At 62.0% G+C, this 53,291-nt stretch carries 40 protein-coding genes and 2 pseudogenes; 25 read left to right on the forward strand and 17 right to left on the reverse strand.

Features of this window, described 5'->3' with window-relative positions; translation table 11 throughout:
- A partial coding sequence (locus tag M1B34_RS20105; RefSeq protein ID WP_268266049.1) for a cbb3-type cytochrome c oxidase subunit I occupies positions 1 to 766 on the reverse strand: 766 nt, incomplete at its 3' end.
- Between the two features lie 99 nt (positions 767 to 865).
- Between M1B34_RS20105 and M1B34_RS20110 the strand changes: the two genes are divergently transcribed.
- Entirely contained in the window at positions 866 to 1,561 is a 696-nt protein-coding gene (locus M1B34_RS20110) for an alpha/beta family hydrolase (protein WP_268266050.1), read from the forward strand.
- Positions 1,562 to 1,740: 179 nt separating this feature from the next.
- Here M1B34_RS20110 and M1B34_RS20115 read toward each other — a convergent pair whose 3' ends face one another.
- From M1B34_RS20115 to acnA, 3 genes are all read right to left on the reverse strand, one after another.
- The gene (locus tag M1B34_RS20115) at positions 1,741 to 3,306 is read right to left on the reverse strand and encodes a methyl-accepting chemotaxis protein (RefSeq protein ID WP_123330643.1); all 1,566 of its coding nucleotides are present in this window, start codon (positions 3,304 to 3,306) and stop codon (positions 1,741 to 1,743) included.
- A 235-nt stretch (positions 3,307 to 3,541) separates the two neighbouring features.
- Positions 3,542 to 4,333: a CPBP family intramembrane glutamic endopeptidase gene (locus M1B34_RS20120; protein ID WP_268266051.1), complete on the reverse strand. Its 792-nt coding sequence runs from the start codon at positions 4,331 to 4,333 to the stop codon at positions 3,542 to 3,544.
- Between the two features lie 128 nt (positions 4,334 to 4,461).
- On the reverse strand, positions 4,462 to 7,203 hold the full coding sequence (acnA, locus tag M1B34_RS20125) for an aconitate hydratase AcnA (RefSeq protein ID WP_268266052.1): 2,742 nt from the start codon (positions 7,201 to 7,203) through the stop codon (positions 4,462 to 4,464).
- A 202-nt stretch (positions 7,204 to 7,405) separates the two neighbouring features.
- Between acnA and rlmM the strand changes: the two genes are divergently transcribed.
- Together rlmM and tusA are read left to right on the forward strand one after the other, a co-directional pair.
- A complete protein-coding gene (rlmM, locus tag M1B34_RS20130; RefSeq protein ID WP_268266053.1) occupies positions 7,406 to 8,479 on the forward strand; it encodes a 23S rRNA (cytidine(2498)-2'-O)-methyltransferase RlmM in 1,074 nt (357 codons plus the stop codon).
- A 144-nt stretch (positions 8,480 to 8,623) separates the two neighbouring features.
- Positions 8,624 to 8,875 carry a sulfurtransferase TusA gene (tusA, locus tag M1B34_RS20135; protein WP_268266054.1) on the forward strand — a complete coding sequence of 84 codons (252 nt, stop codon included), beginning with the start codon at positions 8,624 to 8,626 and terminating at the stop codon, positions 8,873 to 8,875.
- Here the strand turns inward: tusA and M1B34_RS34125 are convergent.
- Entirely contained in the window at positions 8,872 to 9,084 is a 213-nt protein-coding gene (locus M1B34_RS34125; RefSeq protein WP_425273530.1) for a hypothetical protein, read from the reverse strand. The genes tusA and M1B34_RS34125 overlap by 4 nt on opposite strands.
- Positions 9,085 to 9,176: 92 nt before the next feature.
- A pseudogene (locus tag M1B34_RS20140) lies at positions 9,177 to 10,180 on the reverse strand (MATE family efflux transporter); the annotation flags it as partial.
- A gap of 280 nt (positions 10,181 to 10,460) precedes the next feature.
- Between M1B34_RS20140 and pdxB the strand changes: the two are divergent.
- Positions 10,461 to 11,606, forward strand: coding sequence for a 4-phosphoerythronate dehydrogenase PdxB (pdxB, locus tag M1B34_RS20145; RefSeq protein ID WP_268263034.1), 1,146 nt, complete (start codon positions 10,461 to 10,463; stop codon positions 11,604 to 11,606).
- Positions 11,607 to 11,696: 90 nt separating this feature from the next.
- Here the strand turns inward: pdxB and M1B34_RS20150 are convergent, their stop codons facing one another.
- Positions 11,697 to 11,876 (reverse strand): PA1571 family protein, encoded by a 180-nt coding sequence (locus M1B34_RS20150; RefSeq protein WP_123330657.1) that lies wholly within the window; start codon positions 11,874 to 11,876, stop codon positions 11,697 to 11,699.
- A 255-nt stretch (positions 11,877 to 12,131) separates the two neighbouring features.
- Between M1B34_RS20150 and M1B34_RS20155 the strand changes: the two genes are divergently transcribed.
- Entirely contained in the window at positions 12,132 to 13,910 is a 1,779-nt protein-coding gene (locus M1B34_RS20155; protein WP_268266055.1) for an ABC transporter transmembrane domain-containing protein, read from the forward strand.
- Positions 13,911 to 14,045: 135 nt separating this feature from the next.
- On the opposite strand, the gene M1B34_RS20160 is transcribed toward M1B34_RS20155, so the two are convergent.
- Together M1B34_RS20160 and M1B34_RS20165 are read right to left on the reverse strand one after the other, a co-directional pair.
- Entirely contained in the window at positions 14,046 to 15,974 is a 1,929-nt protein-coding gene (locus M1B34_RS20160) for a transglycosylase SLT domain-containing protein (RefSeq protein WP_123330661.1), read from the reverse strand.
- Positions 15,975 to 16,015: 41 nt separating this feature from the next.
- Positions 16,016 to 16,189 (reverse strand): hypothetical protein, encoded by a 174-nt coding sequence (locus tag M1B34_RS20165; protein WP_185039172.1) that lies wholly within the window; start codon positions 16,187 to 16,189, stop codon positions 16,016 to 16,018.
- On the opposite strand from M1B34_RS20165, the gene M1B34_RS20170 reads away from it, so the two are divergent.
- Positions 16,188 to 18,107 (forward strand): ATP-binding cassette domain-containing protein, encoded by a 1,920-nt coding sequence (locus tag M1B34_RS20170; protein WP_123330663.1) that lies wholly within the window; start codon positions 16,188 to 16,190, stop codon positions 18,105 to 18,107. The genes M1B34_RS20165 and M1B34_RS20170 overlap by 2 nt on opposite strands.
- Positions 18,108 to 18,171: 64 nt before the next feature.
- Here the strand turns inward: M1B34_RS20170 and M1B34_RS20175 are convergent, their stop codons facing one another.
- Positions 18,172 to 18,609 carry a universal stress protein gene (locus M1B34_RS20175; protein WP_123330665.1) on the reverse strand — a complete coding sequence of 146 codons (438 nt, stop codon included), beginning with the start codon at positions 18,607 to 18,609 and terminating at the stop codon, positions 18,172 to 18,174.
- A 104-nt stretch (positions 18,610 to 18,713) separates the two neighbouring features.
- Here M1B34_RS20175 and M1B34_RS20180 point away from each other — a divergent pair, with 104 nt between their 5' ends.
- The 9 genes from M1B34_RS20180 (at position 18,714) to M1B34_RS20220 (ending at position 28,830) form a co-directional block, all read left to right on the forward strand.
- Complete coding sequence (locus M1B34_RS20180) at positions 18,714 to 19,151, forward strand: hypothetical protein (RefSeq protein ID WP_268266056.1); 438 nt, start codon at positions 18,714 to 18,716, stop codon at positions 19,149 to 19,151.
- A 573-nt stretch (positions 19,152 to 19,724) separates the two neighbouring features.
- Positions 19,725 to 21,872, forward strand: coding sequence for a fatty acid oxidation complex subunit alpha FadB (gene fadB / locus M1B34_RS20185; protein ID WP_123330671.1), 2,148 nt, complete (start codon positions 19,725 to 19,727; stop codon positions 21,870 to 21,872).
- Positions 21,873 to 21,902: 30 nt separating this feature from the next.
- Complete coding sequence (fadA, locus tag M1B34_RS20190) at positions 21,903 to 23,078, forward strand: acetyl-CoA C-acyltransferase FadA (protein ID WP_268263037.1); 1,176 nt, start codon at positions 21,903 to 21,905, stop codon at positions 23,076 to 23,078.
- A gap of 99 nt (positions 23,079 to 23,177) precedes the next feature.
- Positions 23,178 to 23,414, forward strand: a complete 237-nt coding sequence (locus M1B34_RS20195; protein ID WP_123330676.1) for a DUF1653 domain-containing protein — start codon at positions 23,178 to 23,180, stop codon at positions 23,412 to 23,414.
- A gap of 114 nt (positions 23,415 to 23,528) precedes the next feature.
- Positions 23,529 to 26,141, forward strand: a complete 2,613-nt coding sequence (gene topA / locus M1B34_RS20200; RefSeq protein ID WP_268266057.1) for a type I DNA topoisomerase — start codon at positions 23,529 to 23,531, stop codon at positions 26,139 to 26,141.
- A 157-nt stretch (positions 26,142 to 26,298) separates the two neighbouring features.
- Complete coding sequence (locus M1B34_RS20205) at positions 26,299 to 26,823, forward strand: DUF6586 family protein (protein WP_268266058.1); 525 nt, start codon at positions 26,299 to 26,301, stop codon at positions 26,821 to 26,823.
- Between the two features lie 50 nt (positions 26,824 to 26,873).
- Positions 26,874 to 27,875 (forward strand): hypothetical protein, encoded by a 1,002-nt coding sequence (locus M1B34_RS20210; protein ID WP_268266059.1) that lies wholly within the window; start codon positions 26,874 to 26,876, stop codon positions 27,873 to 27,875.
- A 3-nt stretch (positions 27,876 to 27,878) separates the two neighbouring features.
- The gene (locus tag M1B34_RS20215; RefSeq protein WP_268266060.1) at positions 27,879 to 28,436 is read left to right on the forward strand and encodes a LemA family protein; all 558 of its coding nucleotides are present in this window, start codon (positions 27,879 to 27,881) and stop codon (positions 28,434 to 28,436) included.
- 160 nt (positions 28,437 to 28,596) lie between these two features.
- A complete protein-coding gene (locus tag M1B34_RS20220; RefSeq protein WP_123334319.1) occupies positions 28,597 to 28,830 on the forward strand; it encodes a hypothetical protein in 234 nt (77 codons plus the stop codon).
- A 92-nt stretch (positions 28,831 to 28,922) separates the two neighbouring features.
- Here the strand turns inward: M1B34_RS20220 and sulA are convergent, their stop codons facing one another.
- Complete coding sequence (gene sulA / locus M1B34_RS20225) at positions 28,923 to 29,396, reverse strand: SOS-induced cell division inhibitor SulA (RefSeq protein ID WP_268266061.1); 474 nt, start codon at positions 29,394 to 29,396, stop codon at positions 28,923 to 28,925.
- A gap of 10 nt (positions 29,397 to 29,406) precedes the next feature.
- Positions 29,407 to 30,015 (reverse strand): transcriptional repressor LexA, encoded by a 609-nt coding sequence (gene lexA, locus M1B34_RS20230; RefSeq protein ID WP_123330689.1) that lies wholly within the window; start codon positions 30,013 to 30,015, stop codon positions 29,407 to 29,409.
- Between the two features lie 252 nt (positions 30,016 to 30,267).
- On the opposite strand from lexA, the gene M1B34_RS20235 reads away from it, so the two are divergent.
- The 3 genes from M1B34_RS20235 to M1B34_RS20245 all read left to right on the forward strand — a co-directional run bounded on the left by M1B34_RS20235 (position 30,268) and on the right by M1B34_RS20245 (position 32,934).
- Positions 30,268 to 30,975 (forward strand): TetR/AcrR family transcriptional regulator, encoded by a 708-nt coding sequence (locus M1B34_RS20235; RefSeq protein ID WP_268263041.1) that lies wholly within the window; start codon positions 30,268 to 30,270, stop codon positions 30,973 to 30,975.
- A gap of 204 nt (positions 30,976 to 31,179) precedes the next feature.
- On the forward strand, positions 31,180 to 32,178 hold the full coding sequence (gene nagZ / locus M1B34_RS20240; protein ID WP_268266066.1) for a beta-N-acetylhexosaminidase: 999 nt from the start codon (positions 31,180 to 31,182) through the stop codon (positions 32,176 to 32,178).
- Positions 32,179 to 32,190: 12 nt separating this feature from the next.
- Positions 32,191 to 32,934 (forward strand): S-methyl-5'-thioinosine phosphorylase, encoded by a 744-nt coding sequence (locus M1B34_RS20245; RefSeq protein WP_123330695.1) that lies wholly within the window; start codon positions 32,191 to 32,193, stop codon positions 32,932 to 32,934.
- A gap of 46 nt (positions 32,935 to 32,980) precedes the next feature.
- Here the strand turns inward: M1B34_RS20245 and M1B34_RS20250 are convergent.
- The 3 genes and pseudogenes from M1B34_RS20250 to mfd all read right to left on the reverse strand — a co-directional run bounded on the left by M1B34_RS20250 (position 32,981) and on the right by mfd (position 39,710).
- Positions 32,981 to 35,672 (reverse strand): annotated as a pseudogene (locus M1B34_RS20250) (SNF2-related protein).
- A gap of 11 nt (positions 35,673 to 35,683) precedes the next feature.
- Positions 35,684 to 36,250 carry a CsiV family protein gene (locus M1B34_RS20255; protein ID WP_123330699.1) on the reverse strand — a complete coding sequence of 189 codons (567 nt, stop codon included), beginning with the start codon at positions 36,248 to 36,250 and terminating at the stop codon, positions 35,684 to 35,686.
- 10 nt (positions 36,251 to 36,260) lie between these two features.
- Positions 36,261 to 39,710 (reverse strand): transcription-repair coupling factor, encoded by a 3,450-nt coding sequence (mfd, locus tag M1B34_RS20260; protein WP_268266062.1) that lies wholly within the window; start codon positions 39,708 to 39,710, stop codon positions 36,261 to 36,263.
- Positions 39,711 to 40,062: 352 nt separating this feature from the next.
- On the opposite strand from mfd, the gene M1B34_RS20265 reads away from it, so the two are divergent.
- The 5 genes from M1B34_RS20265 (at position 40,063) to M1B34_RS20285 (ending at position 48,268) form a co-directional block, all read left to right on the forward strand.
- Positions 40,063 to 41,526 carry a glyceraldehyde-3-phosphate dehydrogenase gene (locus M1B34_RS20265; RefSeq protein WP_123330703.1) on the forward strand — a complete coding sequence of 488 codons (1,464 nt, stop codon included), beginning with the start codon at positions 40,063 to 40,065 and terminating at the stop codon, positions 41,524 to 41,526.
- 658 nt (positions 41,527 to 42,184) lie between these two features.
- A complete protein-coding gene (locus M1B34_RS20270) occupies positions 42,185 to 43,396 on the forward strand; it encodes an HlyD family secretion protein (RefSeq protein ID WP_268263045.1) in 1,212 nt (403 codons plus the stop codon).
- The gene (locus M1B34_RS20275) at positions 43,393 to 44,643 is read left to right on the forward strand and encodes a hypothetical protein (RefSeq protein ID WP_268266063.1); all 1,251 of its coding nucleotides are present in this window, start codon (positions 43,393 to 43,395) and stop codon (positions 44,641 to 44,643) included. The genes M1B34_RS20270 and M1B34_RS20275 overlap by 4 nt, the downstream gene beginning before the upstream one ends.
- 1 nt (position 44,644) lies before the next feature.
- A complete protein-coding gene (locus tag M1B34_RS20280) occupies positions 44,645 to 46,789 on the forward strand; it encodes a glycosyltransferase family 2 protein (RefSeq protein WP_268263047.1) in 2,145 nt (714 codons plus the stop codon).
- Between the two features lie 9 nt (positions 46,790 to 46,798).
- Positions 46,799 to 48,268 (forward strand): efflux transporter outer membrane subunit, encoded by a 1,470-nt coding sequence (locus M1B34_RS20285; protein ID WP_268263048.1) that lies wholly within the window; start codon positions 46,799 to 46,801, stop codon positions 48,266 to 48,268.
- Between the two features lie 9 nt (positions 48,269 to 48,277).
- On the opposite strand, the gene tcuC is transcribed toward M1B34_RS20285, so the two are convergent.
- Positions 48,278 to 49,576, reverse strand: coding sequence for an MFS transporter (gene tcuC / locus M1B34_RS20290; protein WP_268266064.1), 1,299 nt, complete (start codon positions 49,574 to 49,576; stop codon positions 48,278 to 48,280).
- A 332-nt stretch (positions 49,577 to 49,908) separates the two neighbouring features.
- Between tcuC and M1B34_RS20295 the strand changes: the two genes are divergently transcribed.
- Together M1B34_RS20295 and sthA are read left to right on the forward strand one after the other, a co-directional pair.
- A complete protein-coding gene (locus tag M1B34_RS20295) occupies positions 49,909 to 50,886 on the forward strand; it encodes an FAD:protein FMN transferase (RefSeq protein ID WP_341870554.1) in 978 nt (325 codons plus the stop codon).
- Positions 50,887 to 51,087: 201 nt separating this feature from the next.
- Positions 51,088 to 52,482: a Si-specific NAD(P)(+) transhydrogenase gene (gene sthA, locus M1B34_RS20300; RefSeq protein WP_078471222.1), complete on the forward strand. Its 1,395-nt coding sequence runs from the start codon at positions 51,088 to 51,090 to the stop codon at positions 52,480 to 52,482.
- A 42-nt stretch (positions 52,483 to 52,524) separates the two neighbouring features.
- On the opposite strand, the gene M1B34_RS20305 is transcribed toward sthA, so the two are convergent.
- Positions 52,525 to 53,247, reverse strand: a complete 723-nt coding sequence (locus M1B34_RS20305; RefSeq protein ID WP_123330715.1) for a glycerophosphodiester phosphodiesterase — start codon at positions 53,245 to 53,247, stop codon at positions 52,525 to 52,527.
- Positions 53,248 to 53,291 lie beyond the last annotated feature (44 nt).

The following is a 53,291-nucleotide window of genomic DNA, read 5'->3' on the forward strand; positions in this document are numbered from 1 at the left end:
GGCCGGCCCAGATGTACAGGGTGATCAGCGCCCAGAAGTGCACGATGGACAGGCGATAGGAGTACACCGGGCGCTCGGCCTGCTTGGGCACGAAGTAGTACATCATCCCCAGGAAGCCCGCAGTGAGGAAGAAGCCCACGGCGTTGTGGCCATACCACCACTGGACCATGGCGTCAGTCGCCCCGGCATACACCGAGTAGGACTTGGTCAGGCTCACTGGCAGTTCCAGGTTGTTGACGATGTGCAGGATGGCCACGGTGATGATGAAGCCGCCGAAGAACCAGTTGCCCACGTAGATATGCTTGGTGTTGCGCTTCATGATCGTGCCGAAGAACACCACGGCATAGGCGACCCAGACGATGGTGATCAGGATGTCGATCGGCCATTCCAGCTCGGCGTATTCCTTGGAGCTGGTGTAGCCCAGCGGCAGGCTGATGGCCGCTAGCAGGATCACCAGTTGCCAGCCCCAGAAGCAGAACGCGGCGATTTTCGGCGCGAACAGCTGGGTCTGGCAGGTGCGTTGCACCGAGTAGAAGGAGCTGGCAAACAGTGCGCAGCCGCCGAAGGCGAAGATCACCGCGTTGGTGTGCAGCGGGCGCAGACGGCCGAAGCTGGTCCACGGCAAGTCGAAGTTGAGTTCAGGCCAGACCAACTGGGCAGCGAGAAAAACCCCGAGCCCCATGCCGACGATGCCCCACACCACCGTCATAATGGCGAATTGGCGGACCACCTTGTAGTTGTAGGCGGTACTGATAGAAGTGTTCATGGTTCCCCATCCACGGTTCAGCTGAAGTGAAAGCGACTGCGCACGGCAAGGCGCGCTCACTTCTTCTGGAGTTATAGGCAGACTAAAAGCGAGGCAAGCATGGACAAAGAGCACAAGGCCAGTATTGACGGGGATCAATGGGGGCAGTGCGTGGCGGAACGGGGGTGGTTGTGGGATGTCGCGCCGCCGGCAGCGGGGGCTGTGCCGCTGACCCTGATCCTGGCCCACGGTGCCGGCGCGCCGATGGACAGCGGGTTTATGAATGACATGGCTGTGCGCCTTGCGGAGCAGGGCGTGAGCGTTTTGCGCTTCGAGTTTCCCTACATGGCGCAGCGGCGGATCGACGGTGGCAAGCGCCCGCCCAACCCGGCCCCCAAGCTGCTGGAATGCTGGCGCGAGGTGTATGCCCAGGTGCGACCTCATGTCGCTGGGCGCCTGGCCATCGGCGGCAAGTCCATGGGCGGGCGCATGGCCAGTTTGCTGGCCGATGAGCTGGGGGCCGATGCTTTGGTTTGCCTGGGCTATCCCTTCTATGCCGTGGGCAAGCCGGAGAAGCCGCGAGTGGCGCACCTGGCCGAGCTGGCTACGCCGACCCTGATCGTGCAGGGCGAGCGTGATGCCTTGGGCAACCGAGAGGCCGTGCAGGCCTACTCACTGGCGCCGAGTATCGAGCTGCACTGGCTGACGGCGGCCGATCATGACCTCAAGCCCCTGAAGGCCTCCGGGTACAGCCATGAGCAGCACCTGATGTCCACGGCGGCCAAGGTTGCCGCATTCCTGGGGGCTGCGCGCTGAGCGGCGTGGGTTCTTTTTCGTAGGCGTGGGCCTGGATGACGAATCCGCTGTTCGAGCCCTGAGGCGGGTGAGGTCGAGAGCGTTCGCGACCTCACTCGCTTCTAAAGGGGGGAGGCGGCTCGCGAGAATAAAAAAACCGGAAGCGCAGGCTTCCGGTTTTTTTGTCGCCGGCCCAGGGGTCAGCGGTTGAAGCGTTCCACCAGCGAGTACTGGGTGTTGGCGGTGCGGGTCAGTTCCTCACTGAGCAGCGCCGAGTGCTGCGCCTGTTCCGAGGTCTGGTCCGCCAGTTGGGCGATGGTGCTGATGTTGCGACTGATCTCCTCGGCCACCGAGCTTTGCTCCTCGGTCGCGGCAGCGATCTGGGTGGTCATGTCGGTGATGTTGGCCACGGCCTCGCTAATACCCACCAGAGCCTGGTCGGCTTCCAGCACCCGAGCCACGCCTTCTTCGGCCTGGCGATGGCCGGCGTCCATGGTCTGCACGGCGGTGCTGGCGGTCTGCTGCAGCTTGGCAATCAAGGCGTGGATCTGCCCTGTGGACTCACTGGTGCGTTGCGCCAGTTGCCGCACTTCGTCGGCCACCACGGCAAAACCACGGCCCATTTCCCCGGCCCGAGCGGCTTCGATGGCGGCGTTCAGTGCCAGCAGGTTGGTCTGGTCGGCAATGCCCTTGATCACGTCAACCACGCCGCCGATCTCATCGCTGTCCTTGGCCAGTTGTGTCACGGTCAGGCCGGTTTCGCCCACCACCACCGACAAGCGCTGGATGGCTTCACGGGTTTCCCCGGCAATGTCACGGCCGCGCCCGGTCAGGCGGTTGGCTTCCTGGGTGGCATCGGCGGTGCGTTGTACGTGGCTGGCCACTTCCTGGGTAGTGGCGGCCATTTGATTGACGGCCGTGGCCACTTGCTCGGTCTCGACCCGTTGACGCTCCAGGCCCGTGGAGCTGTTGTGGGCCAGGGTGTCGGATTGCCGTGCTTGTTCGGTGAGGTGCTCGGCAGTGTCCTGCAGGCGTGTCAGGCAGGTTTTCAGACGGGCTTCCTGGCTCAGGATCGACATTTCCAGGCGCGCTTGAGCGCCGCGGCTGTCGGTGTACATCTGGGCGATCAGCGGATCGGACGTGGTCTGTTCGGCCAGGCGCAGCAGGCGCTTGATGCCGCGCTGCTGCCAACTCAGGCCCAGCAGGCCCAGGGGCACGGACAGGCCGGCGGCGAGGGCGAAACCCCAGTGCGAGTTGAGCCAGACGCCAATCAGGAAGCTCAGTTGGCTGACCAGGATAAACGGCAGCCAGTCCTGCAAAACCGGCAGCCATTTGTCGCGTTTCGGAATCGCCGACTTGCCCTGGTTGATGCGCTGGTAAAGCGCTTCGGCGCGTCGGATCTGCTCGGCCGTGGGTTTGACCCGCACCGATTCGTAACCGACCACCTGATTGCCGTCGAACACCGGAGTCACATAAGCGTTGACCCAGTAATGGTCACCACTCTTGCAGCGGTTCTTGACAATGCCCATCCATGGCAAGCCTTGTTTCAATGTGCCCCACATGTGCGCGAACACCGCAGGTGGCACGTCGGGGTGACGGACCAGGTTGTGCGGTGCGCGAACCAGTTCCTCGCGGGAAAACCCACTGATCTCGACAAATGCATCGTTGCAGTAGGTGATCACGCCTTTGGCATCGGTAGTGGAAATCAACCGTTGTTGAGCCGGGAAGGTCCGTTCGCGCTGAGTGACAGGCTGGTTATTACGCATGGTTTTTCAATCCGCAAGGCTTTGAATGGTTGTCGGCCGCGCTGGCTGTTTATTGAAATTATTTTTCCATAATCAGCCGCAGGTCTCATTGGCGGGAAGTGCAGCTTGCAAAGATAACGAACAGCGTTTCTCACGCGTTAACGAGGGGCGTAATCATTGAGGTTCTGGCTCAACAGTCAATACTACTGAAGTACTGCTTTGGCCCTGCCGACGATGGGCAGTGCGGTCGCTGGGGTCAGGTCGCCAGCATGGGGTAGGTGAACAGGGCGAAGTGCAGGAGGTTCAAGCCGACATGGGTGGCGACGGCCGCGCCCAGGCCGCCGAAACGATAAGCCAGGCCATAACCGACGCCAGCGATGCCGGCCAGCAGCGCCCATGGCCAACCCGCTCCCAGGTGCACCAGGCCGAACAGCAGGGCCGAGGTTGCCAGTGCCAGGTTCTGGCCGTAGGGCAGGTGGCCCCAGCGCCGGCTCAAGCCGCCTTGGATGTAACCGCGAAACAGCGTCTCCTCTACCAGGGTCACCAGGAGCAGATTGTTCAGCAGCCACAGCCAGGCCTGGTCCGGCCATTTCGGCGCCCAGTGGATGATCCCCAGCAGCAGCGCGCCGCCCAGGGCGCCGACGGCGCACAGAAGCAGGGCCAGCGCCGTGGCGTACAGCGACAGGCGCAGGGAGTTGCGACCGACAATCCACGGGCAGGCCAGCAGCAGCCAAAAGCCGATCAGTGGCTTGTCCAGGTTCAGGTACATGGAAAAAGGCACCGCGTCATCCGTCAGGCGCTCGGGTCCGATGCCCCGACCGTTCTCGAATCCAGGCAGCCAATGCAAAGCCAGGCCCAACGCCAGCAACACGAACAGGCCGTGGCCGAGGTAGCGCAGGTAACGGCGGCGCTGCTGGCGTACGGCGGCCCCGGCGCTCAGCAGTAACAGCAGAGGAAGTACGGCCTGCCAGCCCAGTTGGCCGTACGTCAGGGCCAGGATGTAGCCACCACTGAGCAGGGCCAGGTACAGCCAGGGCAATCGGGGCATGTTCAATCCTTGGGCAGGGCGCGGTAATGAGCGGGGCGGGCAGGCGGTCTGGGGTGCGCCAGTATATCGACGGGGCAGCCTAACGAAAAACACCGCCCGAAGGCGGTGTTTGGGGTTGCGAGGGGGGGTTAGGAGGCTATCAGTTGGCGCAGCACGTAATGCAGGATGCCCCCGGCCTTGAAGTACTCCACTTCATTGAGGGTGTCGATGCGGCACAGCACCTCGATCTTTTCCTGGCGGCCATCCTCACGGGTGATCACCAGGGGCAGGTTCATTCGCGGAGTCAGTTCGACCCCGGTCAGGCCCTGGATCTCCAGGGTTTCCTTGCCACTGAGCTTCAGGCTTTTGCGATTTTGGTCGAGCTTGAACTGCAACGGCAGCACGCCCATGCCCACCAGGTTGGAACGGTGAATGCGCTCGAAACTCTCGGCGATCACCGCCTTGACCCCCAGCAGGTTGGTGCCCTTGGCTGCCCAGTCGCGGCTGGAACCGGTGCCGTATTCCTGCCCGGCAATCACCACCAGCGGCGTGCCTTCGGCCTGATAGCGCATGGCCGCGTCATAGATCGCCAGCTTCTCGCCGCTCGGTACATGCAGGGTGTTGCCACCTTCTTCGCCGCCGAGCATTTCGTTGCGAATTCGGATGTTGGCGAAGGTGCCGCGCATCATCACTTCATGGTTGCCGCGCCGTGAACCGTAGGAGTTGAAGTCCCGGGGTTCCACGCCTTTTTCCCGCAGGTAGCGGCCGGCTGGGCTGTCGGCCTTGATGTTACCGGCCGGCGAGATGTGGTCGGTGGTCACCGAGTCGCCCAGCAGGGCAAGGATGCGTGCGCCCACCACGTTCTCCACCACCGGCGGCGGACCGTCGATGTCATCGAAGAAAGGCGGGTGCTGGATGTAGGTGGAATCGTCCTGCCAGACGTACGTCGCGGCCTGGGGCACTTCAATGGCTTGCCATTGCTCGTCGCCGGCGAACACCTCGGCGTATTCCTTGTGGAACATGCGGGTGTTGACCTGGGCCACCGCAGCGGCGATTTCCTGGCTGCTTGGCCAGATGTCCCGCAGGTACACCGGTTGCCCACCCTGGCCTTCACCCAGGGGCTCGCTGCTGATGTCGATGCGCACCGTGCCGGCCAGGGCGTAGGCGACCACCAGCGGTGGCGAAGCCAGCCAGTTGGTTTTCACCAGGGGGTGGACCCGACCCTCGAAGTTGCGGTTGCCCGAAAGCACCGAGGCCACGCTCAGGTCGGCTTTCTGGATGGCTTTTTCGATGGGCTCCAGCAACGGGCCGGAGTTGCCGATGCAGGTGGTGCAGCCGTAACCCACCAGGTCGAAGCCCAGCTCATCCAGGTAGCGGGTCAGGCCGGCAGCGTCGTAATAGTCGGTCACCACCTTGGAGCCGGGTGCCAGGGAACTCTTGACCCAGGGCTTGCGTTTCAGGCCCTTTTCCACGGCCTTTTTCGCCAGCAGCCCGGCGGCCATCATCACGCTGGGGTTGGAAGTGTTGGTGCAGGAGGTGATGGCGGCGATCACCACCGCACCGTGTTTCAGGCGATAGGTCTGGCCGTCGACGTCGTAGTCGGCTTCGCCCACCAAGTCTGCGTTGCCCACGGCCACTCCACCGCCGCCCTCACTTTCCAGGCGGCCTTCTTCCTTGCTGGTGGGTTTGAATTGCAGGGCCAGGAAGTCACTGAAGGCTTGGCCGACATTCGGCAGCGCGACCCGGTCCTGGGGGCGCTTGGGCCCGGCCAGGCTGGCTTCGACGCTGCCCAGGTCAAGGCCCAGGCTGTCGCTGAACACCGGCTCCTTGCCCGGCAGGCGCCACAGGCCCTGGGCTTTGCTGTAGGCCTCCACCAGTTTGACCACCTCTGTGGGGCGTCCGGACAGGCGCAGGTACTCCAGGGTGACGTCGTCCACCGGGAAGAAACCGCAGGTGGCACCGTATTCCGGGGCCATGTTGGCGATGGTGGCGCGGTCCGCCAGGGGCAGGTCGGCCAGGCCGTCGCCATAGAATTCGACGAACTTGCCGACCACGCCCTTCTTGCGCAGCATTTGCGTGACCGTCAGTACCAGGTCGGTGGCGGTGATGCCTTCCTTGAGCTTGCCAGTAAGCTTGAAGCCGATGACCTCCGGGATCAGCATCGACACCGGTTGGCCGAGCATGGCGGCTTCCGCCTCAATCCCGCCCACGCCCCAGCCCAGCACACCGAGGCCGTTGATCATGGTGGTGTGGGAATCGGTGCCTACCAAGGTGTCCGGGAAGGCATAAGTGCGGCCGTCTTCGTCCTTGGTCCAGACGGTGCGGCCGAGGTATTCCAGGTTGACCTGGTGACAGATGCCGGTGCCGGGTGGCACCACGCTGAAGTTGTCGAAGGCGCTCTGGCCCCAGCGCAGAAAGGCGTAGCGCTCGCCGTTGCGTTGCATTTCGATGTCGACGTTCTGCTCGAACGCCTGGCTGCTGGCGTACTTGTCCACCATCACCGAGTGGTCGATCACCAAGTCCACCGGCGACAACGGGTTGATGCGCTGCGGGTCGCCCCCGGCCTTGGCCACGGCGGCGCGCATGGCGGCCAAGTCGACCACGGCCGGCACGCCGGTGAAGTCCTGCATCAACACCCGCGCCGGGCGGTACTGGATTTCGCGATCGGAGCGGCGCTCCTTGAGCCAGGCGGCCAGGGCCTTGAGGTCGGCGCCGGTGACGGTCTTGCCGTCCTCCCAGCGCAGCAGGTTTTCCAGCAGGACCTTCAGTGACATGGGCAGGCTGTCGAGGTCGCCCAATTGCCTGGCGGCTTCCGGCAGGCTGAAATAGTGATAGGTCTTGTCGTCGATCTGTAATGTTTTAAGGGTTTTCAGGCTATCGAGGGACGGCATTGAATGACTCCTTTGGGCCCGCACGGCTACGGACCTGACGAGACGGACAGAGCTTTTAACCTAGCCCTGTTTGGTACACATGACTAATCACTGGACTCTATGGGCAAGTCCAAGGTTCCGAACTCGGCTATCATGCGCCGGTTTTCGTGACAGGCTTTGCTACAGGGCAAGTTTGCGCATCGATCGTTGCCCAGGAGATTCCATGAACACCCTCTTTATGCATTGCCGCCCCGGTTTTGAAGGCGAAGTCTGTTCAGAGATGGCTGACCACGCCGCGCACCTGAACGTGGCCGGGTACGCCAAGGCCAAGCCGAGCAGCGCTTGTGCCGAGTTCGTCTGCACCGAGGACGATGGCGCCGAGCGCTTGATGCGCGGCCTGCGCTTCGCTGACCTGATCTTTCCCCGGCAATGGGCCCGTGGGGGCTTTATCGAGTTGCCGGAAAGCGACCGCATCAGCGTGATCCTTGAACACCTGGCCGGCGTGCCCACCTGCGGCAGCCTGTGGCTGGAGGTGGTGGACACCAACGACGGCAAAGAGCTGTCGAACTTCTGCAAAAAATTCGAAGGACCGCTGCGCAAGGCCCTGACGGCTGCCGGCAAGCTGGTGGAGGGCTCGGCCGGGCCGCGCTTGCTGCTGACCTTTAAAAGCGGTCGCGAAGTCTTTGTCGGGATGGCCGAGGCTGACAATTCGGCGATGTGGCCGATGGGCATTCCCCGTTTGAAGTTCCCCCGCGAGGCGCCCAGCCGTTCGACCCTGAAGCTGGAAGAGGCCTGGCACCACTTCATTCCCCGCGACCAGTGGGACGAGCGCCTGCACGGCGACATGACGGGCGTCGACCTGGGCGCTGCTCCGGGCGGCTGGACCTGGCAGCTGGTGAATCGCGGCATGCTGGTGACCGCCATCGACAACGGCCCGATGGCCGAGAGCCTGATGGACACCGGGCTGGTCCAGCACCTGATGGCCGATGGCTTCACCTTCAAGCCCAAACAGCCGGTGGACTGGATGGTCTGCGACATCGTCGAGAAGCCGGCGCGCAATGCGGCCCTGCTGGAAACCTGGATCGGCGAGGGCCATTGCCGCGAGGCGGTGGTCAACCTGAAGCTGCCGATGAAGCAGCGTTACGCTGAGGTCAAGCGCCTGCTTGAACGCATCGAGGACGGTTTCAAGGCGCGAGGCATTCGTGTGGCCATTGGTTGCAAGCAGCTGTATCACGACCGCGAGGAAGTCACCTGCCACCTGCGCCGCCTGGACCTGAAAAAACCAAAATCCCTGTAGGCGTCGGCTTGCCGGCGACAAGCCTTGTGTGGCGTCGAGGGCGCCATTGCTGGCGAGCTAGCGTCTACATAGGCTGGCGGTGTTGCAACAGATGACCGGATGGCGCCATTGCGCGACAATGCCCGCCAGTTTCAGGAGTGAGTTATGAGCCAAATCATTGATACGCCGGTTGACGGCACCCTTGACGCCACGGGCCTCAATTGCCCGGAGCCGGTGATGATGCTGCACCAGCACATCCGTGACCTGCCGTCGGGCGGGCTGTTGAAGGTGATCGCCACCGACCCGTCCACCCGCCGCGACATTCCCAAGTTCTGTGTGTTTCTCGATCACGAACTGGTGGCGCATCAGGAAGAGGCCGGTACCTACCTGTACTGGATTCGCAAGAAGCTCGCTTAACCCGCTGTACGGCTGATGCGGATCCGCTTGCGCGCGCTGCGTGTCAGGCGGATCGACAGCATCAGCGCCGCGCAACTCAAGCCGACAATCAAGCCTTCCCAGAGCCCGCTCGGGCCACTGGCCGGACCGAAATAATCGGTCAACCCCAGCATGTAACCCACCGGCAAGCCGATGCCCCAGTAGGCAAACAGGGTCAGGATCATGGTCACTCGTGTGTCCTGATAGCCGCGCAAGGCACCGCCGCGGTGACCTGGATCGCGTCCGAGAACTGGAACAGCGCCGAGTACACGATCAGCATCGACGCCACCTGGATCACCCGCGGATCGGTGGTGTAGATGGTGGCGATGGGCTCGCGCAGCAACAACATGACGGAGGCGGAGATGCAGGCATAGGCCAGGGCCGAGCCCATGCCCACGCCGGCGGCGAAACGTGCCTCGCGAGGTTCGTTGCGCCCCAGGGCCTGGCGACCCGCACGGTCACGGCCATGCCCAGTGAGTAGGGGATCATGAACACCAGGGAGCTGACGTTGAGGGCGATCTGATGGCCGGCCACCACGGTGGCGCCGAGGCTGCCGATCAACAGGGCGATCACCGCGAAAATACTCGATTCGGCGAACACCGCGATGCCGATCGGCAAGCCGATGCTCAGCAGGCGCTTGATCACCGCCCATTGCGGCCAGTCGAAGTGGCTGAACAGGGCAATGTTGCGATAGGCCGGGGCCCAGCGGGTCCAGCAGGTCATGCCCAGGAGCATCGCCCACATCACGATGGCGGTGGCCCAGCCACAGCCCACGCCGCCCATGGCCGGTACACCGAAGTGGCCGTAGATGAACACGTAGTTGATGGGGATGTTCAGCGCCAGGCCGCAAAGGCCCATGACCATGCTGGGCCGGGTACGCCCCAGGCCGTCGCTGAAGCAGCGCAGCACGTGATACAGGGCCACCGCCGGCAGGCCGCTGGCGATGCCGCGCAGGTAGCCCATGCAGGGTTCGATCAACTGTGGGTCGACCTTCATCAGGTGCAGGATCGGCTCGGCGCTGAACAGCATCAGCGTCGCCATCAAGCCCACCACCAGGGCCAGCCACAGGGCCTGGCGCACGATGGGCGCAATCTCACAGTGGCTGCCGGCGCCAAAGCGCTGGGCCACTTTCGGCGTGGTGGCCAGCAAGGTGCCGGTCATCAGCAGGAACACCGGAATCCAGATCGAGTTGCCCAGGGCCACGGCCGCCAGGTCACGCGGGCCGACGCGGCCGGCCATCACCGCATCGACGAAGCCCATGGCGGTGGTCGCCAGTTGGGCAATCATGATCGGCAGTGCCAGGTTCAGCAGATTGCCGAGCTCGCGGCGCACCCGGGCCGGGCGATTGAGCGAGGGGGCAGCGAGGTGTTCAGTCACGGAGTTCACGGAGGCAGGCGTCCCTAGGTGTGTTGCGCAGGACGCGACATTGTACGCGTTGACACCTCGGTCAGGAAAATATCCCGTGTTGTGAATGTGTAAGCGATAAAAAGCACCCTGCGGACAGATCGCGCGCTGGCCCCGAACCGCTGACAACGCCTACACTGCGGCTCCGCTGAAGGAGCCTGCCATGCTGATTGTTGCCGACGAAAACATCCCCTTGATCGAAGCTTTTTTTGCCGGTTTCGGCGAGATCCGCCGTTTCCCCGGCCGTAGCATCGATCGCGCCATGGTCCAGGACGCCGATGTGCTACTGGTGCGCTCTGTGACTCAGGTGGATCGAGCCCTGCTCGAAGGCAGCAATGTGCGCTTCGTCGGCACCTGCACCATTGGCACCGATCACCTGGACCTCGACTATTTCCAAGAGGCCGGCATCACTTGGTCCAGCGCGCCGGGCTGCAATGCTCGGGGCGTGGTGGATTACGTGTTGGGCAGCCTGTTGACCCTGGCGGAGATCGAGGGCGCCGACCTCACCCAGCGCACCTATGGCGTGGTCGGTGCCGGCGAAGTGGGCGGGCGCTTGATCACGGTCCTGCGTGGCCTGGGTTGGAAGGTGCGGATCTGCGACCCGGCGCGACAGGCGGCGGAAGGCGGTGATTATGTCAGCCTGGAGCAGTTGATCGAGCAGTGCGATGTGATCAGCCTGCACACGCCGCTGAATAAAGGCGGCGACTCGCCCACCTGGCATTTGTTCGACCGGGCTCGCCTGCAGCAACTGCAGCCCGGCACTTGGCTGATCAACGCAGCCCGTGGCCCGGTGGTGGACAACCAGGCCTTGCGCGAGGTGTTGCTGCAACGCGAAGACCTGCAAGCGGTGTTGGATGTGTTTGAACACGAGCCCAGCGTGGACCGGGCGTTGGTGGACCTGTGCGTCTTGGCCACGCCCCATATCGCCGGTTATAGCCTGGATGGCAAGCTGCGTGGCACGGCGCAGATTTACCAGGCCTATTGCGCGTTCGCCGGCCAGGCCGAGCAGGTCAACCTGGATCAACTGTTGCCCGCGCCCTGGGTGCCGGAAATCAGCCTTAACGCCAATGCCGATCCGGCTTGGGCGCTGGCCACGGTTTGTCGTGCGGTGTATGACCCGCGTCGTGACGATGCCGACTTCCGACGTAGCTTAGTGGACGACGTTGCTGAGCAGCGCAGCCGTTTTGACGGGTTGCGCAAGCATTACCCCGAACGGCGGGAAATTGATGGGCTGAAGGTACGGGTGCACGGCGAGTCGTCGGCATTGCGCCAGATCGTCACCGCCTTGGGTGCCACACTGGAGGGCTGAGCGCCCGGGCTTGGTAGGCGTTTGGCTGGCGCGCAGCGGGCATAAAAAACCCGGCAGCCGGTGCCGGGTCAAGGGGACTGAGGCGCGGTGTCAATCTTGCTTGGCAGGCTTGACCAGTCGCTTCTCCAGTTCGCGGCAGGCGTCCTGGATCATGTTTTCAGTGATGGGCACTTCGCGACCCTGGGCGTCGATGATGGCGCAACCCAGAGACTGCTCGGGTTGGGTGCGGATCACTTGAATCTTGTCGTCGCTGCTGTGTTGCAAGGACATGGCCTGTCTCCTCATCAGGTTGTGTGCTTACTCTAGGACCGTCACGTGAACAGGCTGTGACAACCTTCTACAACGCGGGTACGGCAGCTTCACTCCACCAGAAATACGCGGGGGCCGCCAGCCGGACTTTAGACCAATAACCTCTAGGCTCTAGCGTCAGCGGTCATATCCAAGCTGACTCACAGGTATTTACCAAAGTTCCTGCGCATTGCCCGGTGTAGGCTGGGCGGGGTTTTCCCCCAGGCGCTTCAATGGATGAATTTCATGCTCTCTTCCCGTCAACGCCGGGCCATTGGCCTGGCCAGTCGTTTTCTTGCTCCTTATCGTTGGCAGGCACTGGGCGCGTTGTTGGCGCTGGTGGTGACCGCCGGCATCACCTTGTCCATGGGGCAGGGCATTCGCCTGCTGGTGGACCAGGGCTTCATGACCCAGTCGCCGCATTTGCTCAATCAATCCATCGGCCTGTTTTTGCTGCTGGTCCTGGCACTGGCAGTGGGCACCTTTGTGCGGTTTTATCTGGTGTCCTGGATTGGCGAGCGCTGCGTGGCGGACATTCGCCGGCAAGTCTTCAACCACCTGATCTACTTGCACCCGGGGTTCTACGAAAACAACCGCAGTTCGGAAATCCAGTCGCGGCTGACGGCCGATACCACCTTGCTGCAATCGGTGATCGGCTCGTCGCTGTCATTGTTTCTGCGCAACGCGCTGATGGTGTTGGGCGGCATCGTGCTGCTGTTTATCACCAACCCCAAACTCACCAGCATCGTGGTGGTGGCCTTGCCCCTGGTGCTGGCGCCCATTCTGATTTTCGGCCGGCGGGTACGCAGCCTGTCGCGCTTGAGTCAGGACCGCATCGCCGATGTCGGCAGTTATGTGTCCGAGACCCTGGGGCAGATCAAGACCGTGCAAGCCTATAACCACCAGGCCCAGGACGAGCGCCGGTTTGCCCTGACCGTGGAGCAGGCGTTCGAGACGGCGCGCAAGCGCATCGTCCAGCGTGCCTGGCTGATCACCCTGGTGATCGTGCTGGTGCTGGGGGCGGTGGGCGTGATGCTCTGGGTTGGCGGCATGGACGTGATTGCCGGGCGCATTTCCGGCGGCGAACTGGCGGCCTTTGTGTTTTACAGCCTGATCGTCGGCAGCGCCTTCGGCACCTTGAGCGAGGTGATTGGTGAATTGCAGCGGGCGGCGGGTGCCGCCGAGCGGATTGCCGAGTTGTTGCGCTCGGAGAACATCATTCAAGCGCCGCCCACGGGCCTGGTGGCCTTGCCTGAGCGGGTGAGTGGCGACCTGGTGTTGGAGGATCTGCGCTTTTCCTACCCCTCACGCCCGGAAAGCTTCGCTGTCGATGGCTTGAGCCTGACCATCAAGGCCGGTGAGACCGTGGCGTTGGTGGGCCCTTCAGGCGCGGGCAAGTCGACCCTTTATGATCTGCTGCTGCGTTTCTACGACCCGCAGCAGGGGCGAGTCCTCTTGGATGGCGTGCCCCTGACTCAACTGGACCCTCTGGATCTACGCCGCTGTTTCGCCCTGGTGTCGCAAAGCCCGGCGCTGTTCTTCGGCAGCATCGAAGAGAACATTCGCTACGGCAACCCAGGCGCGACCCTGGAGCAGGTCGAAGAGGCGGCAAAGATTGCCTACGCCCACGAATTCATCCAACAGATGCCCCAGGGCTATCAGACGCATCTGGGGGATGGCGGCCTGGGCCTGTCCGGCGGCCAGCGGCAACGCCTGGCGATTGCCCGGGCGCTGTTGGTGGATGCACCGATCCTGTTGTTGGACGAGGCCACCAGCGCCCTGGATGCCCAGAGTGAGCATCTGATCCAGCAAGCCTTGCCCAGCTTGATGAGGAACCGTACCACCCTGGTGATCGCCCATCGCCTGGCCACGGTGAAGAATGCCGACCGGATTGCGGTCATGGATCAGGGCAAGCTGGTGGCCGTGGGTACTCACCAGCAACTGATTGCCAGCAACCCGCTGTATGCGCGCCTGGCGGCCCTGCAGTTCAGCGACGGCTCTCAGCTGCCTGTGTAGGCGTCGGCTTGCCGGCGAAAGCGGCCATCGTGCTGGCGCAGAGTTCGAAGGCGTCTTCGCTGGCCAGCCAGCCCCTGCGTTGGGTCGTTGCCCAATAAAAAAGCCCGCATCGCTGCGGGCTTGTCGAGGCTGGTTTCACTGATCGTCGAAGTAGCGCTCGTGCCAGTCCACCAGCGGCTGGGGCGAGTTGAGCTTCTGTCCGTAAATCACCGAGTAGGACAGTACGTTCTGCACGTACTGGCGGGTCTCGTCGAAGGGAATGCTTTCCACCCAGACATCGAAACTCAGGTGGTCGGCGCCCTTGAGCCACTGGCGTACCCGGCCAGGGCCGGCGTTGTAGGCCGCCGAGGCCAGTACACGGTTGCCGTTGAACTGGCTGTGGACTTGGCTCAGGTAGGCGGCGCCCAGCTGGATGTTCTTGTCCGGGTCCAGCACTTGCTGGGGCGATGCCAGGGGAATGCTGAACTTGCGTGCGGTTTCCTTGGCGGTGCCGGGCATCAACTGCATCAGGCCGCTGGCGCCAACACCGGAGCGGGCGTCGTCCATAAAGGCGCTTTCCTGGCGGGTAATGGCGAACACCCAGCTGGAATGCAGGCCACGGACCTTGGCTTCACGAACCAGCGTGTCGCGGTGAGCCATGGGGAAGCGGATGTCCAGGTCGTCCCAGTACTGGGCCTGGCTGATGGTGCGAATGGCCGGGAAGTACCACTTCAGGTCATAAGCCAGCTTGGCCTGGGCGACCATCTCGTCGCGGTTGAAATGCCGGCTGACGTGGTACCACTCGCGGCGCCCGTCGACGATCTGCCCGCGTGCATGGAACTCCAGGGCTCGGCGCACGCCTGGGGTATTGCGCACCTTATTGACCAGCGCCTGGCTCAGCACCAGCGGCTTGTTGGTCAGTTGGTAAGGCGCCTTGGCGTGATCGGCTGCAAGGAAACCATAGAAGTCGCGCTCACGGGCCAGGTTCTTGAACAGTGCCAGGGCTTGCGGGTTCTGCGGTTCGGCCAGCTCCAGGCTGCGGGCTTGCCAGTAGCGCCAGCGGTTGGTGGTGGCCAGGTCCTGGGGCAGTTTGCGGGTCAACTGATAAGCGTCTTCCCAGCGTGCCAGGCGCAGCAGCAGGCGCAGGCGCCATTCGGAAACCGTGTTGTCCCGCAGTTCGGGGTCGTATTGGGTCATCACGCCCAGGGCGCGGCTGTCGAAGCGCTTGGCCAGGGTCAGGCCGATCTCGCGGGCGATCGCCACTTTTTCGTCACGGGAGAAGTGCATGCTGCTGGCGTAGCCGTCGAGCAGGCCCATGGCCTTGTCCGGGTCCTGGCGTGCCAGGCGGCGCAGGCCGAGCCCGACCACGTCGGACATGGCATCGTCCGCCGGGGTGAAGCGCGACGGCTGGCTCAACAGCTCGGGCTTCTGGGCGACGTCGATTAGCAGGCGGCCCTGGGGCGCCAGGCTGGTCATGCTTTTGACCAGGCTGTTGGCCAGCGCGTAGTTACGGGTTTCGGCGGCCAGTTTGGCGCGCTGCCAGCGTTTCTGTTCGGTGAGTTGGCCTTCAGCGGCCCATTGGGCGAACAGTGCATCGCAGGCGGCGGGTTGGGATTTGCCGGTCAGCCAGAGTTTTTCCGTGGCGGCGTAACCTTCTGCCTTCAGGTTATGGCCCAGTTGGTATTGGGCGTTCAGGCAGTCCAACTCAGTGAAGTTAAGTTTCGGGTCGTAGTACTTGACGAAGGTGGCCCAGTCGCCACGTTCGGCCAGCCAGCGCAACCAGCGCAGTTTCATCCAGTTGGCCTGGGGCAGGTCGCCGTGTTCAGCGAGGAATTTCTCAATTTCTGCATTGCTTGCGGACTTCAGCCGTGCGGTCAGTTCGTCGTAGGCCAGGTAGGGTTCCAGGGGGTAGTCACTGAGGACCTGGGCGTAACGGAAATACGGCGCGGAGTCGCCTTTGGCCAGGGCGCGCTTGGCCTCATCGTAATATTGGCGTTGGAGAGACAGGTCGGCCGCCTGGGCGGAATGAACGGCAGCGGTGGAGATAAATAGACAGGACAAAAAACTGAAAAGGCGACTGCGCATGAGACATCCGGGCAGAAAAATCATGACAAGTGCCGACGGAGTCAGCACTGATTGCCGTCTAGCTTAGCCTTTTGCCAGCAACCGGCGAAAGCTTTGCCGCCCCGCGGGCCGAAGTTCGCCACAAATGTTGTTCCGGGTGCTTCAGCGGCGAAAATGCCGGCCTGCTGCAGGCGCAAGTCAGGTAGAATGCGCGCCCGGTTTTTGGAGAAGATCATGACCCTGCTCAAATTCAGCGATGTGTCCCTTGCTTTCGGCGCTATGCCGTTGTTGGACAAGGTGTCCTGGCAGATCGCCCGTGGTGAGCGGGTGTGCATCATCGGCCGTAACGGCACAGGCAAATCCAGCATGATGAAGCTGGTCAAGGGCGATCAGAAGCCCGATGACGGCTCCGTGTGGCGTGCGCCCGGCCTGAAGATCGGCGAATTGCCGCAAGAACTGCCAGTGGCCGACGAGCGGACCGTGTTCGACGTGGTGGCTGAAGGCCTGGACGGTGTTGGCGCGTTGCTCGCCGAGTATCACCACCTGGCGCAGAACTGCGTTACCGAAGAGGACCTGGACAAGCTGATGCACGTCCAGCAGGACCTCGAAGCCCGTGACGGCTGGCGTTTGCAGCAACTGGTCGACAGTACACTGAGCCGCCTGCAACTGCCGGCCGACAAGACCCTCGCCCAGTTGTCCGGCGGCTGGCGTCGCCGCGTGCTGCTGGCCCAGGCCCTGGTGTCCGAGCCGGACCTGTTGCTGCTCGACGAGCCCACCAACCACCTGGACATCGGTGCCATCGCCTGGCTGGAAGAGGCGCTGAAGGATTTCCAGGGCGCTGTGCTGTTTATCACGCACGACCGTTCCTTCCTGCAAAACCTGGCGACCCGCATCCTCGAACTGGACCGTGGTGGCCTGATCGACTGGAACGGCGACTACGCCAGCTTCCTGGTGCACAAGGAAGCGATGCTGGCGGCGGAAGAAACCGCCAACGCCTTGTTCGACAAGCGCCTGGCCCAGGAAGAAGTGTGGATCCGCCAGGGCATCAAGGCCCGGCGTACCCGTAACGAAGGCCGCGTACGTGCGTTGAAAGCCCTGCGGGTTGAACGCAGCGAGCGTCGCGAGCGCACCGGCAAGGCCAATATCCAGCTGGAAACCGCCGACAAGTCGGGCAAGCAAGTGATGGTGCTGGAAAACGTCAGCTTCCATCACCCGGACGGCCCGTTCCTGATCAAGGACTTCTCCATGGTCCTGCAGCGTGGCGACCGTATCGGTTTGCTGGGCGCCAACGGTACCGGCAAGACCACCTTGCTCAAACTGATGCTCAGCGGCCTGCAGCCCACCAGCGGCAAGGTGGAAGAGGGCACCAAGATTGACGTGGCCTACTTCGACCAGTTGCGCCACCAGTTGGACCTGGAAAAGACCGTGATCGACAACGTCGCCGAAGGTCGCGACTTTATCGACATCGACGGCCAGAGCCGCCACGTACTCAGCTACCTGGGCGACTTCCTGTTCAGCCCGCAGCGTGCTCGCACGCCGGTAAAAGCCTTGTCCGGTGGTGAGCGTGCGCGCCTGCTGCTGGCCAAGCTGTTCAGCAAGCCGGCCAACCTGCTGGTACTCGACGAACCAACCAACGATTTGGACGTGGAAACCCTCGAGCTGCTGGAGGAGGTGCTGTTGACCTTCAATGGCACCGTGCTGATGGTCAGCCACGACCGGGCATTCCTCGACAACGTGGTTACCAGCACCCTGGTGTTCGAAGGGGAAGGCAAGGTGCGTGAATACGTCGGTGGTTACCAGGACTGGCTGCGCCAGGGTGGTTCGCCACGGCTGTTGGGCGTGACCGAGAATAAATCGGGCAAGGCCGAGCTGAATTCGGCGGTGGTAGCTCCTGTCGCAACGCCTGCTCCGGTTGCGGCCCAGGAAGCACCGGCGAAGAAGAAGCTCAGCTACAAGTTGCAGCGCGAGCTGGAAGCCCTGCCAGCGCAGATCGAAGCCATGGAGCAGCAGATTGCTGCGGTCGAGGCCGAGATGGCGGATGGCGGTTTCTATCAGCGTCCGGCGACCGAGACGGCGGCGGTGATCGCTCAGTTGGAGCAGTTGAACGCCGAGCTTGAGGTCATGGTCGAGCGTTGGGCCGAGCTGGATGCCTGATTGACTCTGTGCTGATAAAAAAGCCCGACGTTGATGTCGGGCTTTTTTCTGCGGCCGTGTTTGCTTAGCGCTTGGCCAGGTGCACGGCCAGCACGTCGCAGGGTGCGCCATGCAGCACGTCATTGGCGGTGGAGCCCAGCAGCAGGGCCAGGCCGTGGCGGCCGTGACTGCCGACCACGATCAGGTCGCAATGCTGCTCTTTGGCCAGGTGATGGATTTCCTGACGCGGCTGGCCGTAGGTCAGGTGGCTGAACTCCTTGGTCAGCTCCGGGTATTTGGCGATCAGTCGGTCGAGGCGCTCCTTGGCCTGGTCGAATTGCTGTTGCTGGAGTTGGGACAGGTCCATCGGCACGTCGCCGCCAAAGGCCATGGCCATCGGCTCGACAATGTGCACCAGGGACAATTTGGCCCCGCTGGCGACCGACAGTTCGCGAGCGCGGTGGATAACAGGATCGCACTCTTCGGTTAGGTCTACAGCGACCAGAATATGGTTGTAGGACATGAGGTGCTCCTCCTGAGGATGGCGATAGCTTCAAGTATGGCTGGTTTCAAGCGCGTTGGTTCCGGTGTGGCCCAACGCGCTCATCAAGAATCGGGAGTACAGATATGACGGTCTGGATAGTGGTGTCAATCCTTGCGGTGGTGTTAAGCCCTCTGGCATGGCTGCGTCCTTCGCGCCGCCAGAGCGGCCAGATCGCCATGCGCATGGAGGCGCGGCGCATGGGGCTGGCCATGCAGCTGGCGCCCCAGGAGTGGCCGCACTGGCTCGGGCAGGAGCCGCCGAACCCCTGTCCGCAGTACCATCGCCCGCGCCGCAGTGCTGCGGCGGCGTGCTGGAGCTACTGGCAAATCGCGCCGGGGGAGTGGGTCAATCAATGGCGCGAGCCTTGCGAGGATCAGGCATTGCTCGCTCAGTTAAGCGTGCTGCCGCCGACAGTCTTCAAAGTCGAGGCAGATAAACAGATGATCGCCCTGTATTGGAATGAGCGCGGCGAACTGAGTGTCTTGCAGGATATTGCCGAGTTGCTCAAAGCCCAGGCTTGAGCTGCAAGGGTGGGCGCTGCAATGGCGCCGCCCGAAATAGCAGGCAATAAAAAGCCCGACATCATCATCGGGCTGGGATTGGCCAGGCAGGCCGGTAATCTGTTTGCGGCAACCCAGGGCGCACCGTGGGGTTTTGTGTGTCGCTGATCCTACGCTTTGCATTCGACAAAAGCGCGTACATTTTTCTCTCAAGCTTTTCGCCAGCTTAGGCTTCAATTGCCTTCATGCAAGGCGAGTTAGGGCGAACTTTCTAATTATTGATTCTATGAATGGTTAAAAATGCGCGCGCGTGTTGGTGCTCGGGGCGTTGCCGAGATGACTGCAAAGTCGCGTTTCAAACAGCCTTTTGTACGATTGACAATTGGCGGATTTTCCCTGAATGTGGCGTACCCAAATCAAACGGGCGTATGAAATGAGCGTTTGCATGGCAAATGGCTCTGTACAGAATCCCGACTATCGCGTTGGCGGGTGTGCCTTGCGGATTGGCCTGAGCATCGACGAAAACGTCCGTGCCGAGCCAGAAGTTAGCGTCCGACGTGTACTGTTCAGCTTCCATATCGTGGAGATCAGTTGATGATTTACGAAGGTAAAGCCATCACGGTTAAGGCTCTTGAAAGTGGCATCGTCGAATTGAATTTCGACCTCAAGGGTGAGTCCGTCAACAAGTTCAACCGTCTAACCCTGAACGAATTGCGTCAGGCTGTTGACACCATCAAGGCAGATGCTTCGATCAAGGGTGTGATCGTCAGCAGTGGCAAAGACGTGTTCATCGTCGGCGCCGACATCACCGAGTTTGTCGACAACTTCAAGCTGCCGGATGCCGAGCTGGTGGCGGGCAACCTCGAAGCCAACAAGATCTTCAGCGATTTTGAAGACCTCAATGTTCCGACCGTTGCCGCGATCAACGGCATCGCCCTGGGTGGCGGCCTGGAAATGTGCCTGGCGGCGGACTACCGCGTCATGGCTGCCAGCGCCAAGATCGGCCTGCCGGAAGTCAAGCTGGGCATCTACCCGGGCTTTGGCGGGACCGTGCGCCTGCCGCGCATCATCGGTGCCGACAACGCCATCGAGTGGATCGCCGCCGGCAAGGAAAACCGTGCTGAAGACGCGCTGAAAGTCGGCGCAGTCGACGCTGTGGTCGCTCCGGAAAAACTTCACGAAGCCGCCTTGGCCACCGTCAAGCGTGCCATCTCCGGCGAGTTCGACTACAAGGCCAAGCGCCAGCCGAAGCTGGAAAAACTCAAGCTCAACGCCATTGAACAAATGATGGCGTTCGAAACCGCCAAAGGTTTCGTGGCCGGCCAGGCTGGCCCGAACTACCCGGCGCCAGTCGAAGCGATCAAAACCATTCAGAAAGCCGCCAACTTCGGTCGCGACAAGGCCCTGGAAGTGGAGGCTGCCGGTTTCGTCAAGCTGGCCAAGACCTCGGCGGCGCAAAGCCTGATCGGCTTGTTCCTGAACGACCAGGAACTGAAGAAAAAGGCCAAGGCCTACGATGAAATCGCCAAAGACGTGAAGCAGGCCGCGGTACTCGGCGCCGGCATCATGGGCGGTGGCATTGCCTACCAGTCGGCGTCCAAAGGTACGCCGATCCTGATGAAAGACATCAACGAACACGGTATCGAGCAGGGCCTGGCGGAAGCCGCGAAACTGCTGGTCGGTCGCGTTGATAAAGGCCGCATGACTGCCGCGAAAATGGCTGAAGTGCTCAACGGTATTCGTCCGACCCTGTCTTACGGCGACTTCGGTCACGTCGACCTGGTGGTCGAGGCGGTGGTCGAGAACCCTAAGGTCAAGCAAGCGGTATTGGCTGAAGTCGAAGGCCAGGTCAAAGAGGACACCATCCTCGCATCCAACACCTCGACCATTTCCATCAGCCTGCTGGCCAAGGCCCTCAAGCGTCCGGAAAACTTCGTCGGCATGCACTTCTTCAACCCGGTGCACATGATGCCGCTGGTGGAAGTCATCCGTGGCGAGAAGTCCAGCGAACTGGCCGTGGCCACCACCGTTGCCTACGCCAAGAAAATGGGCAAGAACCCGATCGTGGTCAACGACTGCCCGGGCTTTTTGGTCAACCGCGTGCTGTTCCCTTACTTCGGCGGTTTCGCCAAGCTGGTCAGCGCCGGCGTGGACTTCGTGCGTATCGACAAGATCATGGAAAAATTCGGCTGGCCCATGGGCCCGGCGTACCTGATGGACGTGGTCGGCATCGACACCGGCCACCACGGCCGCGACGTCATGGCTGAAGGCTTCCCGGACCGCATGAAGGACGACCGTCGTTCGGCCGTGGACGTGCTCTACGAAGCCAAGCGCCTGGGTCAGAAAAACGGCAAGGGTTTCTACGCCTACGAGACCGACAAGCGCGGCAAGCAGAAGAAAGTCGCCGATTCGTCGGTGCTGGAAGTGCTCAAGCCGATCGTCTACGAGCAGCGTGAAGTCACTGACGAAGACATCATCAACTGGATGATGATCCCGCTGTGCCTGGAAACCGTTCGTTGCCTGGAAGACGGCATCGTCGAAACCGCAGCTGAAGCCGACATGGGCCTGGTCTACGGTATTGGTTTCCCTCCATTCCGTGGCGGTGCGCTGCGTTACATCGATTCCATCGGTGTCGCCGAGTTCGTTGCCCTGGCCGACCAGTACGCCGACCTGGGCGCGCTGTACCACCCGACCGCGAAGCTGCGTGAAATGGCCAAGAACGGCCAGAGCTTCTTCGGTTAAGCGCCCCCACTAGAGAGCGAGAGTGAACATATGAGCTTGAATCCTAGAGACGTCGTGATTGTCGACTTCGGTCGTACTCCGATGGGCCGCTCCAAGGGCGGCATGCACCGCAACACCCGCGCCGAAGACATGTCGGCGCACCTGATCAGCAAGCTGCTGGAGCGCAACGTCAAGGTCGACCCCAACGAAGTCGAAGATGTGATCTGGGGCTGCGTCAACCAGACCCTGGAGCAGGGCTGGAACATCGCACGCATGGCGTCGCTGATGACCCAAATCCCTCACACCTCGGCCGGTCAGACGGTCAGCCGCCTGTGCGGTTCCTCCATGAGCGCCCTGCACACCGCTGCGCAAGCGATCATGACCGGCAACGGTGACGTATTCGTCGTGGGCGGCGTCGAGCATATGGGCCACGTGAGCATGATGCACGGTGTCGATCCGAACCCGCACATGTCCCTGTACGCGGCGAAAGCCTCGGGCATGATGGGCCTGACCGCAGAAATGCTCGGCAAGATGCACGGCATTACCCGTGAACAGCAGGACGCCTTTGGCGTGCGTTCCCACCAACTCGCCCACAAGGCGACGGTGGAAGGCAAGTTCAAGGACGAAATCATCCCGATGCAGGGTTACGACGAGAACGGTTTCCTGAAGCTGTTCGACTACGACGAAACCATCCGTCCGGAAACCACCCTGGAAAGCCTGGCGGCCTTGAAGCCGGCCTTCAACCCTAAGGGCGGCACCGTGACAGCCGGTACATCGTCGCAGATCACTGACGGTGCCTCGTGCATGATCGTGATGTCGGCCCAGCGTGCCCAGGACCTGGGGATCCAGCCTTTGGCGGTGATCCGTTCCATGGCCGTGGCGGGTGTGGACCCGGCGATCATGGGCTATGGTCCAGTACCGGCGACTCAGAAAGCCCTGAAGCGCGCGGGTCTGGGGATTGCCGATATCGACTTCTTCGAGCTCAACGAAGCGTTCGCTGCACAGGCCCTGCCAGTGCTGAAAGATTTGAAAGTGCTCGACAAGATGAACGAGAAGGTTAACCTGCACGGCGGTGCGATTGCCCTGGGGCACCCATTCGGTTGCTCCGGTGCACGGATCTCCGGCACCTTGCTCAACGTGATGAAGCAGAATGGCGGCACCTTCGGTGTGTCCACCATGTGCATTGGCCTCGGCCAGGGCATTGCCACCGTCTTCGAACGCGTTTAAGCGTTCGCTCGATGGAAGCCGGGGCCCAGTGCCCCGGTTTTTGTTTTTCTGACGATTTATTTGTTTTTATTTTGAAAAATTTTGCACGAGGGCCAGAGCATGAAGTTACAACCCGGGCTCTATCAGCATTACAAGGGGCCGCAGTACCGCGTTTTCAACGTGGCGCGGCACTCGGAAACCGAAGAAGAAGTGGTCTTCTACCAAGCCCTGTATGGCGATTACGGCTTTTGGGTGCGTCCCTTGAGCATGTTCCTGGAGTCGGTCGAGGTTGACGGCGAACAGGTCCCACGCTTTGCTTTGGTGCAGGCCGAAGCCAGTCTTTTTTCACCGGCTTGAGCGCTGGTCGCGCGGAACCCTGCGCTTGACCTCACCTTGTTGCCACTATATATAGCGGTGCCGCGTCAGGCGCCAACCGCCTTTCACTTCTCGAATTCAGGAATTTTCTGATCCATGGGCAAATCGCTGGTCATTGTGGAATCCCCGGCTAAGGCCAAGACCATCAACAAGTACTTGGGTAACCAATACGTGGTGAAGTCGAGTATCGGCCATATCCGAGACCTGCCCACCAGCGGTTCGGCCAGTGCCGCCAAGGAGCCTGCCGCCAAGCGCGGCAAGGCCGCTGCGGGCGAGGCACCGGCCCTGTCGCCGAAGGAAAAGGCGCGCAAGCAGCTGGTTTCGCGCATGGGTGTCGATCCGGATCACGGCTGGAAAGCCAAGTACGAGATCCTTCCCGGCAAGGAAAAGGTCATTGAAGAGCTGCGCCGCCTGGCCAAGGATGCCGACACCATCTATCTGGCAACGGACTTGGACCGCGAAGGGGAAGCCATTGCCTGGCACCTGCGGGAAGCCATTGGCGGTGACGACAGCCGCTACAAGCGCGTGGTGTTCAACGAAATCACCAAGAAGGCGATCCAGGAAGCCTTCTCCCAGCCCGGCGAGCTGGATATCAACCGGGTCAATGCCCAGCAGGCTCGACGCTTCCTCGACCGCGTAGTGGGTTACATGGTTTCGCCGTTGCTGTGGGCGAAAATCGCTCGTGGCCTGTCTGCCGGCCGTGTGCAATCGGTGGCGGTCAAGCTGGTGGTGGAGCGTGAGCGCGAGATTCGTGCGTTCAACCCTGAAGAGTACTGGGAAGTCCACGCCGACCTGGGCACCGCCAAGGGTGCCAAGGTGCGCTTTGAAGTGGCTCGGGAAAACGGCGAAGCCTTCAAGCCGCTCAACGAAGCCCAGGCCATGGCGGCCCTGGAGAAGCTCAAGGCTTCTGCCTACACCATCGCCAAGCGTGAAGACAAACCGACCAGCAGCAAGCCGTCGGCACCTTTTATTACCTCCACCTTGCAACAGGCTGCCAGTAACCGTCTGGGCTTCGGGGTGAAGAAAACCATGATGATGGCCCAGCGTCTCTATGAAGCCGGCTACATCACCTATATGCGTACCGACTCCACCAACCTCTCGGCCGATGCCGTGGCGATGGCACGGACGTATATTGAAAGCGAGTTCGGCAAGAAGTACCTGCCGGAGAACCCCAACGTCTACAGCAGCAAGGAAGGTGCACAAGAGGCTCACGAAGCGATTCGTCCTTCTGATGCCAACACCGAGCCAAGCAAGCTGTCGGGCATGGAGCGTGATGCTGAGCGTCTCTACGAGCTGATCTGGCGCCAATTCCTGGCGTGCCAGATGCTGCCGGCGCAATACCTGTCGACCACTGTCAGTGTCGCGGCCAGCGGCTTCGAGCTGCGGGCCAAGGGCCGCATCCTCAAGTTCGACGGCTACACCCGTGTGATGCCGCAAATCAGCAAGCCGGGCGACGACGATGTGTTGCCAGACATGGCCCAGGGCGAAGTCTTGAAGCTGATCAAGCTCGACCCGAGCCAGCACTTCACCAAGCCGCCGGCGCGTTACTCTGAAGCCAGCCTGGTCAAGGAGATGGAAAAGCGGGGTATCGGTCGTCCGTCGACTTACGCAGCGATCATTTCCACCATTCAGGATCGCGGCTACGTGGCCCTGCACAACCGTCGTTTCTATTCGGAGAAGATGGGTGACATTGTCACCGAGCGTCTCTCCGAGAGTTTCTCCAACCTGATGGACTACGGCTTCACTGCCGGCATGGAAGAGAACCTCGATGACGTCGCCCAGGGCGAGCGTGATTGGAAGAACGTGCTCGACGAGTTCTACGGCGACTTCAAGAAGAAACTTGAAGTGGCGGAAGGTGCCGAGACCGGCATGCGCGCCAACCAGCCGGTGATGACTGACATCCCGTGCCTGACCTGTGGCCGTCCGATGCAGATTCGTACAGCGTCCACTGGCGTATTCCTCGGCTGCTCGGGTTATAGCCTGCCGCCGAAAGAACGTTGCAAGGCCACCGTCAACCTGGTGCCGGGTGACGAGATTGCTGCGGACGACGAAGGTGAATCCGAATCCCTGGTGCTGCGCGGCAAGCATCGCTGCCCGATCTGCAGCACGGCGATGGATGCCTACCTGCTGGACGAGAAGCGCAAGCTGCACATCTGCGGTAACAACCCGGATTGCGCGGGCTACGAGATCGAAGAGGGCAGCTATCGCATCAAGGGTTATGAAGGTCCGAGCCTGGAATGCGACAAGTGCGGCAGTGAGATGCAACTGAAGACCGGCCGTTTCGGCAAGTTCTTTGGCTGCACCAATGCGACCTGCAAGAACACTCGCAAGCTGCTGAAGAGCGGTGATGCGGCGCCGCCGAAGATGGACCCGGTGAAGATGCCTGAGCTGAAATGCGAAAAGGTCAACGACACCTACATCCTGCGTGACGGTGCTTCGGGTCTGTTCCTGGCAGCCAGCCAGTTCCCGAAAAACCGTGAGACTCGGGCGCCTCTGGTGCTGGAGCTGATCCCGCACAAGGATGAGATCGATCCGAAGTACCACTTCCTCTGCGAAGCGCCGAAGAAGGACCCGGATGGCCGTCCGGCGGTGGTGCGTTACAGCCGCAAGACCAAAGAGCAGTACGTGCAGACCGAAGTCGACGGCAAGCCGACCGGCTGGCGTGCGTTCTACGACGGCGGCACCTGGAAGGTCGAAGACAAGCGTTAAGGTTGGGTGACGGGGGAGGCCACTTCTCCGGCGCCTGAAGGCCGCATGCAGCCGATGTGCTGCATGCGGTTTTTTTTGTCTTGCGATTGGTCAAGTCCATCCATGACACTGTGCCACCCAGCGTGCCGTTTTACTTTTTGTTGTGGAGGCTGCCGTCATGGCCCACGAACTCTATACCCGTACCAATCAGAAAATTTACTTTGCCGGCTTGTCCCTGGAAGCCTTGGCTCGAGCTGAAGAGGGGCGGGCGATGACTGCTCAGGCTCAGGTTCAGGCTGGTCGGGAATCGGTGCTGTTTCATCTCTATGGCGCGCTGCTTGGGCTTTGCCATGAAATTGCCGGGTTTTACCGCCTGCCCCAGGCCAATGCGCCCCGTGCGGAGCTGATCCTTACCCAGGAAGTGCTGGATCATCTGGCAATTCCGGAGCTGGCCGAGCTGGTGGAGTTGGCCCATAACTCGGAAACCTGGCTGGCCAAGCTGCTGGCGGCCTACGCTGCGCTGTTCCAGCCGCCCCGTGCCCCGCACAAGCCCAAGGGCGATGTAACGCAGCCGTTGATCATGGCGGTCAACCTCGATGAGGAAGAGCCGGAACAGGCACTGAGCCGAGAAGAGTTGGAGAGCTGGCGGCAAAACCTCAAGGCCCTGGCGATTCGTTTTCGTGATGGCTTGAACGAGTGCTGAGCCTGAGTGCCGGTTGGTCCGGGCTTCGAAGATTTGATCAAGGATGAGTCATGTTGTTTTTCCAGCGCGATCAAGAGCTGATCCGCTTACTGGGTTCCTGCCAGGTGCAGGTCTCCCGGGCCCAGTCCAATGCCGACTTGCTGCAGGTGCTCGACCGGCTTGAAGCCTTCCCAGGTGGCCTGGAGTTTGATCACGCGCAGCCCAAGCTGCTGCTGGTTCTGGCGTTCGTCTCGCTGGTCGTCTCGTACCTGATGGACGGCATGGGGTGGATGGGTTGGGTCGCCATAGGCTGCTGCTTTGCCAGTTTTCTGGTCAAGCGAGGGCGCTTGTCTTCGTTGGGTGATTTGTCGACCAAGATCGGCCGCCAGTGCTCGCTGTTCAGCAACGGGTTGAGCGAACCCGAAGGCACTGCCGATTGGTGTTTCAAAAAGCTGAGCAGCGAGTTCAGTGATTACCAGCGCGGGACTGAGCGTCGCGATATCGTGACGTCTGCCCAGGGTGTCTTTCAGGGAGCCCTGCATTCGTTGGCGTTCGAATATCACCATCTGCGCTATGTGAATCTCCGCAAGGATAAAGGCGGTGGCGAAGAGGCTTTTGATCGCTACAGTCTGGTGCTGGACTTTCCCTGGGTGAAGGGGCTGTCGGCTCGGACCGACGTGGTGGGCGCGCCATTGGCGGGCAAGGGTTTCGAGACCACGCTCGACGACTTTAATCGGACCTTTCTTTTGCAGGGTCGCCGCGAGTTGGATTGTGCCAAGTTCGCCACGCCCACGACCCTGCTCTTTCTGATGGCGCTTTCCCGTCGGCTGAGCAAGGTGAACCTGGAATTCTCCGAGCAGGGGCGGTTATGCCTGAGCTTCAACAATGATGAAGTCATGGCTTATGCCTATCCGGGATCTCTGGCTGATCTCCAGGCCTTTCGTGAGCAAATCAAAGCGGGTATTGAGTTGCCAGGGCTGAGTCCGCTGTTGGAGTTGGTGCATCAGTTGGCAGAGTTGCACGACAATAATTTTGATCTTCCTTCGAAGGTCGCTGACAAGATGGAGCAGTAAGCAATGGAGTTGTTGTTGGTAGTGGTCGTGGGCCTCGGGGTTGTTGTGTATCTCAGCTACAACAGAATCATCGCGGCCCATAACCGTGTGCAACGCGCCTGGTCGGACGTGCTGACCTATGAGCGCCAAGCCATCCGGGTGCTCGATATGCTCGAGCCCAAAGTGGCGGGTTTTCAGGAGTATGAAAGCCAGTTGTTGACGCAGATCGTCGAGTTGCGCACGGCCATCTCCCGCCTGCCTTCCATGGCGGATGGGGCAGCGCTGACTCCCGTTGATCAGGGGGCAAAGGCGCTGCTGGGGGGCTTGGATGTGGCTTTCGAGGCCTATCCGGAATTGAAGTCTGCGGAGCTGATGAATGGCTTGCTGCGGGAGGTGGCGGAGCAGCAAGGCAACGTGGGTGCCGCCATTACGCTGTTCAATCTGAACGTGGAGAACTTCAACAACAGCCTGCAGCTGTTCCCGGGCTCTTTGGTCAATCAGATCACCCTGAAGAAGTCGCCAGTCACGCCTTTTTCGGACAGTCAGGCGTCAGCATCCTTCGAGTACAAGCCGAACTTCTGAGTCAGTCTGAAGGCTCGATACAAGCGGATGCGGGGTGGGTTTACCCAGGAAAGAAACGAGAGGCGCCGGGGTTGCTAGCGCGTGGATCGTGCTCAAGATCCCAAGCGAGGGCATAGCGATGACTGATATAATCTCGGCCTTTCGTGGAGAACAGACTTTTATGCCAACGTCCTTTCTAGAAATTGTCGAGTTGCCAGACGGTCGTATCGAGCTGCGCAGGGCTGAGGACGAGGGTTCTCTGGTTACTTTGGATTTCTCCGAGGACGCCAAGGCTTTCCTGCAGGGGCAGCATGTGGAAGTGGCCAAGGCCATGTTGAGCGTCGGCGTGCAGATGGCCGGACGTTTGGTTGAAGGTGAAATCGATAAGGAAGAGGGGCCGCGGGTTCTTCACTGAGTCCGCTGGTCGGTTTTTTTGCAGTCGTTTTTTGCTTTGTTTCGGCTTCTCAATCCTCGAGAAGCCTCGTGTCATTCCGCAGCATTCCCGTTTCAACCCAATCGAATATTCAGGCTCTGTGCGTCGCCCGTGCGCGCTGCGCTGATGAGTTGCTGCTTGGCGCTGTTGTTCAGCGGATTCAGCCAGCTAACGACCGTATGACTGCGCCCCAGGCGCAGGGCTTCGCAGGTCAACTGCTGGGCGCTTTGAGTGCCGCGAGGATGCAGCAGCAGGATGCGTTCGCGATTCAAGCCGGCATCGCGCAGCCAGGTTTGGGTCAGGCTCGACGGTGGGGCAATCAGGGTCAGCCAGCGGGCGTCTTGCTCTTCGCTCAGTTCCCGAAGAATGGGGGCCAGCAGGCTCAGGCAGTTCCCCGCAGCACCGCGTAACGACAGTTCACTGAAAACTTCCGGATCATTGTTCCAGGGTTTTTCGGTCACTTCTTTGAGGATCGGCGCCAAGGGTTGGGCCAGGAATGCCTCGAACAGCGACAGTTGTGCTTGCTGTGGTGCGTGTGGGAACTGCATAAAGCCTCCTTTAGCGGCGAATCACGCCGACACTCAAGCCTTCGATCACCAGTTCCTGATCTTTCAGGTTGACTTCGATAGGGGCGAACTCAGGATTTTCGGCAAGCAGCCAGACTTTGCTGCCTTCGCGCTTGAAGCGTTTTACGGTGACTTCATCACCAATGCGCGCCACGACCACCTGGCCGTTGCGAGCCTCGCGCGTGGTGTGAACGGCCAGCAGGTCACCGTCGATGATGCCGATGTCCTTCATGCTCATGCCGTGCACCCGCAGCAGATAATCAGCGCGAGGATGGAAGAAGGCCGGGTTGATGTTGCAGGACTCTTCGATATGTTGCTGGGCCAGGATCGGAGCGCCGGCGGCGACGCGGCCAATGATCGGCAGCGTGGAGTCGTCGGCCTTGGCTTCGAAACCCGGGATGCGAATCCCGCGGGAAGCGCCCGGGGTCATCTCGATTGCGCCTTTGCGGGCCAGCGCCTTGAGGTGCTCTTCGGCGGCATTGGGGGACTTGAAGCCCAGTTCCTGTGCGATTTCCGCACGGGTTGGCGGGTAGCCATTGTCTTCAAGGCAGCGTTTGATAAAAGCCAGAATCTCAGCTTGGCGGGGCGTCAGTTTTAGCATGTCGATCGCTCTGTCTTTTTATACAGTGACTGGGATTATATACAGTGAGTCGCGCTTGGCAATCCTCCTTTTTTCCGGGGCCGCCGGACGGTTCTTGAGGGGTTGTTCCGGCCCGGTTTGGCAGGGCTGGCTACAGCGGGCTGCAGGTATGGTTAAATAGCGCGCCAGTGGGGCCTGAAGCTGGCTGACAGGCTTGACATTGCAGGGGCTGAAACGTATGTTTCAAACAAGTGTTTGTCAGGCGGAGTAGCCATGGCCCAGTCGGAAACCGTTGAACGCATTCTCGATGCTGCCGAGCAGTTGTTCGCGGAAAAAGGTTTTGCCGAAACCTCATTGCGGCTGATCACCAGCAAGGCCGGGGTCAACCTGGCGGCGGTGAACTATCACTTCGGTTCGAAAAAGGCCCTGATCCAAGCTGTGTTCTCGCGCTTCCTCGGGCCTTTTTGCATCAGCCTCGATCGTGAGCTGGAGCGGCGCCAAGCCAAGCCGGACAATAAGCCAAGCCTGGAAGAGCTGCTGGAGATCCTCGTCGAGCAGGCTCTGGTGGTGCAGCCTCGCAGTGGCAACGACCTGTCTATTTTCATGCGTCTCCTGGGGCTGGCTTTCAGTCAGAGCCAGGGGCATTTGCGGCGTTATCTGGAAGATATGTACGGCAAGGTGTTCCGCCGTTACATGCTGCTGGTCAACGAAGCCGCCCCGCGCATTCCACCGATCGAGCTGTTCTGGCGCGTACACTTCATGTTGGGTGCGGCGGCTTTCAGCATGTCCGGGATCAAGGCGTTGCGCGCCATCGCCGAAACCGATTTCGGGGTCAATACCTCCATCGAACAGGTGATGCGCCTGATGGTGCCGTTCCTCGCTGCCGGCATGCGTGCCGAGACCGGCGTGACCGACGATGCCATGGCCAGCGCCCAGCTTAAACCTCGCAGCAAGTCGGCTCCGGCAGTCGCCAAAGCCTGATGCCACGGGTGGGCGCGCCAGCTTACATCCGCTAAGCTAGCCGCCCATGTCGACTCTCGCTCCCTATCCCTTTGTACGCCCCTCACCGTGGGTCATTCGCCTGGCTATGCCTGTGGCGAATTTTTCCTGCGCCTGTGCTGGGCCCATGGGCTTGGCCGTTCGGTGCGAGCCCCTCGTTATTAAGGAAATTCTATGACCGCTGGCCTGCAAGGCTCCTTGATGGTGGACGTCGCTGGTACCTGGCTGACGGCTGAAGATCGACAACTGCTGCGCCAGCCCGAAGTGGGCGGCCTGATTATTTTCGGCCGCAATATCGAGCATCCGCGCCAGGTGCGAGAGCTGTGTGCAGCGATTCGTGCAGTCCGTCCGGACCTGTTGCTGGCCGTGGACCAGGAGGGCGGGCGGGTTCAGCGTCTGCGCCAGGGTTTTGTCCGGCTGCCGGCCATGCGTGCGCTGGCAGACAATCCCAATGCCGACTACCTGACCGAGCAATGCGGCTGGATCATGGCCACGGAAGTCTTGGCGATGGGTCTGGACCTGAGTTTCGCTCCCGTGCTGGACCTCGACCATCAACGCAGCGCGGTGGTGGGGTCGCGGGCATTCGAGGGCAACCCTGAGCGTGCCGCCGAGCTGGCCGGAGCGTTTATCCGTGGCATGAACAGTGCCGGCATGGCTGCCACGGGCAAGCACTTTCCCGGGCACGGTTGGGCCGAAGCCGACTCCCATGTCGCCATTCCCAATGATGAGCGCAGCCTGGACGAGATCCGCGCCAAGGACCTGGTGCCCTTCGCCCGCCTGAGCCAACAGCTGGCGGCGGTGATGCCGGCCCATGTCATCTATCCCCAGGTCGATTCCCAGCCTGCCGGCTTTTCCCGGCGCTGGCTGCAAGACATCCTGCGGGGCGAGTTGCAGTTCGACGGGGTGATCTTCAGCGACGACCTGTCCATGGCCGGTGCCCATGTGGTGGGGGATGCGGCGAACCGCGTCGAAGCCGCCTGGACGGCTGGTTGCGACATGGGCTTGGTGTGCAATGACCGTGCTGCGGCCGAGCTGGCCCTGAGTGCGGCCCAGCGTCTGAAGGTGACGCCTGCACCGCGAATCGCCCGGATGCGCGGCCAGGGAATAGGCTCGTTGGAGTACAAGCAGGACCCCCGTTGGCTGACGGCGCTGGGTGCCCTCAAAGATGCCCAACTGATTGATTAAGGACGCCTTGCCATGACGGTCTACGCAATTATCGGCGGCACCGGCCTGACCCAGTTGGAAGGGTTGAACATTCGCCAGTCTCTGGCCCTCGACACGCCTTACGGTGCGCCGTCAGCCGAGGTTCAGATTGGCGAGTACGCCGGTCGCGATGTGCTGTTTCTGGCTCGTCACGGCCACCCCCATCGTTTCCCGCCTCACCAGGTGAACTACCGGGCCAATCTCTGGGCGCTGAAGCAGGCCGGCGCCCAGGCGATCCTGGCGGTCAACGCCGTGGGTGGCATTCATGAAGCCATGGGCATCGGGCATTTTTGTGTGCCTCACCAGTTGATCGACTACACCAGCGGCCGCCAGCACACCTACTTTGCTGATGATCTGGAGGCGGTGACGCACATTGATTTCAGCCACCCCTACAGCGAGTCTCTGCGCCAGCAACTGATCGCCGCCCTGGCGGCCGAAGGCTGCGCCCACAGCGCTCAGGGTGTGTATGCCTGCACCCAGGGGCCGCGCCTGGAGACGGCCGCAGAAATCACCCGCCTGGAGCGCGACGGCTGCGACATTGTCGGCATGACCGGGATGCCCGAAGCCGCTCTGGCCCGTGAGTTGGAATTGGATTACGCCTGCCTGGCGCTGGTGGTCAATCCGGCCGCGGGCAAGTCCACGGTGTTGATTACCATGGCTGATATCGAGCGCGCACTGCAGGAAGGGATGGGGCGGGTCACGGCGACTCTGGCACGGGTACTGGCAGCAAACGCCTAATGCCTTTCAGCCAGGGGCGCCTCTTCCCCTGGCTGCCGGTGCGGGTTCAGCGTGTGGACTTCTTGTCCGGCAAGGGCGCGAACAGCGCTTCGATATCGTCATTCTGCAGTTGCCAGTCCCCGGCCTTGCGCCCATCCAGCACGCCGGCCGCCAGGTCGGACTTCTCCTGTTGCAGGTGCTGGATTTTCTCCTCCACCGTGCCGCGTGCAATCAGCTTGTAGACGAACACCGGTTTTTCCTGGCCGATGCGATAGGCGCGGTCGGTGGCCTGGTTTTCCGTGGCCGGGTTCCACCACGGGTCGTAATGGATCACCGTGTCGGCTTCCGTCAGGTTCAGGCCTACGCCGCCGGCTTTCAGGCTGATCAGGAAGATCTGCCGCTTGCCGCTCTGGAAGTCCCGGACCGGCGTGCGTCGATCACGGGTCTGGCCGGTCAGCAGGGCATAGTCGATGTGGCGACGTTTCAGCTCGTCTTCGATCAGGCTCAGCATCGAGGTGAATTGGGAAAACAGGAGGATTTTCCGGCCTTCCGCAAACAGTTCTTCGAGCATTTCCATCAGGCTGTCGAGCTTGCCCGACGAACTGCCGCGAGGCGGCGGCGTGTCGCTGACCAGGCGCAGGTCGCAGCACACCTGGCGCAGCTTGAGCAGGGCTTCGAGGATGATGATCTGACTGCGGGCCACGCCTTTGCGGGTGATTTCGTCGCGGACTTTCTTGTCCATGGCCAGGCGCATGGTTTCGTACACATCGCGCTGCGCCTCGTTGAGTTCGACCCAGTGGATAATCTCGGTCTTGGGCGGCAACTCGGTGGCCACCTGCTCTTTGGTGCGGCGCAGCAGGAAGGGTTTGATCCGGCCATTGAGGTGCTGCAGGCGCACTTCGCTTGCGTGCTTCTCGATCGGCACTCGGTAGTCGCGGTTGAAGCTTTTCACATCGCCGAGCCAACCCGGGAGCAGGAAGTGGAACAGCGACCACAGCTCACCCAGGTGATTTTCCAAGGGCGTGCCGGACAAGCACAGGCGTTGCCGGGCGTTGAGCTCGCGAGCCGCTTGAGCGGCCTTGCTCGACGGGTTCTTGATGTACTGCGCTTCGTCCAGGATCAGCACATGCAGCGGCTGGGCGGCCAGCAGTTCGACGTCCTTGGGCAGCAGGGCGTAGGTGGTCAGCAGCAGGTCGTAGTCGGCCAAGTTCGGGAAGTGCTTTTTGCGCCCGGCGCCGTACAGCGCCAGGACCTTGAGCTGCGGGGTGAAGTGCGCCGCTTCGTCCAGCCAGTTGGGAATCAGGCTGGTGGGCATCACCACCATGCAGGGGCGATCCAGGCGCCCGGCGTTTTTTTTCGCTGAGGATATGGGCCAGGGTCTGCAGGGTTTTGCCCAGGCCCATGTCGTCGGCGAGGATGCCGCCCACTTCCAGTTGGCGCAGCGACTGCATCCAGCTCAGGCCTTCCAGTTGGTAAGGCCGCAAGGTGGCGTTCAAGCCTTGTGGCGCGGGTGCCGAGTAGTCGCGGATGTCCCGCAGGCGCTGGGCGAAGGTGCGGATATGCTCGCCGCCTTCCCACAGCAGGGGCAGCGCTTCCAGCGGGTTGAGGCGGGTGGCGTCGGCGCTGCTCAGGCGCAGGGTGGTTTCCCCGGGTTCTTGCAGATAGAACTCGCCGAGGGTGGCCAGTACCGGCTTCAGTCGGCCATAGGGCAGGGCCACTTGCAGTGGGCCGTGGGGTGAATTGGGACGATTGGGAATGTTCACCAGGATCAGTTCGTCGTCACGCCGCTTGGCCAGGCGCTCCGGGTTGAGCAGCTCCGTGTGCGAGCGCATCAGGTTGAGCAGGATCGGCAGCAGGCTCAGGCGCTCGCCATTGACGATGATCCCCAGTTCCAGGTCGAACCAGTCCCGCTCCGGCGCGGCGTCGACGGTGGCGTACCAGTCGTCCACGGTGGTCAGGTCGAAACCGAAATCGTCGTCGATCTGCAGCTCCCAGCCTCGGGTGCGCAGGGTCGGCAGCTCATTCAGGGTAAAGGTCAGCCAGGCGCTGTCATTGACCATTTCAAAGAGTTCGCCGGCACTTTCCGGCAGCGCCTTGCTTTGTCGGGTGGCGATCTTGAAGCTAAGGGCGCGCAGCTGTTCGCGGTAACCCTGTTCCACTTCCGGCTGGCGCTTGATGCGCAGGGTCTGGTGTTCCTGGCGCACGATGATGTCGCTGTTTTTCTGCCCGCTGGCGTACTCGTCCAGGTAGTTGAAGGACAGCGCGGCACGGTGCTGGATATAGCGTTGCATCTTGCCGTTGCGCGGCTCGAAGGCGCTGAATTCAATGCTTGCCAGCCACAGTCGCGGGCGCGGCTGCACCGTGTCGACGATCTGCTGGGGCAGGCTCGGCGGGGTGCGGTTCTCCAGGACAGCCTGAAGTTTTTCCAGCAGTTCAGCGTCTTTGGCGGCGGCCGGGTAGGCCAGGGTTTCCTGGACTTGCAGCAGCACCGCGGCCACGTGTTTGCAGTTGCTGCGCACCGGGCAGGTGCATTGAGTGTCGAGCAGCAACAAGGCGCCTTTGGAGGACTCCCGCAGGCTGATGGTCTGGCGGTAGACGTTGCCTCCCGAGCCCTCGCAACTGGCGGTGATGGTGCTGTCGCCCACCTGGACGATCCGCACGCGGTTCTCCAGGGCGTAGCGCCGGCCGCGCTCCAGTGCTTGCTCTTTGAAGCGATTGACCCAGGAAGGCGCCAGGGGTTTGGTCAGGGGCGGGGTCATAAGGACTTCAATCAGTCCGGTATTTCAACGGGCGCCTGGCTCGGGGCGGGCCTGGACAGCGAGGTGATTTTGATCAGCAGCGCCAAGTGGCCGTTGTCCAGGTAATTGAGTTGGCCGTTCTTGGTGTGGCTTTCCTGCTTCAGGCGCTCGCTGGCGGTAATCAGGCCGTTGGCGTCGATCTGGTTGACCCAGAAATCGGCGGCCACATCGGTAAAGCGCCCGAGTTTCAGGCCCAGGGTGCCTTCGATGGGGTACTGGCCGAATTGCTCCTGGCCGTCGCTGAGGGCCACTTTGACCGGGGTTTCCCCCAGGCTCTGCTGCCAGGCCTTGTGCATCAGTACGCTGTAGTCCCCGCTGGCGCCGAGCTTGTCGGCAATGCCGCCCAGGGCCGGGCTGCGCTGGCTCTCGGCAGGCAGGCGCTGAGCGTCGGCCGCCCAGTCCTCGGGCGCGGCGCGGCTGAGGATGGCGGGCACGGCGTTCTGCCGCACGAGGATCATTTCCACCTGGTACAGGTCGTCGGCAACGGCCAGGGGCGCGATCAGGGTCAGCAGCAGGGGCAGCGAGCGAAACAGGCGCATTGGGCGTCCTTCAAGCAGATTTCGGGGTGAGGCGCTCAAACAGCGCCTCCAATGTATTAAAGCGTTCTTCCGGACGCTCCATGGGCACCATGAATTTGAACTGGGTTGCGCCTTCGAACTTGTAGCGCTTGGGCTGGCCCTGGATCAGTTTGATCAGCGCTAATGGGTCCACCGGGGTGTCGGCGGCGAACTCAATGCGTCCGCCCTGGGGGCCGCCATCGACTTTCTTGATGCCCAATTGCTCGGCCTGCAGTTTCAGCAGGGTCAGGCGCACCAGGTTCTTGGTCGGCTCTGGCAGCAAGCCAAAGCGATCGATCATCTCCACTTGCAGGTCCTTCAGGCCATCCTCGTCGGTGGCCGAAGCGATGCGTTTGTAGAGAATCAGCCGCGCGTGCACGTCCGGCAGGTAGTCCTCTGGAATCAGTGCCGGCAGGCGCAGGTTGATTTCCGGACCGCCGCCCAGAGGCTGGTCGAGGTTCGGCTGTTCGCCCTTGCGGATGGCTTTCACCGCGCGCTCGAGCATCTCCATATAAAGGGTGAAACCCACGGCCTGGATCTGCCCGCTCTGGCCGTCGCCCAGCAGTTCGCCAGCGCCACGGATTTCCAGGTCGTTGGTGGCCAGGACAAAGCCGGCCCCCAGGTCCTGGGTGTTGGCGATGGCTTCCAGACGCTTTTCGGCGTCCGGAGTGATTTGCTGGCGCGGTGGTGTCAGCAGGTAGGCGTACGCCTGGTGGTGACTACGGCCGACCCGGCCGCGCAACTGGTGCAATTGGGCCAGGCCGAACTTGTCGGCGCGCTCGATGATGATGGTGTTGGCGCTCGGCACGTCGATGCCGGTCTCGATGATGGTCGAGGCGATCAGCACATTGAAGCGCTTGTGGTAGAAGTCACTCATCACCTGTTCGAGTTCGCGTTCGCGCATCTGCCCATGGCCGATGCCGATCCGTGCTTCCGGCACCAGTTCGGCCAGGTCGGCGGCACATTTCTCGATGGTCTTCACGTCGTTGTGCAGGTAATAAACCTGGCCGCCACGCAGCAGCTCACGCAGCAGGGCCTCTTTGACCGTGCTCTTGTTCTGCTCCATGACAAAGGTGCGCACCGACAGGCGTCGCGCCGGCGGCGTGGCAATGATCGACAGGTCGCGCATGCCCGATACCGCCATGTTCAGCGTGCGCGGGATCGGCGTGGCGGTGAGGGTGAGGATGTCCACCTCGCTGCGCAATGCCTTGAGCTGTTCTTTCTGGCGTACGCCAAAACGGTGCTCTTCGTCGATGATCACCAGGCCGAGGTTTTTGATCTTGACGTCGTCCTGCAGCAGCTTGTGGGTGCCGATGACGATGTCGATCTTGCCTTCTGCCAGGTCCGCCACCGCAGCATTCACTTCCTTGGCCGATTTGAAGCGGCTCATCACTTCCACGGTCACCGGCCAGTCGGCGAAGCGGTCGCGGAAGCTGTTGTAGTGCTGCTGGGCGAGCAGGGTGGTGGGCACCAGGATCGCCACTTGGCGGCCGCCGTGCACGGCAATGAACGCCGCGCGCATGGCCACTTCGGTTTTGCCGAAGCCCACGTCGCCGCACACCAGGCGGTCCATGGGCTTGGGCGCGAGCATGTCGGCGCGCACCGCTTCGATGGTGGTCTGCTGGTCCGGGGTTTCTTCAAACGGGAAGCCGGCGCTGAAGGTGGCGTAGTCGGCTTTCGGGTCGGCAAAGGCATAGCCTTCGCGGGCCGCTCGGCGGGCGTAGATGTCCAGCAGTTCGGCGGCCACATCGCGCACCTGTTCGGCGGCTTTGCGCTTGGCTTTCTGCCAGGTTTCCGAGCCCAGGCGGTGCAGTGGGGCCAGGGCGTCGTCGCTGCCGGTGTAGCGGGCGATCAGGTGCAGGTTGGCCACCGGCACGTAAAGCTTGGCGCCCTCAGCGTATTCCAGGGTGAGGAATTCCGCGGCCTGGTTATCGATTTCAAGGGTCGCCAGGCCCAGGTAGCGGCCGACACCGTGGTCGATGTGCACCACCGGCGCGCCTTCGCGCAGCTCGGTGAGGTTCTTGATCACGGCGTCGTTGTTGGCGTCGGCGCGTTTTTCCCGGCGCCGGCGCTGCATGACCCGTTGGCCGAACAGCGGGCTTTCGGCCACCAGGGCCAGGGCCGGGTCATCCAGCAGCAGGCCTTCGTCCAGGGGGGCGATGGTGATGGCCAGGCGGTCTTTGCCGGTGACGAAATCCGGCCAGCTGTCGACCGTCTTGGGCCGCAGCTTCAAGCGTTCCAGCAACTCCAGCAGCACTTCCCGGCGGCCGGCGGATTCGGCGGTAAACAGCACGCGCCCGGGGAATTCGTCGAGGAAGTTCGCCAGCGCCGCCAACGGCTGGTTGGCCTTGGCTTCGATGGCCAGGTTCGGCAGCTCTTGGGCCGGGAAGCGTTCGCGGCCGACGCCGGTTTCCAGGTCTTGCTGGCTGGCCACCACCCGTGGCCAGTTCTTCAGCCGGGCGAAGCAGTCCTCCACCGGCAGGAACAATTCCGCCGGTGGCAATAGAGGCCGGGAAGGATCGATGCGCCGCTCTTCATAGCGGTTGCGCACATCGTTCCAGAAGTTTTCCGCCGCCTGCTCGATACCCGGCAGGGAGAACACCTGAGTGTCCTGGGGCAGGTAGTCGAACAGGGTCGAGGTGTCTTCGAAGAACAGCGGCAGGTAGTACTCGATGCCGGCCGGCGTGATTCCGCTGCTCAGGTCCTGGAAGATCGGGCAGCGGCGGAAGTCCACATCGAAGCGTTCGCGGAAACGCGCCTTGAAGCGGGTGACCGCCTCTTTCTGCAGCGGAAATTCCTTGGCCGGCAACAGGCGGATCGACTCGACCTTGTCGATGGAACGCTGGTTTTCCGGATCGAAGGTGCGCAGGGTCTCGATTTCATCGTCGAACAGGTCGATGCGATAGGGCAGTTTGCTGCCCATCGGGAACAGGTCGATCAGGGCGCCACGCACGGCGAACTCGCCATGCTCGTAGACCGTGTCCACGCAGCGGTAGCCGCTGGCTTCGAGGCGAGTGCGCATCTGCTCCACATCGAGCTTCTGCCCCACATCCAGCACCAGGCTGCTGCCCAGCAGGAACTGGGTCGGCGCCAGGCGGTGCAGGGCCGTGGTAATCGGCACCACCAGCACGCCGTGCTCCAGCTCCGGCAGCCTATAAAGGCTGGCGATGCGTTGGGAAATGATGTCCTGGTGCGGCGAGAACAGGTCGTAGGGCAGGGTTTCCCAGTCGGGAAAGTGCAGCACCGGCAAATCCGGGGCGAAGAAACCCAGCTCCTGCTCCAGCCGCTCGGCGCTTTGGCTGTCGGCGGTCAATAGCAGGGTGAAACGCTTGGCGGCGCTGGCCGCTTCGGCGATGGCCAGGCTCAGCGCGGCACCGGGCAGGTTGCCCCAATGCTGCTTGCCGGAGGCGGTGGGGAGTAGCGGTAGACGCAGGACGGGCACGGAAGGTTGAGCTCCAAGCGTTGCGACAAAGTCGGCAATTGTAGCGGGGGCGGGTGCCGGCTGTCAGTGGCTGATGCGTCTATTACGCCGGTTGGGGCAAATGTAGTGGCAATGACAAAAAAAGCGCCGGTTCGGAGCTAAATGTAGTGCCGAATCGGGGTTGGGTTACGGAGGGTTACAGACAAGGTGCTGAGCTGTTCAAAAAATTGACGCTCCTGGAGGCCCCGGTTTTACTGGCTTTTAGCGCGGTGTTATTTTTTTGCAAGGGTTTTTGTTACTGATCCCACGACAGGCGCGCATTGCTACGGGAGGGACACGGCGGCATAATGTAGCCCCTTTTTTCTGCCCCTACATGTGGAAGGTTCCCGTGACTCAGAAGCCCGACCAGTGTCTTGGTGAATGGATCGACCGTGAAGCACTCGCAGAAGCGATGATTCCGCTTATCGGTCAGCTGTACCGCAATAACAATGTGGTCAGCTCGATCTATGGCCGCAGCCTGATCAACCAGTCTGTCATCGCGATTCTCAAAGCTCACCGCTTTGCTCGCCACCGTTCCGCCGACGACAGCGAACTCTCCGTCCACGAAACATTCCCACTGCTCAAAGCCATGAGCGAGCTCAAGCTCGGCGCGGCTTCGGTAGATTTGGGCAAGTTGGCGTTCAAATTCCGCAACGAAGGCAACGGCCGCACCGCCGAGCAGTTCGTCCGCGAAGAAATGGCTGACGTGGTTGGCCAGCAAAACGCTTCCGCACGCAAAGGCACCGACGTTGTGCTCTACGGCTTCGGTCGTATCGGCCGTCTGCTGGCGCGCATCCTGATCGAAAAAACCGGTGGCGGCGACGGCCTGCGTCTGCGTGCCATCGTGGTGCGCAAAGGCGCCGACAACGACCTGACCAAGCGCGCCAGCCTGCTGCGTCGCGACTCGGTGCACGGTTCGTTCAACGGCACCATCACTATCGATGAAGAAAACAACACCATCACCGCCAACGGCAACCTGATCCAGGTGATCTACGCGAAGAACCCGACCGAGGTGGATTACACCCAATACGGGATCAAGAACGCGTTGCTGGTGGACAACACCGGTGTATGGCGTGACGCCGACGGCCTGGGCCAGCACTTAGCCTGCCCGGGTATCGATCGCGTGGTGCTGACCGCTCCCGGCAAAGGCAAGCTGAAGAACATCGTTCACGGCATTAACCACGCCGAAATCACCGCTGACGATAAGATCGTTTCCGCGGCGTCCTGCACCACCAACGCCATCGTGCCGGTGCTCAAGGCCGTCAACGACAAGTTCGGCATCATCAACGGCCACGTTGAAACCGTTCACTCGTACACCAACGACCAGAACCTGATCGACAACTTCCACAAAGGCGATCGCCGTGGTCGTTCCGCTGCGCTGAACATGGTAATCACCGAGACCGGTGCTGCCACCGCTGCTGCCAAGGCCCTGCCTGAGCTGGCCGGCAAGCTGACCGGTAACGCGATCCGTGTTCCGACGCCGAACGTGTCGATGGCCATTCTCAACCTGAACCTTGAGAAAGCCGCCACCCGTGAAGAGATGAACGAGTACCTGCGCTACATGGCGCTGCACTCCGATCTGCATAAGCAAATCGACTTCGTCAACTCGCAGGAAGTGGTGTCCACCGACTTCGTTGGCTCGCGCCACGCCGGTGTAGTGGACGCTGAAGCGACCATCTCCCAAGACAACCGCGTTGTGCTGTACGTCTGGTACGACAACGAGTTCGGTTACAGCTGCCAGGTGATTCGCGTGATGGAAGACATGGCCGGTGTAAACCCGCCAGCGTTCCCGCGCTAAGCCTTAGCCGCTTATGAAAACGCCCCGACTTGTCGGGGCGTTTTTTTTGCGGTGATGCAGGACAGGCGAAGCGTTGGCGAGGGTTTTATATCGTTTTAATCTGGGAAATGGTTTGCTCAGAACCCACTTCGCAGTTGCTGCTTTATATCGATTGGGTATTTATAAAAAAACGCCGATTAAAAATAAGTACTTGTCGCGGTTCTGTTGTTTTGTTTATTTGTTGGATCCAGGTTATATGTCGGCATCTAATTGGCGCCATTAATTTGATCGGTGGCCAGTGCTTGACACTGCTTGGCGGCTGAACTTAGTGTCGCCTCTGACAACGCCCGGCATGCCCCGGGACAGAGATGTCAATGTGCCTTGTTCTGTTGATCAGGCGCACTTCCTACTTCCTGCCAGTATTGAGTTTACGAATGTCATAGACAGTGCACTTGCCTGTTCTGACCTTATATAGCTCCCCAAAAAGACGGGAATCTCATTCCTGCTCATCTCATAAGAATCACCACTAAGCCAACGGCTGTTTTGGGTTGTCTGGTGTATTGATTTTATTTTTCTGATAACGCCTGCCTGATGCATGTGCGGTTCTGGAGTGTTGTTGCCTGCCATTGGCGAGCAACTACCACAGGCTGTGTTTATGGGTTTAGTGGGAGCGTCAGACATGGTGCAAGCAGGCTCAAAGTTCTTTTCGCTATCCCTGTTGCCCCGCTTGGTGGGGTTGGGGGTTCTGGCTTTTATTCTCTGGCTGTTGCTGTCCACCCTGTTGATGCCGCTGGTATCGGCTTCGGCCACCCGGGCGATCCTGAATGCGCCGGTGATTTTGCTGACGACACCCATCGACGGTGTGGTCAGTGCCCTTAACGTCAAATCCGGCAGCGCCTTCACCCGAGGGCAAAGCATCGCCCTGGTGGAAAATCCGCGGGCCAATCAGGAAACCCTGCTGACCCTGCGCACCCGCCGCCTGAGCCTTGAGCAGCAGTTATCCTCATCACGCAGCCAGTCAGAGCACGACCAGCAGTTCTACCAGGCCCTGGAGAAAACCAGCCTGGAGTACCAGTCGGCTTTCCACACCCGCCAGCTCTACACCCAGAAAGCCCTGCGCGCCGAAAGCAGCGCCGCCAGCGCCCGTTTGCAGGACGCCCGGGAGACAGTGGAGCGCAACCTCGAGCTGTTCCGCCAGGGTGCGGTGAGCGGGGCGATGGTGGCTTCGTCGAAAGCCCAACTGGCTTCGCTGCAAGGCGCCGCCGAGTCGATTCGCTCGCAGTTGGGCATCAGCAGTGGTGATCTGAACGCGGCCAATCAGCAGGTCTACCTGGACCCCGACCAACTGCGCATGTTCGATCTGCGGGCGCAAATGGTCACCTTGAAATTGAGCCTCGAAAACCAGGCGCGCAACCGCGAGACCCTGGAGCAGGAACTGGAGCAGCTCGACGCCTTGATCGAGGCCGAGAACACCCGGGTGAAACTGATGGTCGGTTACGACGTGGTGGCTTATGCGCCGGGCACGGTGCAGGAGTTGCTGGCCCCCCAAGGCACCTTGGTGCGTGCCGGCGCCACCTTGCTGCGTGCCACCAACTGTGGGGAAAGCTATGTGATTGCGGTATTCCCCGAGCGCATGGCCAGCAAGATCGACCGCGACAGCGTGCTCACGGTGCGGATTCGCGGCTTGTCGGAGCCGTTGAAGGCCAAGGTGGCGCAACTGTTGTCCAGCTCCTCGGACATTCAGGCTGGCACCTACAGCGTGCCGTTTCCTTATGCCGAGCAGAATTCGGTCTACGTGGTCGGCACCTTTGCCGAGGACCTCAGTGAGGCGCAGCGGGCGATGGTCTGCAAGCCGGGGCTGTGGGCGTCCGCCGAGGTATCGGGCCCATGAGCTGGCGCCTGATCTGGCCGGTTCTCGCGGGGGTGCTGCTGATGCCGATGACCAGGGCCGGCTGGGCCGAACCTGGGCGCCTGCAGTTGGCGGACCTGACCTGCGCAGCCCTGGATAGTGCGGTGCAGGCCCAGGGCAACGGGCCGCTGCTGCTGGCCAGCTACCCTGCGCTGGACCTGCCGCCGACCTCGATCCTGGCGTTGCGCGGGGTGGCGTTCACCTACGACAACGCTCTGGCCAGCATTGCCCTGTTCGCGTGCGGCAAGCCGGGGCCGGCGCGGCAGATTGCCGATGCCCTGGCCTTTGCGGTGATGCACGACCCGGAATATCAGGACGGGCGCCTGCGCAATGCCTATGCCTCGGGGCCCGTGGCCACGCCCGCGATGCGCTTGCCGGGGTACTGGAGCGTCGAACTCAATGCCTGGAGCCAGGATGCCTATCAGGTCAGCAGCGCCACCGGCAATCAGGCCTGGGGCGCGCTGGCGCTGTTGGAGGCCTATCGCCAGACCCGTGAACCGAGCTACCTGGCGGCCGCGCGCCGCTTGCTGGACTGGGTGCGGCAGAACACCTACGACTCGCGGGCTCCGGCGGGGTTTAGTGGTGGCTTGTATGGCTACTTTCCCCGGCAAGTGCGTCAGGGCTGGAAGTCCACTGAACACAATGTCGACCTGGTGGCGGCCTGGCACGCCTTGGCGCAGTGGGTGCCTGATGCTGACGCCAGCGCTCAGGCGCAGATCGCCCGGCAGTTTGTGCAAAGCCAATGGGACGAGACCCAGGGCCGCTTTTTGATCGGCACCGGTGAAGATGGGCAAACCTCCGATCGTCTGCGCTCCGGCCTGGATGCGCAGATCTGGCCGCTGCTGGCGGTGCCCGAGCCCCCGCAGGACTGGCGCCGGGTGTTCGCGTTTATCGACCGTGCCCATCGTTTCGGCGAAGGCTACGGCTTCAACCGCGACCCAGACGGCCTGTGGACGGAGGGCACCGCCCAGGCTGCGGCGGTGGCGCGGCTCAGTGGCCTGCAGGGCCAGGCCAGCCCGCTGTGGCGGGTGCTGTTGGCGCAACAGGCCAGCCAGGGCTGGCTGTTTGCAACACCGCAAGCGCGTATCGGTACCGGGCTGGCCATAGGTCCGGACTCTGTCGGCAATGACTTTTTCTATTACCACCTGCCTCACCTGGGTGCCACGGCGTGGGCGGCGATTGCCGCGACCGGTGTCAACCCGTTTACCGGATCACGAGAGGCTGACTGACATGCAGGCACTGGACTCGCTGCAACTTGTGCAAATCAACGCCTGGACCCTGGCGGCAGTGGTGCTCTTCAGCTGCTTGACCCGCCGCGAGCAATGGGGCGCGCGGGCCGGGTTCGGCGCGCTGACGGCGTTGCTGCTGGTCAACTATGCCGTGTGGCGAGTGCGCGAGACCTTGCCCGACAGCGGCTCTGGCTTTGCCACGGTGTGGGCATACGCCTTTGTGTTTTTCGAGATGCTGGCCATCGGATACACCCTGTTTTCCATCCTGGTGATGCTCTGCCGCTCTGATCATCGGGCCGCCGCCGATGCCGGTGAGCAGCGTTTGCGGGCGGCGGGGCGCGGGGTGCCAGCGGTGGATGTGTTTATCGCCACCTATAACGAAGGCCTGGAGATCCTGGAAAAAACCATCATTGCCGCCCAGGCCATCGACTACCCGAATTTCACCCTCTGGGTGCTGGACGATACCCGTCGCGACTGGCTGCGCGACTACTGCGCCGAAGTGGGCGTGCACTATGCTCGGCGCCCGGACAACACCCACGCCAAGGCCGGTAACCTGAACAATGGCTTGCGTCAGTCCGCGGCCTTGAGCAATGCGCCGTACATCTTGGTGCTGGATGCCGACTTCGCCGCCCAGCAGCCGATACTCATGCGTACCCTGGGGTTGTTCGATGACCCTCGGGTCGGCCTGGTGCAGACGCCGCAGTTCTACTACAACCCCGATCCGATCCAGCACAACCTCGGCTCCTCGATGTGCTGGGTGGACGAGCAGCGGGTGTTCTTCGATGTCTTTCAGCCGGCCAAGGATGGCTGGGATGCGGCGTTTTGTGTGGGCACGTCATTTGTGGTGCGGCGTGACCTGATCAACCAGATCGGCGGCTTTCCCACCGGTTCGGTGTGTGAGGACATCTACACCACCTACCGCTTGTTGCAGCAAGGCTACGTGACGCGCTGGCTCAATGAGCGGCTGTCCATTGGCCTGTCGGCCGAAGGCTTGACCGAGTACATCAACCAGCGCTCGCGCTGGTGCCTGGGGACTGTCCAGGTAGCGCTGCTCAAGGACGGCCCGCTGCGCGGCCGGGGCTACAGCCTGAACGATCGACTGCATTACCTGCATGGCCTGATGCACTGGTTCTCCAAGCCGTTCATCTTGATGATGCTGGTGTCGCCGGTGCTCTACTGGTACTTCGGCATCGCCGGGTTCTATGCCACGCCTGGGGATTTCCTGGTCCATGGCCTGCCGGCGTTGATCGCCTTCTGGGGCTACGGCACCTGGGTCACCGATCGGCGCACGTTGCCGGTGTTTACCGAGGTGACGCAGATCGTCGCCTCCCTGGCGGTCACCGCGACCCTGGCCAGCGCGCTGCTGCGACCGTTCGGGCGGCCGTTCAAGGTCACTGCCAAGGGCCTGGACCGGACCCACACCGTTGTCCACTGGAAGTTGTTCGGTTTTTTCCTGACGCTGACTCTGCTGGCCCAGGCCGGGGCCTTTATCGCCATCAGCACGGCCGCTTCCTTCGACGGCAACATGCTGTTCAACCTGTGCTGGACCGTGGTGGCGCTGATCTACAACCTGGCCACGCTGGTGGCCTGCGTGGACCGTCCGCGGTTGCACGGCGAGGAGCGGTTCCCCTTCGACAAGCCCACGGGCTTGCGCCTGGCGGATAAAGTCCTGCCTGGGCGCCTGCTGGATATTTCCCTGAGCGGGGCCTCGCTGTCCTGTGCCTTTGCTCGTTCGATCAAGCCTGGCGTCAAGGGCCAGTTGTGGATCAACAAGCTCGGCTGGCTAGGGTTTGAGGTGATGCGCAATCACGGCAGTGACCGGCTTGGCGTGCGATTTGTCGAGTTGAACGAGGGCTTGCGGCAACGCTTGATTGCCCGTCTGTTCAGTGATGCCAGCATCAATGTGGTCAGCAAGGCGGAGCCGGCCCAGGCCTTTGGCACCTTGTTGCGACGGGCGCTGGTTGGGGAAAAAGCCACTGCGCCAATACCTGCGCGTGCGCCTCGGGCGGTGCCCGCCAGCGTGTTGCCGGTTGTGCATGCGCGGCGCTCGGCCAGGCGACCGCTGGCGCCGATGGTCAATCTCACAGGGGGTGTGTGGGGCGCGTTGCTGGCGCCGTTGCGTGCCTTGCTCGGTCAGCGTTTCTAGAGGTGAACCATGCACACTTGCCTTGCTTCGACCTGCGTGATGTCCGTGCTGTTCTTGACGGCCTGCTCCCTGGAGCCCACCTATGAAAAACCGGATGCGCCGATCGACGAACAATGGCCGGCGGCGTCCCTCGACAGCTGTTGCAACGCCAAGGAGGCGTTCGACCGGGACTGGCATGGGTTTATTCTCGACCCGCGCCTGCGCTCGCTGATTGAGTTGGCCCTGGATAACAACCGTGGCTTGCGCCAGTTCGCCGCCAGTGTGGAAGAGGCCCGGGCCGGGTACGCGGGGACCCGCTCGGGGTTGTTTCCGTCCCTCGGCATCGACAGTTATGCCGGGCGCAGCAAGTTGCCGCCGCTGGTACGAACCCCGGGCGGTGGCGACAGCGCCGGCAGCATCGCCAATACCTTTCAGGTCGGCGCGGGTTTTACCTCGTACGAGTTGGACCTGTTCGGGCGCATTCGCAGCCAGAGCAACGCCGCCGGGGCGCGTTTCGAAGCCTCGGAAGCGGACTATCAGACGGCGCGCCTGGCGTTGATCGGCGAAGTTGCCAGCACCTGGCTGACCCTCAAGGCCAGCCAGAACCTGCTGGACCTGGCCCAAAACACCTATGACGCGCAGAACCGCTACGGCGAGCTGTTGCGCAAGAGTTTCAACCTGGGCTCCAGCGCCCGCATCGATGTGCACCAGGCGGATGCGCAAACCAACACCGCGGCGGTGCAGGTCAATACTTATCGCATGCAGGTGGCGCAGAACCTCAATGCGTTGCGGGTGCTGGTGGGCCAGCCGGTGCCGCCGGCCTTGCTGCCGACAGGGTTGCTCGGCGAGTCCCTGGCCACGGCCGATGTGCCGGCCGGCTTGCCGTCGTCATTGTTGGAGCGGCGGCCCGACATCATGGCCGCCGAGGCGCTGTTGCGCGCGGCCAATGCAGACATCGGTGCCGCTCGTAGCGCTTACTTTCCGACGTTCTCCCTGACCTCGGCGCTGGGCAGCCTGAGTGGCGACTTTTCCCGCTTGCTGAGCGGGCCGGCGCAGTTCTGGTCGGTGGCCTTGGCCGGCTCCCTGACCCTGATCGACGGGGGCGCGCGGCGGGCGCAGGTGGATGCCAGTCGTGCGCGCTTCCAGGGGCAGGCTGCCGCTTACGAAGCCACGGTGCAAAACGCCTTTCGTGAGGCCGCCGATGCGTTGAACGCACGCCAGGAAATGCTTGCCCAGGTCGCGTTTCAGAAGCGTCTGGTCGGTGACTATCAGGAAGCCCATCGGCAGTCGCGACTGCGCTTCGAGGGTGGCCTGGACAGTTATTTTTCCACCATGGATGCCCAGCGTTCGCTGTTCGAGGCCCAGCAGAAATGGTCACAGATGGAGCTGGCGAGGGAGATCAATCAGGTCAGCCTGTACAAGGCTCTGGGGGGCGGCTGGAGTCAGTCGCTGAAGGTTGCCGGAACGACAGGGGCCGGGCCGCAACGGCTCAGCCCCTGAAGACGCTGGTCAGGCGTTGCTGACGGTGGCCGCCTGGGCGGTGCGCAGCGCATGGCGGTTGCCGCGGAACAGCACCAGGGTGGCGATCAGCCCCAGCACCGCTGCGCCGCTGAGCCAGATACCGGGCGCGGCCTTGTTATCCAACACGTGGATCAGGTACGTGCAGGCCGCCGGCGTGAAGCCGCCAAAGGTCGCGGTCGCCAGGCTGTAGGCCAGGGAGAAACCGGTGGTGCGCACTTCCACTGGCATGATTTCGGTGAGGGCCACCACCATGGCGCCGTTGTACGAGCCATAGAGGAAGGACAACCACAATTCCACCAGCAGCAAGTGGCTGAAGCTCGGGTTGACCACCAGCCAGGACAGGGCCGGGTAGGCCGTCAGGATCGCCAGGATGGTTGCGCTCAGCAGCAAGGGCTTGCGCCCGATCTTGTCGGAGAGGGCGCCCATCACCGGCAGCCAGAAGAAGTTCGACAGGCCGATGCACACCGTTACCAGCAGCGCGTCGAGGTCCGACAGGTTCAATTCGGCCTTGCCGAAGGTCGGGGTGTAGGCCGTGATCAGGTAGAACGACACGGTGGTCATCACCACCAGGGCCATGCCAGCCAGGACGATGCCGAAGTTCTGACCGATCGAGCGGATGATTTCCTGCAGGGTAGGGCGATGTTTACGCGCTTCGAACTCCGGGGTTTCTTCCAGAGAACGGCGAATCATGAAAATCGCCGGAACGATCATGCAGCCCACCAGGAACGGCACGCGCCAGCCCCAGTCGCCCATTTGCTCGGGGCTCAACCAATGGTTCAGGCCCACGCCCAGCAACCCGGCGAAGACCACCGCCGCTTGTTGGCTGGCGGACTGCCAGCTGACGAAAAAGCCTTTGCGACCCGGGGTGGAAATTTCTGCCAGATAGACCGAAACCCCGCCCAGTTCAACGCCTGCGGAAAAGCCTTGCAGAAGGCGCCCGAGCAGCACCAGCAGCGGTGCGGCGACGCCCAGGGTGGCGTAGCCGGGCACACAGGCGATGAGCACGGTGCCGGCGGCCATCAGCATCAGGGTGATGATCAGGCCCTGACGCCGGCCGTGGCGGTCGATGTAGGCACCGAGGAAGATCGCCCCCAATGGGCGCATCAGGAAGCCGGAGCCGAAGGTCGCCAGGGACAGCATCAACGACGCGAAAGCGCTGTCGGCCGGGAAGTAGGCCTTGGCAATGGCCGTGGCATAGAAGCCGTAGACCATGAAGTCGAACATTTCGAGGAAGTTACCGCTGACAACGCGAAAGATCGCCTTGCCTTTGCCCGTGGTCGTGGACATTTTTTTCACTCACTTTGGCTGTCTTGTTAGCAATCCATGGTCGTTACTCGTCCTCACTGCAACGTTGCGGCGCAGGGCTGCACGGTGGAGTATATTTGTAACAATATGTGTAGAGGAGCGTTCAGGCAATAAAAACCGTTAGCTACCTAGTGATTGGTCCAGTGCGCGAGTTAGAGCGGTTAGTGGCGAAATAGCGGGGCGGAGCCGGCTTCCGTTTGTCGCATAATGGCCAGTGTTGCAACATCAGGGCCGTGGCTTTCGGCCCCTGTACGGGAGAGCGGGTCTTGGTGGTTGAGCAAGGGTGGCGAGGGGCGGTTCTCGCATGGCTGGCGGTGTTGCTCGGGGGCTGCGGCCAGGGCGCGTCCCTGGAGCAGATCGGCGGCCCGACCATGGGCAGCCACTATTCGGTCAGCTACGTCCGGGAGGCCGGGTTGGCCGCTCCCGGCGACGTGCAGGGCGAGGTGGAAAAGATCCTCGCCGAGGTCGGCCAGCAGTTATCCACCTACCGCAGCGATTCGCTGATCGAGGTCTTTAATCGGTTGCCGGCCAACAGCTGCCAGGCGATGCCCGAGCCGGTGCTGCAATTGGTGCGGGTGGGCGAGGGGTTGTCCCGGGAGAGCGCCGGCGCTTTCGATTTGACGGTCGAGCCGTTGCTCAACCTGTGGGGTTTTGGTCCGCAAGGGCGCGAGGAACAGGTTCCGAGTGCGGCGGCCCAGGCCGAGATGCACCAGCGCGTCGGGCACGGCCATCTGCGTATCGACGGCGATCGGCTGTGCAAGGATGCGGCGGTGGAAGTGGACTTCAACAGCATCGCCGCCGGCTACGCCGTGGACCGAATCGCTGCCAGGCTGGTGCAGATGGGGATCGCCAATTACCTGGTGGAAGCCACCGGCGAACTCAAGGCCGCCGGCAGGAAACCCGACGGTGCGCCTTGGCGCATCGCCCTTGAGGAGCCTCGGGATGATCGGCAGGTGGCGCAGCGGATCATCGAACTGGACGGTTATGGCGTCTCCACCTCGGGGGATTATCGCCATTACTTCGAACAGGGTGGCCAGCGCTATTCACACACCTTCGACGCCCGCAGCGGCAAGCCGGTGAACCACGCCCTGGCCTCGGTCACGGTGATTCATCCTTCGGCGCTGATGGCCGATGGCTTATCCACCTTGTTGCTGATTCTCGGCCCTGAGCAGGGTTGGGATTACGCAGAAAAGCACGATATCGCAGCATTTTTTGTGATTCGTGCCGATACAGCTTTCGTCACACGCAGCAATCCACCCTTCGAGCGCCTGTTTGGCGGGCCAAGGCCCTGATTCTGTGCGCCTCCGTGCGGCCTGTAGTGAAGGCAAAAGTAGCCTACGACGCGACCAAGGGTTAATGTGCGCGGCGTTGACGCTTCTATAGACTGTGCCCGGGTTCGTGACCGAGCCAAATTGATCCTTCATGCCGCTGGCCGCGGCATGATTTAGCCGGAGGCGCCAGAAGGGTGCCTCGGCCTGTTCTGAGGAGTACGCATGGCTGTCTACAACTACGACGTAGTGGTGCTGGGCTCAGGCCCCGCTGGAGAAGGTGCGGCAATGAATGCCGCGAAAGCAGGACGCAAAGTGGCGATGGTCGATAGCCGTCGCCAGGTCGGCGGTAACTGCACCCACCTGGGTACCATTCCGTCCAAGGCCCTGCGTCACTCGGTCCGCCAGATCATGCAGTTCAACACCAACCCGATGTTCCGGGCCATTGGCGAGCCGCGCTGGTTCTCCTTCCCGGACGTGCTCAAGAGCGCCGAGAAGGTCATCTCCAAGCAGGTGGCCTCGCGCACCGGTTACTACGCCCGCAACCGGGTCGATGTGTTCTTCGGTACCGGCAGCTTCGCCGACGAGCAGACCATTGAAGTGGTTTGCGCCAACGGTGTAGTGGAAAAGCTGGTGGCCAAGCACATCATCATCGCCACCGGTTCGCGTCCTTATCGCCCGGCCGATATCGATTTCCACCACCCGCGTATCTACGATAGCGACACCATCCTCAGCCTCGGCCACACCCCGCGCAAACTGATTGTTTACGGCGCCGGGGTCATTGGTTGCGAATACGCTTCGATCTTCAGCGGCCTTGGGGTGCTGGTGGAGCTGGTGGATAACCGCGGCCAGTTGCTCAGCTTCCTGGATTCGGAGATTTCCCAGGCCCTGAGCTACCACTTCAGTAACAACAACATCACCGTGCGCCACAACGAGGAATACGACCGCGTTGAAGGCCTGGACAACGGCGTGATCCTGCACCTGAAGTCCGGTAAGAAGATCAAGGCCGACGCCTTGCTCTGGTGCAACGGCCGGACCGGCAACACCGACAAGCTGGGCATGGAAAACATCGGGGTCAAGGTCAACAGTCGGGGCCAGATCGAGGTGGACGAGAACTACCGCACCTGCGTCCCGAACATCTACGGCGCCGGTGACGTGATCGGCTGGCCAAGCCTGGCCAGTGCCGCCCATGACCAGGGTCGCTCGGCGGCGGGCAGCATCGTCGACAACGGCAGCTGGCGTTTCGTCAACGACGTGCCGACCGGGATCTATACCATTCCCGAGATCAGCTCGATCGGTAAGAACGAGCAGGAACTGACCCAGGCCAAGGTGCCTTACGAAGTCGGCAAGGCCTTCTTCAAGAGCATGGCGCGGGCGCAGATTGCCGGCGAGCCGCAAGGCATGCTGAAGATCCTGTTCCACCGTGAAACCCTGGAAGTACTGGGTGTGCACTGCTTCGGTTACCAGGCGTCGGAGATCGTACACATCGGCCAGGCCATCATGAGCCAGCCGGGCGAACTCAACACCCTGAAGTACTTCGTCAACACCACCTTCAACTACCCGACCATGGCTGAAGCCTATCGGGTAGCGGCGTACGACGGCCTCAACCGGCTTTTTTGAGCGGCTCCGGCCGGTGGCCTGAGCCGGCCGGGGAGACCGATTTCAGTAATTCTCGAGGGTGGCAGTGGCCAAACCGGGAAAGTCTGTAATCAGGCTATCTACGCCGAAGTCGGCGAGCCTGCGCATCAGCGCGGGTTCGTTGACGGTCCATACCGACACATGCAAGCCCTGGCGCTGCGCCCGTTGCAGGCGCTCCGGGGTGCACAGCGTCCAGTTCAACGCCAGAATCTCGCAGCCATAGCTTTGCGCGACCTTCAACGGGTCGAGCCAGGCGTATTCGGCGACCAGCCCACGGGACAGGTCGGGGGTCAGGTCGACCGCCGCCTTGAGCACTTCCCGGGAGCTTGAGGTCACGGTGACTTTGTCCAGCAGGCCGAAGCGCTGGGCCATCTCGCGAATCGCCAGCACGGTGGTGGCGGCGCGGGTGCGGGAGGCGCTCTTGACCTCCAGTTGCCAGTGGTCGAAGTCGCACTTCTCGAACAACTCTTCCAGGCGTGGAATGGGGCAGGGGTTGATCCAGCCCGGGCCGCCCTTGCGCGCGTCGTAGGTCACCAGTTCGGCTGCGCTGTGCTCCACTACCTTGCCGCGGCGTTCGGTGGTGCGTTTCAGGGTCGGGTCGTGGATCACCATCAGCTCGCCGTCCTTGGACAGGTGCAGGTCGAGCTCGCAACGGCGCACGCCGTGTTTAAGGCACTCCTGAAAGCTGGTCAGGGTATTTTCCGGTGCTTCGCCTTTAGCGCCGCGATGGCCATAAATCAGGGTCACGTTTGCTCCTTAACGCAGAGGGTTACAGCAGGTGTTCTTGGGGG

The organism is Pseudomonas morbosilactucae (assembly GCF_023241715.1).
Taxonomy (GTDB): Bacteria; Pseudomonadota; Gammaproteobacteria; order Pseudomonadales; family Pseudomonadaceae; genus Aquipseudomonas; species Aquipseudomonas morbosilactucae.

Excerpts from the sequence above, each read along its gene's own strand:
- M1B34_RS20110 (WP_268266050.1), top strand. The coding sequence starts at position 866 with ATGGACAAAGAGCACAAGGCCAGTATTGACGGGGATCAATGGGGGCAG.
- M1B34_RS20115 (WP_123330643.1), bottom strand. The coding sequence starts at position 3,306 with ATGCGTAATAACCAGCCTGTCACTCAGCGCGAACGGACCTTCCCGGCT.
- M1B34_RS20120 (WP_268266051.1), bottom strand. The coding sequence starts at position 4,333 with ATGCCCCGATTGCCCTGGCTGTACCTGGCCCTGCTCAGTGGTGGCTAC.
- acnA (WP_268266052.1), bottom strand. The coding sequence starts at position 7,203 with ATGCCGTCCCTCGATAGCCTGAAAACCCTTAAAACATTACAGATCGAC.
- rlmM (WP_268266053.1), top strand. The coding sequence starts at position 7,406 with ATGAACACCCTCTTTATGCATTGCCGCCCCGGTTTTGAAGGCGAAGTC.
- tusA (WP_268266054.1), top strand. The coding sequence starts at position 8,624 with ATGAGCCAAATCATTGATACGCCGGTTGACGGCACCCTTGACGCCACG.
- pdxB (WP_268263034.1), top strand. The coding sequence starts at position 10,461 with ATGCTGATTGTTGCCGACGAAAACATCCCCTTGATCGAAGCTTTTTTT.
- M1B34_RS20150 (WP_123330657.1), bottom strand. The coding sequence starts at position 11,876 with ATGTCCTTGCAACACAGCAGCGACGACAAGATTCAAGTGATCCGCACC.
- M1B34_RS20155 (WP_268266055.1), top strand. The coding sequence starts at position 12,132 with ATGAATTTCATGCTCTCTTCCCGTCAACGCCGGGCCATTGGCCTGGCC.
- M1B34_RS20160 (WP_123330661.1), bottom strand. The coding sequence starts at position 15,974 with ATGCGCAGTCGCCTTTTCAGTTTTTTGTCCTGTCTATTTATCTCCACC.
- M1B34_RS20170 (WP_123330663.1), top strand. The coding sequence starts at position 16,188 with ATGACCCTGCTCAAATTCAGCGATGTGTCCCTTGCTTTCGGCGCTATG.
- M1B34_RS20165 (WP_185039172.1), bottom strand. The coding sequence starts at position 16,189 with ATGATCTTCTCCAAAAACCGGGCGCGCATTCTACCTGACTTGCGCCTG.
- M1B34_RS20175 (WP_123330665.1), bottom strand. The coding sequence starts at position 18,609 with ATGTCCTACAACCATATTCTGGTCGCTGTAGACCTAACCGAAGAGTGC.
- M1B34_RS20180 (WP_268266056.1), top strand. The coding sequence starts at position 18,714 with ATGACGGTCTGGATAGTGGTGTCAATCCTTGCGGTGGTGTTAAGCCCT.
- fadB (WP_123330671.1), top strand. The coding sequence starts at position 19,725 with ATGATTTACGAAGGTAAAGCCATCACGGTTAAGGCTCTTGAAAGTGGC.
- fadA (WP_268263037.1), top strand. The coding sequence starts at position 21,903 with ATGAGCTTGAATCCTAGAGACGTCGTGATTGTCGACTTCGGTCGTACT.
- M1B34_RS20195 (WP_123330676.1), top strand. The coding sequence starts at position 23,178 with ATGAAGTTACAACCCGGGCTCTATCAGCATTACAAGGGGCCGCAGTAC.
- topA (WP_268266057.1), top strand. The coding sequence starts at position 23,529 with ATGGGCAAATCGCTGGTCATTGTGGAATCCCCGGCTAAGGCCAAGACC.
- M1B34_RS20205 (WP_268266058.1), top strand. The coding sequence starts at position 26,299 with ATGGCCCACGAACTCTATACCCGTACCAATCAGAAAATTTACTTTGCC.
- M1B34_RS20210 (WP_268266059.1), top strand. The coding sequence starts at position 26,874 with ATGTTGTTTTTCCAGCGCGATCAAGAGCTGATCCGCTTACTGGGTTCC.
- M1B34_RS20215 (WP_268266060.1), top strand. The coding sequence starts at position 27,879 with ATGGAGTTGTTGTTGGTAGTGGTCGTGGGCCTCGGGGTTGTTGTGTAT.
- M1B34_RS20220 (WP_123334319.1), top strand. The coding sequence starts at position 28,597 with ATGCCAACGTCCTTTCTAGAAATTGTCGAGTTGCCAGACGGTCGTATC.
- sulA (WP_268266061.1), bottom strand. The coding sequence starts at position 29,396 with ATGCAGTTCCCACACGCACCACAGCAAGCACAACTGTCGCTGTTCGAG.
- lexA (WP_123330689.1), bottom strand. The coding sequence starts at position 30,015 with ATGCTAAAACTGACGCCCCGCCAAGCTGAGATTCTGGCTTTTATCAAA.
- M1B34_RS20235 (WP_268263041.1), top strand. The coding sequence starts at position 30,268 with ATGGCCCAGTCGGAAACCGTTGAACGCATTCTCGATGCTGCCGAGCAG.
- M1B34_RS20245 (WP_123330695.1), top strand. The coding sequence starts at position 32,191 with ATGACGGTCTACGCAATTATCGGCGGCACCGGCCTGACCCAGTTGGAA.
- M1B34_RS20255 (WP_123330699.1), bottom strand. The coding sequence starts at position 36,250 with ATGCGCCTGTTTCGCTCGCTGCCCCTGCTGCTGACCCTGATCGCGCCC.
- M1B34_RS20265 (WP_123330703.1), top strand. The coding sequence starts at position 40,063 with ATGTGGAAGGTTCCCGTGACTCAGAAGCCCGACCAGTGTCTTGGTGAA.
- M1B34_RS20270 (WP_268263045.1), top strand. The coding sequence starts at position 42,185 with ATGGTGCAAGCAGGCTCAAAGTTCTTTTCGCTATCCCTGTTGCCCCGC.
- M1B34_RS20275 (WP_268266063.1), top strand. The coding sequence starts at position 43,393 with ATGAGCTGGCGCCTGATCTGGCCGGTTCTCGCGGGGGTGCTGCTGATG.
- M1B34_RS20280 (WP_268263047.1), top strand. The coding sequence starts at position 44,645 with ATGCAGGCACTGGACTCGCTGCAACTTGTGCAAATCAACGCCTGGACC.
- M1B34_RS20285 (WP_268263048.1), top strand. The coding sequence starts at position 46,799 with ATGCACACTTGCCTTGCTTCGACCTGCGTGATGTCCGTGCTGTTCTTG.
- tcuC (WP_268266064.1), bottom strand. The coding sequence starts at position 49,576 with ATGTCCACGACCACGGGCAAAGGCAAGGCGATCTTTCGCGTTGTCAGC.
- sthA (WP_078471222.1), top strand. The coding sequence starts at position 51,088 with ATGGCTGTCTACAACTACGACGTAGTGGTGCTGGGCTCAGGCCCCGCT.